This window comes from Absicoccus intestinalis, from assembly GCF_033971885.1.
Lineage (GTDB): Bacteria > Bacillota_I > Bacilli_A > Erysipelotrichales > Erysipelotrichaceae > Absicoccus > Absicoccus intestinalis.
The window spans coordinates 1-57671 of the sequence record NZ_JALBUS010000006.1 but is presented as its reverse complement, the minus strand read 5'-3'; the positions used below and the strand labels follow the sequence as shown (position 1 = coordinate 57671).

Here is a 57671-nt window from a genome sequence, read left to right as displayed (position 1 = left end):
CTTTGGCATCTTTTAATTGGATCCCCTCTTTGATTTCTTCCCATTCTCCTTTGTATGTATCTTTATCGATGATTACTTTTGCACTACCATCTTCCTTTAGATCCATGGAGAATTCACCAATAACAGATTCCGTTGAAATCGATACACCATACGCTTCGGCTTGAGTAGCCTTCCATGTGCCAAGATATTTACTATTCGCATATTTGGCACTGCCACACCCCACCACCAAGAATAAGATAGTAAACAAGCTGATCAGCAAACGCTTTTTCATGGGATTTCCTCTCTTTCTATTTTATTTATACCATGATAAAAAACGTTCAAATAGTACCCCTAGGGTACTATTTGGCATATGAATAGAGATCCTGGATACGACCACATCGTTGAAAGAGATCCACATAAATCAATAATTCTTCTTTGGACTTGATGCCCAATTTCCGATAGATATTTTTGTTGTGCTTTTTGACCGTATTGGCACTAATACAAGCGATATCCGGAATTTCACGAATCTCATGACCATGGATGTATAAATCCGTAATGGATCGTTCCGCTGGAGTCAAGGTCGCAAAGCCATGAAGAAACGCATCCAAAGCTTCTTGCAACGCAAAGGGGATTTCCGGTCTTTGATGCGTCATGAATTCTTTTGACTCCCGTTCAAGATCTTCTACGGTTTGGAATACACATCCCTGTTCCGTATGAAAATACGGGATGTGCACCATTTGGCCAAAAGTATCCATGGAATGAATATCTTCACCAATTTGTACTGCCGTGATCTGAACCGAAAATTGGTAAGCGTATTGGCGATGCTGCCAGGGATTGGCCATACGATTTTGGATGATTTGACAAATGAATGTGGGATCATCATTGATAGTTAAGACATAGATGCCATATTCACAATCGTAACAATGTCCCTTTTCCACAAGATTGGCTAGCCAATCGGTGATCATTAAACGATAACTATGCGAAATATCACTTGTTTGAGAGAAAAACGATAAGACGTCCAATTGCGATATTTTTAGGATGATGGCATAGGTTGATCGTTGATTCACAAAATAGGGCGATAGATCGTTGATCATCGCTTGAAAATTTTTGATACGCGTAACCGGATGATAGTATTCATCAATGGGATCAATGAGTTGTAAAAAGCCATAGAAACCTAAAGCCTGAAAATACATTTCAATGAGTTGGTGAGGCATGAAAAGACTTTGGATCAAAACCGGTATGCCTGACAATAGAAATAAATACAATAAGGTACGATATTGCCGTTGTGTCAAACGCTCTCTTTTATGAATGATCAAACCCAGAGAAAGGGCCAGATACAAATACACAGCCCCATAGAGCATATACATCATGGATCCATGGACATACAGATTGGCTTTGTCATAATAGAAAACCGCATGTGTCCAAGGATTAAGAAGCAAAGGAAAAAGAATGAAACAACACTCAGGGAAAAGGAGCAAGATCTTTGTATAACGATGGGTCGTATGCCCAATTTCTAAGTCAACGATCAAAAAGTATAGGAACACAAAAGCTTCACTGGAATGGATAGCTAAAAAAATAAAGTTCATCGCATCACGGAAAAAAGGTGATGTGAGAGTGGGATAGGAATTCGCAAAGGTACTCGCAATGTCGGTGATCAAAGCAACCATGTGCATCAACAATAAGATCAAAAAGATCCGACTGGAACGTGTATGGTGGTTGCGCCGATAAAAAAGGGTATAAATGGCCATCCATGTCAAAGCAATTGCACAGATATCAAAAGAAATATTATAAAGCATATATGTTAAGTTATCCTTTATCATTACTATACAAAACTTTTAGTGATTTGCCTAGGCAACCAAAGCCAAGTCGGTTTGTAGTATAATAAAAACCATGAATTGTATCAGTATCTCCTATAAAATAGCTCCCATTGAAATTCGCAATTTATTGGCCTTTGATTTCAATGAAAAAGCACAATTTTTTGACCAGATCGAAGGACAATGCGTTATCCTTTCTACTTGTAACCGTTTGGAAATCTATTTTGACATCGACATCAATGCGATGGAAGAACAACTCTGTCGTTTCAAAGCATTGGATCGCGATGCTTTGATGCCCTATATTGCGACCTATACATCGGCTGGTGCCATTCGTCATTTGGCACGCGTAGCCTGTGGCATGGACTCCATGGTCTTGGGGGAAGATGAAATCTATCGTCAAGTCAAAGAAGCCTATGAAGATGCGCGTCAATTAAAAAAGACCTCGTATACGTTTAATACGATCTTTCAAATGGTCATGAAAACGGTGAAACAAATCAAGACCCAGACCGGACTGTCTTCCACTTCCGTTTCCATAGGTACCTTGGCGGCCCATGCGGTGTTTGACTTTGGCGCTCATTCTGTATTGATCATTGGGATTAGTGGCAAGATTGGCAGCATCACCGCCAAAAACATCCTGGCCAAACCAAACATCGCGCTGATTGGTACGACCCGTCAACACAATGTTTCTTTGTTTGCGACCTATCCACAAGTAACGATGAAACCCTACAAAGAACGATATGACCTGATTCCACAAGCCGATGTCATCATCAGTGCTACATCCAGTCCTCATTATACGATCACCAAAGCAGAACTAGAAAAACATATCGATACGAAACCACGCTTGTTTATCGATCTAGCCGTTCCCAACGACATGGATCCACATCTACAAGAATTGCCCCATTGCACCTATTTGAATATCGATCATTTTCAACAACTGGCCAAAACCAATAATCAAAAGAAACTGGGCTATGCCCAAAGGGCACAAGTTACCATTGATCAAGGGGTATCGGACATTTTAAAAGAATTACGGATGCACGATCTGATTGCGTATTTGCCCCAAATCAAAGAAAAAACCATGGAATCTTTTGTCTATTCATTACGCAAGACTGACTCCTATGAACAGATGGATGCCATCGCTTCCTGGCTTGAAAAGTGGGTGACCAACCAATGAGTTACTTTCCCGTTATGATCGATCTCAATCAGAAACAAGTCTTGATCATTGGTGGGCAAAAGACAGCCTTACGAAAAGCCAATCAATTGAAACAATTTGGTGCCGATATCCATATCATTAGTGAAACGATTTGTGATTCCCTTCGATCCTATCCCTATGAGATCCGATCTGTGAAGCCGACAGATATCGACACACGATATGACTTGATCATTGCCGCTACCAATCAAAGAAAAGTCAATGCTTGGATTGCCCAAAAATGTAAACAAGAACGCATCTTGGTCAATGTGGTGGATGATCCCGCTTTATGTACTTTTATCTTTCCGGCTATCGTCAAACAAGACGATGTCATCATTGGCATCTCGAGCAGTGGAAAAAGCCCCTTGTTGACCCAATGGATCAAAGCGCAGATTCAAACGGTCTTACCCCCATCTTTGGGATCGATCAATACAGCCATGGGGATCTATCGTAAAAAACTACTTCGATCGATCCATGATCCATCCCAACGCAAAATAGCGCTTCAAACAAAACTAGCAGAATTATTCAGAGAGGCAAAAAATGACTAAATTACGAATTGGTACACGAACATCACCCCTAGCAACGATCCAGACACAAATGGTCGTGGATGCGCTACAAGTCCCCGTCCAAATCGTACCCATTATCTCCAAAGGTGATCAGATTCAAGATCGATCTTTGGCATCCATTGGTGGCAAAGGCTTATTTATTTCCGCGTTTGAACAAGCTTTATTGAATGATCAAATCGATATGGCTGTCCATAGTGGCAAGGACATGCCCAGTCAAATCAGAGATGGCTTTGCGGTACCTGCTGTATTAGCTCGAGCCAATCCGGCTGATTTATTAATTTCCAAGACCAAGATCCAACCCGGTGCGATCATTGGCACATCCAGCCCCCGACGCGCCCAGCTATATACTCGCATCGATCCCACTTGTCAGATCAAGACGATTCGTGGCAATGTAGAGACCCGCCTGCGAAAATTAGAAGAAGGCGATTATGACGGTCTCATTCTTGCCCAAGCCGGATTGGATCGCTTGCACATCGATTTGAGCTCTTATGTTGTTCAAGCTTTGGATATCCTGCCCGCTACGGCACAAGGAATCATTGCCATCGAAACCAAAGCGGGATTCACATTACCCAAAGACATTGACGATAAAAAGACCCATGTCCTATTTGATACCGAACGCAAATTGATGGCTTTGATGCATGCAGATTGTCACGATGCCGCCAGTGCCTATGCTCAATGGATCGATGATCAGACTCTCCAAATTCAAGCGTTTTATCAAGATTCGCCCATTCTTACACGCCAAACCAAGCTAGACCAGGTCGATGCTTGTATGCAAGAAATGGCAGGTATTCTCTATGGGTAAAGTCTATCTATGCGGAGCAGGACCCGGCAATCTAGATTTGATGAGCGTCCAAGTGCGACATCTGATCCAAATCTGTGATGTATTGATTTACGATGCCTTGGTGGATGCAACCATTCTCGAACAAACCAAGGCCGAAACCATGTATGTGGGCAAACGAGCCGGCCAACATGCACTATCCCAAGAAGCCATCAATCAATTATTGATTGAAAAAGGCAAGACCTCGATCGTTGTACGCTTAAAAGGCGGCGATCCCTTTGTGTTTGGCCGCGGCGGCGAAGAATGCATGGCCTTGGCCCAAGCAAAGATTCCCTACGAAGTGATTCCCGGCATTTCCAGTGCCATTGCCGTACCGGAAACCATGGGAATTCCCTTGACGCATCGATCGATCAGTCGTAGTTTTAGTGTGATCACTGGTCATACTCGAACCGGAAAAGTGGATGTGGCTCCATACGCCCAACTACCCGGCACCTTGGTCTTTTTGATGAGTGTTGGCAACGCCGCTCAAATTGCCGATGATCTGATCCAAAATGGAAAACCCGGCTCTACTCCGGTGGCGATCCTTTGCCGCGGTACGCGACACGATGCCTATCGCAAGAACTGTACCTTAGAAACGATCAAAGCGGCACTAAAAGATCCTCAAATCGGGACTCCAGCCATCCTTGTCATCGGACAAGTTGCTGCTTTGGATCTTCGCACAAAGGCCCCAAGCGTCGTGGTTTGTGGCACGGACCATTTTACCCGCACCTTTCAAGACCAATGCCCGATCCCATGTAGTCGACAAGCGTATGTACAAATTGTCTATCATAGCCCTAAGAAAATCGATTTTCATGCCTATAGTCATGTGGTCTTGACTGGAAAAGCAGTTATCGATGGTCTGTTCCAAATGGTGGATGATGTGCGTGAAATCAGCCATCTCCAATTTGTGACCATCGGCCCGAGCAGCGCCAAGTATTTATATGATACCTATCGAATCCATGCAGACCATATTCCATCGACCTATACATCCGATGGATTGGCGGATCTTTTATGTGAATGGCCCGATGCCAACCTATTGATCTTACGAGCCCAAAAAGGGAATTCGGTATTGTCTAGGCGATTGGATGCAGCCGGCATTGACTATACCCAGATTCCCATCTATGATACGACCATTGGTCCTGTGCAAGATATTCATGAAGACTTTGCGATTTTTGGTAGTGCTCAAGGGGTTCACGCTTTTTTTCAACACGACGGACAAATCGATTCACACACGCAAGTCTTGGCTATTGGACCCTATACACAAGCGGCTCTGGCTGCCCATCATATACAAAATATACAAGTTGCTCAACAAGCAACCATTTCAAGTTTGATACAGAAATTGGAGGAATGTTTATGAAACGATTTCGTCGTCTCCGTCAAAATGAGACCTTACGCAATTTAGTCTGTGAGACCCGACTGGATCCAAAAGATCTGATTTATCCCCTATTTGTGGTCGAAGGCACCAACGTCAAAGAACCTATTGACACGATGCCAGGCATTTATCGCTATTCCTTGGATCGCATCGATGAAGAATTAGAACGCGTACAAGCATCCGGTATCTCCGGTATCTTATTATTTGGCGTACCCGCTCATAAAGATGCCGTAGGATCTGCCGCCTACGATCCCCAGGGCATCTTGGCACAAGCCATTACCTATATCAAATCGAAGTTACCACATCAATTGGTGGTTGCGGATGTATGTTTATGTGAATATACCGATCATGGACATTGTGGCTTGGTACATGAACATACCATATTAAACGATGAGACCTTACCGTTATTGGCCAAGATGGCCGTGTGCTGTGTCCAAGCTGGTGCCGACATAGTTGCACCTAGCGATATGATGGATGGCGACATCACCGCCATTCGCCAAGCCTTGGATGCCCATGGTTTTTATCAAACACCGATCATGGGCTATAGCGCAAAATATGCATCGGGCTATTATTCACCTTTCCGAGATGCGGCTGGGTCTGCTCCTTGTTTCGGGGATCGTCGATCGTATCAAATGGATCCACGCAATGGAAAAGAAGGCGTTCGCGAAGTAGAGAATGATATCGATATGGGCGCTGACATTGTCATGGTCAAACCTGCATTGGCCTATTTGGATGTGGTCAAAGCCGTATCGGAACAATATGATGTACCTTTGGCTGTCTATAATGTCAGTGGGGAATATGCCATGGTCAAAGCCGCTGCCAAAGCTGGAATGATCGATGAAAAACGTATCGTATGTGAAAATTTGATGGCCATGAAACGAGCGGGTGCACAAATCATCATTACCTATCATGCCTTAGAGATGGCCCATTGGTTAGAAACGGGTGAAGTCTATGCATTTTGACCATTCCGAAAAAGCCTTTGCGCAGGCTTCTGAATTGATGCCAGGTGGAGTTAATTCACCCGTACGTGCGTTTCAATCCGTCGGTGGTACGCCTTTATTTATTGATCATGCGCAAGGGGACAAGGTGATGGATATCGATGGCAATACGTTTATTGATTATGTCTGTAGTTGGGGACCCGGCATTTTAGGACATGCCCATCCGCAAGTTATCCAAGCGGTACAAAAAGCATGTAGCCAAGGATTAACGTTTGGGGCCCCCACCCAAAAAGAAAGTGAATTGGCCCAATTGGTCCAACAGGCGTATCCAGCTGTTGAAAAATTACGCTTAGTCAGTAGTGGAACGGAAGCCTGTATGAGTGCGATTCGTGCCGCACGTGGGTATACCCACCGCGATTACATCATCAAATGTATAGGGTGTTATCATGGCCATTCCGATGGCTTATTGGTTAAAGCCGGTTCGGGTTTATTGACCCAAGCCGTAGCGAATAGCGATGGCGTACCCGAAGGATATACGAAAACAACGCTATTGGCGCCATACAATGATGAAAAAGCCATCCAACAATTGTTTGAACGATATCCCCATCAAATTGCCGCTCTGATCATTGAACCCGTAGCGGCCAATATGGGTGTAGTTCCACCCAAACCTGGCTATTTACAATTTTTACGAAAGATCACCCAAAGCTATGATACCGTTTTGATCTTTGATGAAGTAATCACCGGATTCCGATTAGCTCTAGGCGGTGCCAGTCAATATTATGGTATCCAACCCGATATGGCAACCTTTGGAAAGATCATTGGGGGTGGTATGCCTTTAGCTGCCTATGGCGGCAAAAAAGAAATTATGGATGTGATCGCACCCATCGGCTCGGTCTATCAAGCAGGAACCTTATCGGGCAATCCCATTGCGACCACCGCTGGAATCGAGACCTTAAAGATATTAATGGCGGATCCAGATATCTATGAACGCATCGATCAAAAAGCGAAGCAATTGGCCCAAGCCTATCGAAAGAAAAGCTATACAGTCAATCAGGTCGGATCATTGATGAGCGTCTTCTTTACGAATCAAGAAGTTGTCGATTATCAAAGTGCAAAAACCAGTGATACCCAAGCCTTTGCGAACTATTTCCATACCCTATTGGATCATGGCATTTATGTGGCACCCAGCCAATTTGAAGCGATGTTTATTTCCGATGCCCACGATCAAAAGGATATCCAAAAGACCATTCAAATCATTCAAGAATATGTATAAGACATCGAACTTCGATGCCTTTTTTGGATGGTTGACGTGCATGGTACAATAAACAAGACAAACAGGAGGAACTGTTTCGATGACGAAAAAATACAAATGGATACTCGTGATTGCGTGTGTGATCAGTTTTGGGGCTGGCATGTTCCTGCCCCAAAAAGCAACCTCGACCGATGAGCAAAATAAATTTGATGCGATTTATTCCATCTTGACCAAAAAATGGTACTACGCCAATAAGACCAAGAATTTAGATCAGACCTTGATGGAACAAGCCATTACGGGAATGACTACCCTGGAAAAAGATCCTCACACTAATTATTTTAATTTGAAGCAATCCAAACAATTTGCCCAAACATTGGAAGGAAGTTCATCCGGACTTGGCTTTAGTTATTATGTCAATGGTGATGGCAACATCGTGATCCGATCGGTATTCATTGATTCCGCTGCTGATCAAGCGGGCCTGCAACAAGGCGATATCATTACGGCAGTCAATGATCAAGTTTGTGCAAAAAAAGGAGCAGATGCCGTTGTCAAATACATCAAGAAACAAACGAAGAAAGTCACGGTTCATTTGATTCGCAATGAAAAAAATAAGACCACCAAGATCAAACCGACCGCTTTTGATGCGAGTGTCACTTATCGATTGAGTGGCCATGTCGCCATCATCGGGATATCCAGTTTTTCCTCTCATACCGGTTCCAGTTTTGAAAATGCCGTCGAACGCGCTCATAAACAAGGCGTGAGCTCGATCGTTTTGGATCTGCGCAACAATGGCGGTGGCTATTTAGTGGCTGCCCAAGAAGTGGCATCGGTTTTATTGCCGGCTCATTCCGTCGTATTTGAAGAAAAAGACAGTCAAGGAAAGATCACCAAGACGCGCACCAACGATCACTTTAAACAAATCAAGATGGATACGATCATCGTTCTCCAAAATGAAGATACGGCCAGTGCTTCGGAAGTTGTGATTGGGGCTTTAAAAGCCGGCTTGGGCAATAAAGTGACTACGGTCGGCACCACAACCTATGGCAAAGGCACGGAACAAACGCAAGTTTCTTTTGAAGATGGAACATCCATGAAATACACGGTTGCCGAATGGCTGGATCCAAATGGCGATTCCATCAATAATAAAGGATGGAAACCCGATGTAGAAGTACAACCTTTGGATGTGACAAAGGTAAATTATAAAGAAATGAAAAAAACAGCCACCATGAAAGCAGACCATGTTTACACCAATGCCAAAGCGCTTCAAACCTATTTAAAATATCTAGGCTATGATGTGGATCGGACCGATACGTATTTTAGTGAACAAAGTGCGCAAGCACTCAAACAATTTCAAAGGGATCATGATCTAGACGCAACTGGTATTTGTGACAAAACCACTTGGGATACCTTATTGGAAGTGATTTCCCAACAAGTCTATGCGAATGAATATAGTGAAGATCCACAATATGTGAAAGCTGTCCAATTGGCACAATAGGAGGGTTTATGAAGGATACATTTGAATTGGTTTCGGATTATCAACCCAGTGGTGATCAGCCCCAAGCCATTCAATCGCTGGTGGAAGGATTAAAAGAAAAAAAGAAGTACCAAGTTTTGATGGGTGCAACCGGTACCGGAAAGACATTTACTATTTCCAATGTGATTGCACAAGTCAATCGACCCACCCTCGTGTTTGCACACAATAAGACCTTGGCTGGCCAATTGTATTCGGAATTCAAGGAATTCTTTCCGCACAATCGGGTCGAATACTTTGTTTCCTATTTTGACTATTATCAACCCGAAGCGTATCTTCCCAAAACCGATACGTATATTGATAAAAGCACGAAGACCAATGAAGAATTGGACATGTTGCGCATGGCTGCAGTCAATAGTGTCTTGGAACGAAGAGATACCATCATTGTCGCTTCTGTCGCATCGATCTATGGTGCTTCCAACCCGGATCATTATCGTCATATGTTGTTTACGATCCATGTGGGTGATGAAATCGAACGAAATGATTTTATGATGCAGCTGGTCGGCCAACAATATAAGCGCAATGATACCGATCCACTGCCTGGTACCTTTCGGGTACGTGGCGATGTCATCGAAATTACCCCAGGACATACCGATAAATATTTGATTCGTGTGGAATTCTTTGGCGATGAAATTGACCGTATCAGTGAAGTGGATCCGATAACGGGAAAAGTCAATGAATCGTATCAATTGTATGTGATCTATCCAGCCCATGCCTATGCTTCCAGCATGGATGTGATCCACCATGCCGCCGATACGATCGAAGCCGAATTAGAAGATCGCTTGGACTATTTTGAGAAAGCCGATAAACCCTTAGAAAAAGAACGCTTGGAACAACGTTGTCGCTACGATATCGAAGCCTTACGCGAATTGGGATTTTGTCCCGGCATTGAGAATTATTCACGACATATCGATGGTCGAAAACCCGGTGAAAGACCGTATACTTTGTTTGATTACTTTCCCAAAGACTATTTATTGGTCGTGGATGAAAGTCATGTTTCTTTGCCACAAATACGAGGTATGTACAATGGCGATCAAGCCCGCAAAAAAGTATTGGTCGAATATGGTTTTCGTCTGCCCAGTGCCTTAGACAATCGTCCGTTACGTTTTGAAGAATTTACGTCTTTGATCAATCAAGCCATCTTTGTATCGGCCACACCCGGTGATTGGGAATTGGAACAAACCCATGGTCAATATGTGGAACAAATCATTCGGCCAACGGGCTTGTTGGATCCGGAAGTAGAAGTGCGCCCGATTGAAGGGCAAGTGGATGATCTGGTGGATGAAATCAAGATGCGAATTGCCAAGAAACAGCGCGTATTGATCACGACCCTGACAGTGCGTATGGCCGAAGATCTGACTTCGTATTTGAAGGAAATGGATCTGAAAGTAGCGTGGTTGCATCATGAAGTAAAGACCATAGAACGAACCGAGATCATTCATGATCTGCGAGCGGGCAAATATGATGTATTGGTTGGAATCAACTTGTTACGAGAAGGACTGGATATTCCAGAAGTGAGTTTGATTGCGATCTTGGATGCAGACAAAGAAGGATTCTTACGATCTCGTCGTTCACTGATCCAGATCATTGGGCGTGCGGCACGAAATGCCGAAGGAAAAGTCATAATGTATGCGGATACGATCACGGAATCCATGCAAGCAGCGATGGATGAAACGGCGCGTCGTCGTAAGATCCAGATGGCTTATAATGAAGCGCATGGAATCGTACCAAAAACGATCATCAAACCTATTCATGATGTAGTGCGTTCCAAAGAGACCAAGGAAATGACGGCGAAATATCTCAAGAGACGTCGTATTGGTAAGAAAGATAAAGAAAAGATGATCCAAAGCATCAGTGCAGAAATGAAAGAGGCAGCACGAACATTGGATTTTGAACGGGCTGCCCAATTGCGCGATATTTTATTTGAACTTCAAGAAGATAAATAACTACAAGTTGGATTCGGTCCAGTGAATCGGGGTTTGACCATGAGCCATCAGATATTCATTGGCTAATTTAAAATGATTATTGCCAAAGAAACCACGATTGGCACTGAATGGACTGGGATGCGGACTCATTAAGATCAAATGATCGGGGTTGGTCAAAAGCGGCAATACACTTTTGGCTTTGGCTCCCCATAATAAGAAGGCGACCGGGCCTTCTTTTTTATTGATCCAAGAAAGAGCTTCGTTGGTGAACTGTTGCCAGCCAATATTCTGATGTGACAAAGGCTTGCCCTGTTCTACTGTTAAAATGGTATTCAGAAGCAAGACACCTTGATCGGCCCAATCACTCAGATCTCCACTACGATGGATGGGTTGGCCATATTCATTTTCTAATTCTTTATAAATATTTTGCAGGGAAGGAGGCAAACGAAAATCGGCAGGCACACTAAAGCTAAATCCCTGGGCTTGGCCAGGACCATGATAGGGATCTTGACCAAGAATGACGATTTTCGTCTGTTCTAGAGATGTTCTTTGAAAGGCATGGAAGATGTTGGGCGCAGCAGGATAAATGTGTTTGGTTTTATATTCTTTGGCAAGGAAATAATCAATTTTCTTTAAATAGTCTTTTTGGATTTCTTGATCAAATAAAGCTTGCCAATCATTATTCATTTTCATAAAAGACCTCCGTTACATGTTATAATAACACCATGGATTATGAAGCAACAATAAAATATATAGAAACCAAAAAGGGATTGAATCATGATATTCATCAGTATCGACAATGGCTAAGTGAAGCAATGCCTCAACATACGCAATTGCCAAAGATCCAAGTCGGAGGAACCAATGGGAAGGGATCGACCGTTGCGTGGATGAATCAGCTCTTGTCGTATCAAGGAGTGAAGACCGGCGTATTTACTTCGCCGCATTTGGTTTCTCATCGTGAGCGGATCTGCATCAATGAGAAAATGATCAGTCAAGAAGATTGGTTGCGGATCTATCGGCAATATGAAACTTTTTTTGAAAAAGAAAACCTAACCATGTTTGAGATCGACTTATGGATGGCCATCGCTTATTTTTTAGAACAAAATGTGGCCATCGCTCTGATCGAAGTGGGGTTAGGAGGACGTTTGGATGCCACGACGGCCCTGGATTATAACTTGGTCATGATCACCAATGTAGGTTTGGAACATTGTGCAATCTTAGGGGATACCATCGAACAAATCAGTTATGAGAAAGCGGGCATCTTTAAACCGGGGTATGTGGCCTTAACCACGGAGACCAAGCCCAATGCCAAAAAGGTCATGGAACAAGTAGCTGGTTATATGGGGACGTTGCTTGGTTTTGTGGAAATTCCTTATAAAGAAACCGATGATCATCAAGTGCTTTTTGAATGGGAAAATCATATGTATGTGTTGCATCCACCAAAATACCAAATTTATAACATATCCCTCGCTTTAGAAGGTTTGAATTATTTGGGATATACATTGGATCCAGATTGTGTTCAATCGGTCATCGATCATTTTCATTGGGCGGGTCGATTTACCATTGCCCGAAAAGATCCATTGATCATTGTAGATGGAGCACATAATAAAGAAGGCATCGAAGCATTGGTTGCTTCCTTGGGCCATTTTGATGGACATATTTATTTCTCGGTCTTAAAAGATAAAAAGGCCAAAGAGATGTTGGCATTATTGGCAAAGTTGGATTGTCCGATCACTTTGGTGTCGATGGATACATCACGATTGTATGATCTGAAAACGTTGCCGTATCCGCTCATCAATGAAAAACAATTGATGGTCGAGTTGCGAAAAACCAAAGATCGAGCCTTAGTTTGTGGTTCTTTATATTTCGTTGGCGATTTTTACAAAGCTTTTACAAACAAATGATACACTGAGCCAAAGAGGGAGAATCTATGCGCGTACAACTGGACCAACAACTACAAAGTTTATATCGAGATTTAGTTTTAATGGGATCCTTATGTGAGACCATGTTGGCAAAGGCGGCTCATGCTTTACCAACCGGCGATACAAGTTTTGCGTTAACGATGACGCAACAAGCCCAACAAATGAAAGAAAAAGAGGAAGATATTGAACAACGTTGTATGCGACTGGTATTATCGCAACAACCCGTGGCGAGTGATCTGAAACAAATTCATGAAGCGCAAAGTATGGCTGGCAACATTCGACGCATGGCCGATCATGCGTTGGATATTGTAGAAATCATGGCTTCCAGTCATTTGAAGACAAGAGATCTGGAAGATATGGCATTATCTACCATATATATGGTGAGCCATTGTATTGATGCGTTTGTGAATCAGGACATTCCATTGGCACGATCGGTCGTAAAGTATGATGATATTGTCGATGCTTGTTTTGATACGATCAAAGCGTCTTTGGTGCAACGACTACACGATCAAACCATCGATAGTGAGGATGCCTTGAATATTTTTATGATTGCGAAATACTTTGAACGAATTGGCGATCATGCCAGTCATATTGCGCAAGATTTGATAGATACAAAGAAAGAGGAATGTGCATGATTTATTTAGTGGAAGATGATGAAAGCATTCGTAATATGATGATGTATACTTTGGAAGCCAGTGGCTTTGAAGTCAAAGGATTTAAAGATGGTAAATCGTATTTTCAAGCCATGTTGATGAATCATCCCGATTTAGTGATGTTGGATATCATGTTGTCCGATATGGATGGAATCGAAATCTTAAAGAAGATGAAAAAAGATCCAGACATGAAAGATATTCCGGTCATCATGGCTTCGGCCAAAGGTACAGAATACGATAAGGTCATCGGGTTGGATCTAGGAGCGGATGATTATTTGGCCAAACCGTTTGGGATGATGGAAATGGTTTCTAGAGTGAAAGCGGTCTTGCGACGGACCAAACCCAATCCGGAACAAATGGTCTTACAAGCCGGAAATTTGGAATTGGATCTGGGCGCACACATTGTGAAAGTCCATGGTCAACGAGTACAGTTGACTTTGAAAGAATATGAGTTATTGCGCTTGTTCATGGAAAATATCAATCGTGTCTTTACGAGAGAACAATTATTATCCAATATCTGGGAATCGGATTATTTTGGTGAAACACGAACGGTGGATGTACATGTAGGAACTTTGCGTACGAAACTACAAGATTGTGGCTCTTACATTCGTACTGTACGTGGGGTTGGCTATCGGATGGAGATTCCTCAATGAAAAAACAGATTTTTCGTTCTATTTGTTTGGTGGCATTTGCGGTCCTTGTGGCCGTTTTTACGTTGATCATGGGACGACTTTATAATTATTTTACGACCGAAGAAGTGCAGCAACTGGCTGTACAAACGGAATTGGCCGCCAAAGCCGTCAATGATGAAGGTATGGAGTATTTTACTCATATGCGCAAGACCACGGATTATCGGATCACTTGGATCGATACCGATGGAACGGTCTTGTATGATAATCAAGAAGATGCCAAAACGATGGATAATCATGCCAATCGAACCGAGGTCAAACAAGCCTTAAAAAAAGGAGTGGGCCAAGCCAATCGGCGTTCCGATACGATCATGCAACAATCGTTATATTATGCCCAAAAGTTAAAGGATGGGACGATCCTTCGGTTATCCTGCGATCAAAAAACCATTTGGAGCTTAGCCTTTACCATGATGCAACCCATCTTTGGGATTTTGATCTTGATCATTTTATTATCGCTCTTTTTGGCAAGACGGGTATCCAATCGCATCGTGGAGCCATTGAATAATACCGATCTGGATAATCCTTTGGTCAATGATCATTATGAAGAATTGACACCATTCTTGACCAGAATTGACCAGCAACAAGTGCAATTGAAAGCGCAATCGCGAAAGTTGCATCAAAAAGAAGATGAGTTTGATGCCGTCACGAACAATATGAATGAAGGCTTGATCTTATTGAATCGGGAAGGCATCATTTTATCGATCAATCGCAAAGCCAAACAGTTGTTGGGTGGTACTTCAGCAAATATTGGTAAGGATATCTTAACGGTCAATCGCTCTTTAGAACTGAATGATTTATTGGATCGATGTCGTGAAGGGAAACAATCGGAAATGATTTATCCCATCAATCGGGAAGATTATCAATTGATTGCCAGTCCGATCTTTTATCATGAGCACGTTTCTGGCATGGCTTTGTTGATGTTGAATGTGACGGAAAAAGAACAAGCCGAAAAATTGCGTCGGGAATTTACGGCCAATGTATCGCATGAATTGAAAACACCGTTACATACGATTTCCGGTTGTGCCGAGTTGCTGCAAAGCGGTATGGTCAAACCGGAAGATCAAACCAAATTTGTGCATGAAATCTATCGGGAAGCGCAACGTATGATTGCCTTGGTAGAAGATATCATCAAATTGTCACATTTGGATGAAGGCACCACCGATATGCAGTATGAAGACATTGACTTATATGCATTCACGCAACAAATGTTGGATAGTTTAACGGATAAAGCCAATGGAGCCCAGGTGCATTTGGCGTTGCATGGCAAACAAGAAACGATCAATGCGATTCCGCAATTGTTGCAAAGTATTGTCTATAATATTTGTGACAATGCGATCAAATACAACCATCCAGGTGGTCATGTGGATGTGACCATCGATGATGATGAAAACTATGTGATCTTTCAAGTCAAAGATGATGGAATTGGCATTCCTTTGGAGCATCAAGCCCGTATCTTTGAGCGATTCTATCGCGTGGATAAATCCCATTCCAAAGCCGTGGGTGGTACGGGACTTGGCTTATCCATTGTCAAACATGCGGCGCAAACGTTGCATGCCAAACTCTTTGTGGATTCCAAGCCTCATCAGGGCACGACCATGACGGTTTGGTTCTTAAAGGATTAATCGCTTACATTTATTTGTGAAAATAATATCTTTATGGAAAGTCATCCATAGATGTTTTATACTTGATACGGAAAAGAGGTACATATCGATGATTCTTGATGAATTGAAACAAAAAGTACAAGGAAAAAAGATTCGTTTGGTTTTTACAGAAGGTAATGATTATCGAATTCAAGAGGCAGCTCAACATTTGGTAGCTGATGATATTTGTGTTCCAGTCTTATTAGGAAATAAAGAAGAAATTGCGAAAGTAGAAAAGGAACATGGTTTTGATTTGACGGGTTGTGAACAAATCGATCCTGCGACGTATGAAGATAATGGAGAAATGTTCAACTTGATGATGGAACTTCGTAAAGGGAAGTTAACTGAAGAACATGCGCATGAATTGTTGCTGCAAGCCAACTATTTTGGAACCATGTTGGTCAAGATGAAAAAAGCGGATGGTTTATTGGGTGGAGCCACGTATTCAACAGCAGATACTGTACGTCCAGCTTTACAATTAATCAAATGTGCACCTGGTAATAAGATCGTTTCCAGTTGTTTCTTATTGATCAAAGGTGATGATCAATTGGTATTTGGTGATTGTGGTATCAATATCAATCCAAGTGCCAGTCAATTGGTTGATATTACGCTTCAAACCGCTCGTTCCACAAAGAACTTTGGCAAAGATCCAGTGGTTGCGTTGTTGTCTTTCTCTACGCATGGTTCTGCCAAAGGCGATGATGTGACCAAGATGCAGGAGTGCTTGGCAAAATTAAAAGAAATGCCATTGGACTTCCCAGTGGATGGTGAAATGCAGTTTGACTGTGCGGTTGATGAAGAAGTAGCTAAGAAAAAATATCCAGAATCAAAAGTGGCTGGTCATGCCAATACATTCATCTTCCCTAATATTTCGGCTGGAAACATTGGTTACAAGATTGCTTCTCGTTTAGGTGGATATACAGCAATGGGACCATTGCTTCAAGGTTTGAATGCCCCAATCAATGACTTGTCTCGTGGTTGTACTTGGGAAGAAGTATACAATAACGCTATCATTACAGCTAACGAAACATTCAATATTTAATATGCAGGAACCTCTTTTGGGAGGTTCTTTTTTTCTTGCCAAATCGAAGGAAGACAAAGTATGAGGAGTTGAGCGAACTGTTTTTCGGACATTTGACAGTTCGTATCGACCCAATGGCGCAAAGCCATCGTAAACCCGGCTTGAAAATAGATCAAATAATAGGTCATTTCATCGGGATCTGTGATGCCATTTTGGATACATAAAGGTTGAATGACCTCTTTCCATAAAGGATCATAGCCTTGTTGTAAAGGAAAGATATGACGGGTATGCAGTGCGATGCGATAAAACGATTGGTGGTCTTTGATATAGTGTAAGAAAGTAGTAAACGAGGATGGCGAAAAGAGGGCATGATTGGTCGTATCAAAACGAGCCAATAGATCTTCATGCATATGAGCTTCCATTTTTTCAATCATGTCTTCGATATCGTAATAATGCGCATAAAACGTCGTACGATTGAGATGGGCTTGTTCGCAAAGTGCGCGTACAGTCATTTTTTGATAAGGCATTGTTTTGGATAATTGTAGTAAAGCTTGTTCAAAACGTTTTTCATTGTCTTTAAAGCGCTGATTGTTTTTGGTGTTCATACAGTCTCCATTTATTATCACAACACTTATGGTGATATTGATGATTGTACAAGAAATATACTATGGTATGCTTGAACTGTCAAATCAAAGGAGAACCTATGAAAGCAGCTAATTATCATGGCAAACAAGCCATAGAAATTCAACAGATACCTACACCTAAAGTGGGGCCCAAAGAAGTCTTGATTCGCAATCTTCGAAGTAGTATTTGTGGAACCGATGTGGCCGTCTATCAACATGGACCTGATGGTTCACATCGAATCACGGTGGGGCAAGAATTTGGTCATGAAACGGTTTCAGAAATTGTTGCCGTCGGTCATGAGATACAAGAGCAATTTCATGTAGGGCAGCGAGTCTATCCGTATCCACGACTGGCAAGAAACGATCCATCACGTGCAGGAACGTTGGGTGCTTTTTCTGAATATATATTGATTCCCCAACCAAAATGGAATCAGTCGCTTTATGCCGTGCCAGAAGCGATATCGAATGAGGAAGCTTGTATGATCGAACCCTTTAGTGTGGGCACACGAGCGGCACGAAGAGCCCAACCACAAGCCGGACAAACAGCTATAGTGTTTGGGGCGGGGACCATTGGCCTAGCGGCTGCGATTGCTTTGCAGTATTTTGGTCTGAAAAAAGTGATGGTCGTCGATCTGTCTAAAAAACGATTGGAAATCGCAAGATCTTTAGGTTTTCCAGTAACAACCTTTCAAGACATGCCCAAACAAGCACTTGCCTATTTTGGCCAAACCTCTTCACAGCGTGCCAATGTGGATATTTGGATCGATGCGGCCGGTGATGAAGCGGTATGGACCTGTTTTATGCAGCAAGGCAAAATTGAAAGTCGTTTTGTGGAAGTAGCGGTGGGTCCTCGCTATCGTAATGTCGATTTTGTCGCTTTATCCTTTGCCCAAAAAAGTCTAATTGGTTCGGGTGGTTATATGCCCGAAGATGTTGAAGATGTATTGGCGATGATGGCATCGCACCGTTGGCCCATCAAAAACTTGATCAGTCATACCTATCGATTGGATGATCTGGAACAAGCGCTACAAATGGCCAGTGATCCCGCAAGTTCTTTGAATGTACAAATTGTGTTAGAATAAGAAAAAAGGAGTTCTTATGATCAAAATTATACATGAACCAAACAAAAATCGAGTAGCGGCGTATGATGAGAAGACATGTATCGGAAAATGTGAGTATACAGTCAAGGATTCCATTTGGCAATTGATCCATACCGAAGTGGATCCAGCCTATGGAGGGCAGGGCATTGCTCGAAAATTGGTGGCACAAGTCGTGCAGGAAGCAAGAAATCGCGGTGTCAAAATAGATCCGATTTGTTCCTATGCCCAAAAAGAATTTCAACGAAATCCAGACTATCACGATGTAGATATAAATTTTTTATAAGATGGATATCATGAATTTATAGAATGAAAAGAAGGCATTCCCCCTTATAATTTCCTTACACATGTAAGGAGATTTTTTTATGGCAAAAAAACGCAATCCATTTAAAGATTATGATATTACGACACAGGCCATCCATACGGGAACGGATTATGATGAAGGAACCGGTGCCGTTCGTCGACCGTTGCATATGGCCAATAGCTATAAATTACCCGATGATCTATCGCAAGTGAATTATTCTTCGACAGATCTTTTGATGTATGCACGCAACGGCAATCCCAACCAACATTGGTTGGAAGAAAAAGTAGCGGCCTTATACCATGCCGATGATGCCATCGTTTTGGCAAGTGGGGTCGCTGCTTTGCATGCACTATTTTGGACCTTATTAAAAACCGGCGATCGCGTAGTCTATCCAAAAGTCAGTTATATGGCTGTGTATCGTTTGTTCCATGAATTATTTAATCAGAAATTTGGGGTAGAAACGGTCATGGTCGATATGACCGATCTAGAAGCGGTAAAAAAAGCAATCACGCCCAATACGAAATTGGTGCATATCGAAACGCCGGATAATCCAACGGTTGGACTCAGTGATATTGCCAAAATTGCGAAAATTGCCCATGAAAATGGGGCTGTTTTGTCGGTGGATAATACGTTTGCGTCGCCATTGAATCAACGACCTTTGGAACTTGGTGCTGATTTTGTGGTCGATGCCTTGACCAAATTTATCAATGGACATGGGGATGCGCAAGGCGGAGCTATTCTCTCAAATGATCTGGAAACCATGGATCGCATTCGCTATGAAGCCCAAGTCAATGTGGGCTCGATCATCAGTCCATTCAATGCATGGCAAATCTTTCGTGGGTCGGTGACTTTCCCTTTGCGAATGGAACGGATCAATCAGTCGACTTTACAAATAGCGCAATGGCTAGAACAACGCGAGCATGTAACATTTGTATCTTACCCAGGCTTGAAATCGCATCCGCAGCATGAATTGGCCAAGCAACAAATGAAAGGGTTTGGTGGTGTGATTTCGTTTGGACTGCAAGCCGATGATAAGACTATTGAACAATTTTGCGCCCATCTGAAAATGGTGACGTTTGCGGTTTCGTTGGGACATGATGAAAGTTTGATCTTTCCACAACCGAGTTATGATGAACGGATCCATTTGTATCCACCGCAGTTTCAAAAGGGCTTTATTCGCTTTAGTGTAGGTTTGGAAGATCCGCAAGATATCATCCAGGATTTGGATCAAGCCTTCCATGCGATAGGTTTATAAGAAAAGCTGTAGCGAGTAATCGTTACAGCTTTTTTGAAACGTTATGGAATTTTTTAGAGTTTTTCATGATGTTTGCTGATGAGGATCGTATCAAATACATTGGTGATATACGAATTGATATTTCCCGTCGAATCATCGGAATACACAGCGGTAATGATGGCCGAGCAATTTCCGCTCCATTGATCCGCTTTCCGTATCGATTCGATGCCCAATCGAATTTGTCGAGCCATCTTTCGTACGTCTTCCTTATTGTCAAAGTGCATCAATAAGTAGAAGATACTATCTTGGATGCGACCGACGACGCAACCTGTATGGATGCAGTTTTTCAGTACTAGACCAATTTTTTGTAACAAGCAGTCGCCTGAATGCTGTCCATAAAGTTTTACAACTTCATGATATTCCGGAATATATACCTTGACCATCGCAAAATCGGTTCCTGCGCGCCAGTATTCGCTGAGATAGAAATGGATACTGCTGGATAGACTGTTCGCATTGCCAAGGCCAGTAACCGGATCAATGGAAAATTGTTCATTTTGTTCATTAACGACATCTTTCATTTCATCGGCATCGATGGCGGTACCTAAGATGCCGATAATGTTGCCATCCTGGTAGACGGGAATCTTGCTGGCAAAGATATTCCGATTCACACCGTTAGCGATGCACTTTCCTTTTTTTAGATACGTTGGTTTTCCAGTCTTCAGTACTTCTTCTTCATCATTTTTAAAAGGTTCCGGCGTGATGTGCCACATCATATCTTCGTCTGTTTTTCCAATCAATTCTTTTTCAGAATGGATGCCATAATATTTGAGGAAGCTTTGGCTCACCCCAACAAATCGTCTTTGTTTGTCTTTCCAAAAATACATGGTTTTGGCATTCATAAGGATATTTTTCCAAAGGATCTCCCCGGTTATATTTGTATTCTTTTGTTGGTTATATACTAAACTACTCAGAGAAGAAGCAATCTTGACTAGATCGCATTCACGCAAACCCGCTTCTAGAGTGACATGTAGCGCTTTGTTGAAATTGGATCGTTGGATCGGAACAATGATATGAAGGAACCAGCGATAGGCACCCGATGCCGTGATACTTCGGAACAATCCGGTAAGCACCTGGTCTTTATTGTATTTTAAGCGGGTCTTGAGAGTGGCTATATTCATAAACTCCGCAAATCGTTCTTGATCAGGAAGGTAGCAGTAATTGACCTTCCAGGCATTGACGACCTTAGATAAATTAAGTTCCACACCCATTCCCATCGGTTGATCCGACAAAGAGGATTTGATGCCTTCCACTGTGTTGTTTTCCAAATCGTAGATGGCAATATCATTGCACATATAATACAGATTGCTAATGGTTTCCATTCGGATTGGATCCACATTTTCCGCTTTGATGTCCACATACTGGATATGAACGGTATAAAGATAACGATCCTCTTGCCTTGCTTCTACGGCACCGGTCAGCTGCATGTAATGATCCCCAGAAGGATAGGATGCAGTCTGCGGCCCTTTATGTTTTCGTAGTTGTTGATTCGCATATTGCCTGTGAAAAATCTGGATTGGATCACCAATCGTGTTGATTTTATTGACCCAGTCTTTTATACTATGCACATTATCTTTTTTCAGAACGTTCATGTAGGCTTCGTTGACGAAATACAAATGCATCTGAGTCCCATCATCTTCGATAACACAAAGCGGTTTATCCGTAAGATAATCAATCCGACTGAGTTTGGTTAAATAGGCTCGCCATTTTGCATGTTCGACTATCAATTCTTTTTGCTTGTAAAACAAAGGCAATTGCGCCATTGGCATGGGCCGGCCAAAGTAAAATCCTTGTATCTTTTCACAACCAATCTTTTGTAGAAAAAGATATTGTTCTTCCGTCTCTACGCCTTCAGCCAGTGTAGAAATTTCCAGCTTTTTCGACATTCGTACGATGGCCGAGATAATGTTCTTGGTTTTTTCATTAAAGGTTTTGAGAAAGGACATATCCAGCTTTAATTCATCGAAAGAATAGTCTTTTAATACGCCTAAGGAAGAATATCCAGCACCGAAATCATCCATCCATACTTTGTAACCGAGTTGATGGAATCGTTGTATGCTTGGTTTCACATGATCGATGTTCTTTACAAAGGCACTTTCCGTGATTTCTATGTTGGTGAATTCTCTTGGCACACCGTATTTTTGTGAGATCTTGTCGATAACGTCAGGCAGATCATCGTGCATAAAATCTTTTCGCGAAAAGTTGATCGATACAGGAACGGCAGTATGTCCGTTTGTCTTCATTCGCCGATAGTCTTTACATACCTGTTCAAAGACATAGAGGTCCAATTGATATATTTGATTGGTATCCTCAAGGATGGGAATAAATTGTCCGGGAGAAAGCATACCATAGGTTGGATCCATCCATCGAACTAAAGCTTCCTGGTTACAAATGGATTTGGTTATGGTACGAACGATGGGTTGATACCAAACTTGGATCCATCCCTTTTGGAGGGCTTTTTCAAAATTCCTTATGATATAGAATTCTAAGGAAGTTTTTTTCAGGATGCGCTTATCATACCAAACAAATTGGGATGCAGTTGTCGATGTGATGGAATCGCAGGCCAGTCTTGCGCGATCGCAAGCATCCGTCAGTCGCGTGCCATCGTTGTTAAATTTGAAAATGCCTACTTTTACCGCAAGATTGTTTTCATCATTTCCCTTTTTCATCGCGGAAAAAAGGGCATGGAGCTTGGATTCGATTTGATCGTTTTCTGCATAAACGACAAAATGGTCACTTTCAAAACGAGAAGTCTTCTCTTTATCAAAGTATTTTCCAATTTGTTTCGCCAGATGGCAGATTTGTTTATCACCAGCCTTTAAACCATATTGACTGTTATATTTTTTTAGATTACATAAATCAAAATACAAAATAACCGGAATTTGACCTTTTTTCCAGATCTTTTCGATTCCAGTCATCGAATGATCAAGAAAATGGGTCATATTTTGCATTCCCGTTAGATGATCATAATATTTTGTGAATTCGATGCTATCCGATGAAGCATATTGCTTTGAGATCGTTGTAAGCACAGCTTTGATTTTTGAGTCATTGTCCCCGTTCACACTTTCATCGGTATACGTAATGAAAGCCAATTTGGCACCATCGACCAAAATGTATTTTCCTGTTCCGTGAATGAAATGATAGTCCGATTGATCTTCTCTTTTGTTTCGGAAAATAATATCATAACTTTCCTGTGTGGTACTAAACTGATACGAATATTTTTCCATTCTCGCAATATCTTCGGGATGCACATTTCGATACAGATTTGTACCTAGACTATACACCGCTTCTTGACAGCTATTGTATCCAAAAAGCTCGATATAGGCCTTGGATACCAATATTGGTTTGATCTGATCTTCTATATATTGATACACAGCCAATGGAATGGGAATATTTTCCAGAAAGGATCGAGTATCCGTTGAAATCGTATAGGTTTTCATATTATCTGCTCCTTCTGTCGATTTTCGCATTTTGGTAATAGCGACGTTTCACTTCAGACATTTCTTTGGCTGCCCTTTTTGTAAGCAGATGGATATCCATATCTTCTTTGTTCATGTTGGATATGCCTATAGATACCGAGATGCCCGATTGCCTGGTTTGTTCATAGATATGCTTTGTGATGGCTTGAATGTGATTCTTTTGGGTATCTGGCAGGAGGGCAATAAACTCATCTCCACCAATCCGAAATGTATTTTCTTGACCCAATGCTTGTTGAAAAATCGAAGCCGTCATTTGTAAAACACGATCACCCACATCGTATCCCTGATGGATATCAATTTCGTGAAGGCCATTCACATCTAAAAAAACACAAATCAAATTTTTCTTGCACGTTTTTGGATAACTGTTCAATCTTTGTTCATAAAGATTGCGGCTATGCAAACCAGTCATGAGGTCCGTTTCACTCGTTGTTTTCCATTTCTTCTCGAAATACAGACGTTGGATCTTGATTTTCGAAAGATAGGTGCTCGTTACGATGCTTACCGCTCCAAAAATCAGGGCATGAAAGATGTCCAATGGTAAGATGTGGCGGGCATCAAAGTGGATGGCACATAGAATGAATACGGCTGTACATGCACAAATATACAAACTAACGCGGATGGGTTGGTCGGTAAAAAGCATCGGAAGGGCTAGTATGAAGGCAATGTATTTTACGGCCATCATATCCGGATTCATGCGCGTACTCAATACGATGCTATAGCCAATCAAAATGCTGATAAAAATATATATTTGCAAGTTTGTATGTTTGCTTTCTCGATGGGCTAAAAGGAAAGAAAGAAAAGTAAAGACAAAGAGCGACAGGTAGATCCAGAATCTAGGTTTGAGTCCTCCATAGAAGACATAAACAAAAATAAGACCAGGAACCATGAGTATGGTAAGGATCCTGGATAAAAAAATGAGATTCTTTTGATTCTTGCTGTTCAGGTTGATCTTTAGCTTTTCGTAATCCTCTTCAGAAATTCCCATTCTAAAAAAATGATTGATGATATCTAACACGGTTACGATCCTCGTTTAGTTGATGTTCTATACAAATATTTTAACTCGCACCTTTAACAAAGACAAATAGTTAAAGAAAATTATGCAATATAAAAAACCATCAACCCATAGGGTGATGGCTCGTTTCTCAACATGGATTTTGTTTTCGAAAGCGCGATAAATAAATTAGATTTAAGAGGACCCCAAAGGTTGAAGCCAAGGGAGAAGCCAGACCAATGAGGAATAATCCGGCATGTTGGATGGTCATGAAATAGGCAAATGGAATGCGGACCAGAAAGGTTTGGAGGATACCTTGACTCATGCTCCAAAGGGTACGTTCATGGCCATTAAAATAACCAAGCAAAGAAAATAAGATGGCTGTAACGATGGTCTCAAAAGAGAATCCCCGTAGATATTGAAAGGCGGCTTGGGTAATGATGGGTTCTTTGGTGAAAAGGGCACACATGCGATCTCCGGCAAACCAGACACATAAGAAAACCAAACAACCAAAGACCAAACCAACACAAATGGATATTTTGGTACCTTGACTGGCTCGATCTTCTCTTTTAGCACCGACATTCATCGAAACAAAAGCGGCATTGGATTGCATCAAGGCACTGGGTAAAAGCATCGCAAAGTTGATGAGCTTACAGGCAATGCCATATCCCGAAGAAGCTGTTAGTCCTAGACTGTTAACAAAGGCACAGACGACCACAAAGGAAATCTGGGTCAAAAGATCTTGTAAAGCCAAAGGAATGCCAATTTTTAAGATATGGATGGTTTCTTCATTGAAGCCAAAGTCGGTTCGTTTGAGTTCAATGCCCGATACGCGTTTTTTTAATAAACCAATCGCAAAGATCACACTGATGGCTTGGGCCAAAATCGTGGCTAAGGCGGCACCAGCTACATTCATATGCAAGATGGCTACAAAATACAAATCACCAATGATATTGATGATGCAGGCAATACCCACAAACAACAAAGGAGAACGACTATCTCCTAAACCACGAAAGATGGCGCTTAATAGATTATAGGCTACAATAAAAAAGATACCAGAGCCACAAATCCGTATATATTGTGCCGTTAGATCAACGGCTTGAGGGGGTGCTTGCATCAAATGGGTAATGGGCAGGGCACCAAAAAACAACAACAGAAACAATACCAGGGCCACCAAGGCATAGAGCGTAAAGGCGGATCCCAATAAACGATTGATCCGATCAGCACGATCTTCGCCTAAATACCGACTGATCAATACGGTTACGGCCATGGAAGATCCGGTGACGACTAAGGTGATCAAGTTTAAGATTTGCGAACCTGTGGATACACCGGATAATCCCGCGGTCGTACCAAATTGTCCAACCACAAGTAAGTCAACCGCCCCATATGCGGCTTGCAGGATCAAGGCACCCAAAACCGGCAACATAAAAGCTAAGATCTTTTTGGGAATATTGCCAACGGTAAAATCAGATAAACGATCATCTTCCATCCTGATTTTCCCCCTTACATAAAACTTGATAAATTTGTTCAATGGTTTGTGCCATTTGATGAATCGAAGTGTCAGGTATGTTCACTAACTTTTTTTCAATGGATCGAAAATAATCGGTCACATAGGTTTGGACCACGGCTTGTCCCAGTGAAGTAAGTTCAACTTGAACCATGCGATGATCCCGTTCATCGGCTTTCTTTTCCACATAACCCATTTGTGCTAATTGCCGAATGGACTTGGTGATGCCAGGACGTGGCAATTCTAAGAAAGTACTGACATCACTCACATAAACAAGCTTTTTTTGTTTTTTTAATTGATGGATACAATCCAAGATATGGATACTTTGCGAACTTAATCCGGCTGGCAATTCGGGTTGTAACTCCCAAATCCGTTTGGCTAGATAAAACGCATCAAACATTTCACGATCATTCATTTTGTGCTCCTAATTATCAAAAGTAATTATATTATATAACTAAATAGCCAAAAAACAAGGTCAGAAGACTCTGACCTATACATTGCCCACAAAAACATGATGCAAATGGGTTTGGGCAATTTCTTTCAAACGATACAATGTAGAGATATTGGTAGCAGGTGTATCCATCTGATATCTTGGAAAATAACGCGTTAAATGATAGGGGATATTGGGATCTTGTTGACTGATCCAGTGTGTCAGGGCATCGATTTCGGATTCGCTATCGTTCATGCCAGGAACAACTAAGGTTGTGATCTCAACATGGCAGGCAGGAATTGCCTTTTCGATAAAAGCCATGGTTTGATTTAGATCACCATGTAAGATCGATGCATAAGTTTGGGCATTCAAGCTTTTGAGATCAATATTCATGGCATCGATATATGGAAGAATCTCATCCAAAACGTCTAGACTAGCGGTTCCATTGGTCACCAAGACATTCAACAGATGGGCCTTATGGATCAATTGAGCACAATCACGCACATATTCCCAACTACACAACATTTCATTATAGGTATAAGCAACGCCGATCAGGTTGGATTGGGTTTGTTTGGCTTGCAAGGCCATATCCCGTATTTTCTCTGGTGAAACAAAGTTCGCATCCGATGACTTTGCCATGCGAGAAATTTGAAAGTTCTGACAAAATGGACAATCCAGGTTACAACCATAACTGCCAATCGAAAGCAAGGTACTGCCGGGATGAAACAGGGCTAAAGGCTTCTTTTCAATGGGATCTATGGCCATGGATGTTACATAACCATAATTTGCACAGATGATTTTACCGCCTTTATTTTGTCGAGCTCGACAAAAGCCGATTTGACCTTCTTGTAGCTGACAATGACGAAAACAAGTGGAACAAATCATACGATACCTCAAGTATGGCGAACGACTTCAAAGCGTTGCAGCTCGACGGGATCATCCTCCCAGATCCCGGCTTTTTGTTTGGCAATTTCAATTTGTTGGGATATGGTATCGACCCCATCTAAATTCGGTAATAATAATCCACGTTTATGTCCCTGTGTAACAATGACACCATATCGATGCACATCCAATTGATCCGAAGAAGTGATGTTTTCGGGTGGGGAAAGGACATCTACACTATAAGAAAGATGGTTCAGTTCTTCTTTGCGAATCGCATCAAATCGTGGATCTTGTGTAGCTGCTGAAATGGCATTGGCGATGATTTCTTGGGCAATATTTTCCTTGGTTGGACCAATGGTACCAATACATCCTCGCAATCGTCCATCTTTATGAATCGAACAGAAAACCCCTGCTCTTTGAGAGAGCATGTCTTGGGGAAGGCCTTCTATCGAAGGAACGGTTCGATGGGTGATATAGGATTCGACGGTTTTTCGTGCTAAAGCAGCATAGGCATCTTCGGCATCTCGTTGGGCTTGAATGCGTTTCTTTTCTTCGCTTTCAAATTGGTCCAGAAAATTACGTTTTGGATCTTTTCCCAATACTTTAAAAGTCGCAACGCCATAGCCAACACCGGTTACATCTTGATGACTTAAGACATGTGCTTCGACTTGGCACCGATCCAGCGCACCAGCCATGATCACAAAGGAGCGATGACCACATTCGGCTGCTTTTTGAAGCAAGAGGGGATCGAATGTCAACAATTCATCAAAAGCAGTTTTTCGACATACATCCATGACTTTTTCATCATAGATAGGGCCATGGGAATCAAAACCATAAGGCCCATCGGCTTTTAATTTATGAGAAAGATCACCACTCGCAATATAAACGATTCTTCGATCGAGTTCTTTGGCGGCTTGTTGGATCAATAGACCAATATGATAGTGTTCAGCCAAAGAAATACCGGAAATACCTAAACGAACCAATTGAAAGTGCGGATATTTTTGTTTGACAAAATACAAGGGAACCATCGTTCCATGATCGAGGGACGGATCGCGTTGACCGAGATAGCCAGCCGGCAAATGATTTTCTTCGGCCAGATCACAAATTCGTTGACTCAATGCTTGATCGTAGTCACATTCGACCTGGACATTAGGAGCCCGAAATGAAGCCATATCACCTTGCGCATGGGTGCCAGGGGAAATATGTAGATAATCGGTATACATGATGCTGTGAGGCGAGGAAAGCACAATGGTTTCTGGATGCAAATGAGCGACAAAATTTGCTGCTTGTTTGTAGGTTTGGATCGTCGGTTCAATGATCTTTTCTTCACCACGACCGACTTCGGGCAAGATCAATGGTGGATGTGGAACCAGGATCGCACCAACAATAGACATAAGACCACCTCATTTCTACTTTCAGTATATCACTTTGGATTGGGCCGTATAGATGGAATGGTTTCCATTGACTACATAAGCCAGGATGCAAACCAACGCAAACGGAATCATATTGGCTCCACCAAAAACTTCCAAACCAATAAAGATGGGGGCAAATAACGTATTGGTGGCACTACCAAATACGGCGGCATAACCCAAAGCTGCACAAAGCAGGGGATCCAAACCAAGAAGTTGACCCAAAAGGGCACCCAAACTAGCACCTATGGAAAATAAAGGAGTGACTTCACCACCTTGAAAGCCAATCGAGAGAGTAAGAATGGTAAAGAATAGTTTTAAGATCCAGTCCCATGCATAGATGGTTTGATGGGTAAAACTATTGGTGATCAAGTTTGTCCCCAAACCACAGTAGCGACCACCAAAGAAAAGCATCAAAGCAATGGCCAAAGGAATGGAAACCAGACCAATCCGCTGATATGGATCGGGAATGGATCGTTTCATCCAGGATTTCGCTTTTGCCAACATCGTAGCAAAGAGCCGTCCTGTTAAGCCAAAGGCAATGCCTAATAAAACAATCGAGCCCATCGTAGATAGAGAATGGAGAGACAGGCTTGTTGGAAGCGTAACGGCAAATTTTGGCAAGCCCAAGAAACGAGATGTAAAACAAGCAACATAACTTGCCAACAAAGCAGGTAATAAGGCATTGATTTCCAAATAGCCGGCAATCACGACTTCCATCGCAAAGAAGGTGGCGGCTAATGGGGTTTGGAACAAGCCGGCAAAACCAGCCGCCATACCCGTAACTAAAAGGATCTTACTGTTATCAGGCAGATGGCATTTCTTACCTAGCCAATGAGAGATCGTAGCACCAATTTGTACGGCCACACCTTCACGACCGGCACTTCCACCAAATAGATGGGTAATCCATGTACCGACCATGACTAAAGGAATCAAGGCCAAAGGAATATCTTTCCGTTTGTCTAAACGAGTTTCAAAAATTAAGGTCATACCACCTAAGCTTTCTTTGTTGAAACGATGATAGAGCCAAGTAATCAAAAGACCGGCTAGCGGTAAAAAAGGCAATAACCATAGATAGTGAATGGTACGGAAGGCCGTGATCCAAATCAGGACACGGCCAAATAAAGCATCGATGGCCCCAACAAGAAAGCCAACCAATACAGCTAATAAAAGGTGTTTATAGATTGTGTTCATATCTTCTCTCCTCACATAAAAAAAGACTGATGGCTTCTTTTCAGAAGTCATCAGCCAGAATGGCAGTTTCGAATCGATCGCGGGAGAACCTCATTCCCTTGGCTAAAATTTACCAACCAATGAAATGTTTGTCAAGCCTGATATCTACAAGCAATGATATAAATATTGTTTTCATCCAATCGATAAATTAATCGATCTTTATTATTGATTCTTCGACTCCAAAATCCCGCAAAGTCACCAATCAACGGTTCGGGCTTGCCGATACCAGCATTCCCATTTCTTTCGATATCTCTAATCAACTGATTGATTTTTTTTAAGGTTTTCTTGTCTTCCGTTTGCCAAAATGGATAATCGATCCATCCATTTTTGGTGAAAACTTTATTCATGTGTATCCTCAATTAGATCATGTATTTTTTGATTTCCCTCTTCCAATTGCTTCTTCGATTCCATGAGCCAATCATAATTTTCTTTATTTCCTAATACATGGATATTTTCCATTAGATTATTGTAGGTATCTTCCGATAAAACGACAACATTTTCATTGTTTTTACGAGTAACGACCATCGTTTCATATTCATTCACAACTTTGTCGAAATATGATTTCATATTCTTTCTAAGCGAGGTATAGTTAACAGCCAACATGATGTATGCCTCCTTTATTTACTTTTTTTATAATGTACAACATATTGTACGCCAATCAAATGGAATCAAAAACGCAACGTACCCGTTTCCATGTATAATAATATAGTAAAACAAAGAGAGGGACCCTATGGAAACAAAAGACTATTTAAGAATATTAGTGGAAGACATACACTCCTGTGTGGTCGCAACCATCGATGAGAATGGACATCCTATCACACGGGTAATCGATATGATGTTGTATGATGAAAAAGGTGTCTATTTTTTAACCGCCAAAGGAAAAGCTTTTTATGAGCAATTGATGGATCAAAAATATATCAGTCTTTCTGGGATCAAAGAGAAGAAATCCATTTCATTATCGGGTCATGTCCGGAATATTGGCCATGAAAAACTAGAAGAAATCTTTGAAAAGAATACCTATATGCAAAAAATCTATCCAGAAGGTACGCGAAACATCTTACAAGTGTTTATTTTGGATAAAGGAGCTGGGCAATATTTTGATATTAGTAATCCATCTCATGTGACTAGAGATTCATTTACATTGGGGGATGGTTCAATCAAACCCAGTGGATATTTCATTACATCGGCTTGTATCCAATGTGGTAAATGTTTAGAAGTGTGTCCTCAAAAATGCATCGATTGTACGATGGCGCCCGCTCAAATTGATCAAAATCGTTGTCTGCATTGTGGGCAATGCGAACCAATTTGTCCGGTGCAAGCTATCGTTCGGAGATAAACATGAAAATTGTGATCACAGGACGAAATTTTGATGAAAAAGCCAAACAAGTATTGAAAGGCAATGAAATTGTTGATTATTCCTATTTGAATCTAGGTTCAGGCGCGGATCCAAATCAAATGATCGAATGCATCCAAGATGCCCAAGCTGTTATTTGTGGACCTGAACCCATCAATGCGAAGATCATGGATGCCTGTTCCCATCTACAAGTGATTTCACGACGAGGCATTGGCTACGATAATATTGATGTATCTGCCTGTCAGAAACGCAACATTGCCGTATTACGAACTACCGGACTGGTTGAAGCCGCCGTGGCAGAACATGCCTTGGCCTTTTTATTGTATTTTGCGCGAAATATCAATCAAGAAAATAAAGAAATGCATCAAGGCCTATGGCATCGACAAAGAAGCATGGGTGCTAAGAATCGACGCTTAGGATTGATTGGTTTTGGGGGCATAGGTAAAGAAATTGCGAAAAGAGCCTATCCATTTGGGATGGATATTGTCTATTATTGCCGCCATCCCCATAAAGAATGGGACAATATGTATCATGTGCAGTATGTCGATTTGGATACTTTACTATCTAGCAGTGATTATATTTCCATTAATGTGCCATTGACCAATCAAACCAAAGGCATGATTGGCAAGGAAGAACTTGCAAAGATGAAACCAGAAAGTGTATTAATCAATATTGCCCGGGCTTCCATTGTGGATACGCAAGCTTTAAAAGCTGCATTGATGTTACATCAAATTCGTGGGGCTGCCATCGATGTATTTGATCATGAACCATGTACGGACTCACCTTTTATCGATTGTGATAATGCGATATTGACGCCACATGTAGCTCCATTCACAACCGAAAACTTTCAAGCTATGAATCAACAATCCGCACAAAATATCGTGGATTGGCAACAAAATAAATTGAATAGGAAGTATCAAGTCATATGAATAAAACCAAAATGAGTAAATTTATTTCTTTGATCTTGCGTCATCATCCCGAAGTTATTGGTATTTCCTTGGATGCGCATGGATGGGCCAATGTCCATGATTTATTGGCTGGGATCAATGCTGATAGCTATCGCTTTATCACCATGCCCATGTTAGAAGATATTGTGGCAAGTGATGAAAAAGGAAGATATAGCTTCAATGCAGACCATACCAAGATTCGAGCCAATTATGGTCATTCTCTTCCTATTGATTTGGAATTGGAAGCCGGTATTCCACCAAAAATCTTGTATCATGGGACTGCCCAAAAATCCGTGGCTTCCATTTCGAAACAAGGATTATTGCCGATGGAACGTTTATATGTGCATCTTTCCAACGATATTCCCACGGCTATAAAGGTGGCATCTCGTCATGGAAAACCCGTTATTTATCAAATCGATACGCAAAGAATGATCCAAGATGGCTATTGTTTCTATCAATCACCCAATGGCATCTGGCTAACGAAACAAGTGCCTGTCAAATATTTGGAAAAGATTTCGAAATAGTGTATGATGGTAGCGCTACGTTTTAGGGGTATAACATGATACAAACAATTATACAAATCAATCAAGCGTTGAATACGTTTATCTGGGGAATTCCCGCGATGGTGGCAATCATTGGTGTGGGTCTCTTATTGACGATTCGTACGCGCTTTCTACAAGTACGTAAGTTTTCGGATGCCATGAAAAATACGATTGGGAAGGTCTTTGATCGAAAAAAAGCCCAAAAAGGTTCGATCTCTCCTTTTCAAGCCGTTTGTACAGCACTGGCCGGTACAGTCGGTACTGGAAATATTGCCGGTGTGGCCGGAGCCGTGGCAATTGGTGGACCCGGTGCCGTCTTCTGGATGTGGTGCTCTGCCTTTTTAGGCATGTGTACCAAATTTGCGGAAGTCACCTTGGCGGTTCGGTATCGTGAAAAAAGTAAAGATGGCGAATATGTGGGAGGTCCCATGTACTACATTAAAAATGGCCTATCGCATAAATGGCTCTTTTTAGCTTATGCCTATTCCATCTTAGGTATATTAACCGTATTTGGGACCGGAAATGCGACCCAGGTTAATACGATCGTTGCTGCCATCAATGAAGCTTTATTGAATATGCATGCGGTACAAGAAAGTCAACTATCATCCATTAATTTGATTTTAGGTATCATCATTATGGGATTGGTGGCTGTTGTCTTACTAGGTGGTATCAAACGAATTGGACGGGTATCCGAACGATTGGTGCCGTTCATGGCTATTTTATATATTGTGTTGGGACTGGGTGTGATACTGATTCATATCGATCGCGTGCCACATGTATTGGCTTCCATTATTGTGGGTGCTTTCAATCCCCAAGCTGTGACCGGGGGAACCATTGGTTCGATGATGATTGGCTTACGAAAAGGCGTATCCCGCGGGATCTTCTCCAATGAAGCTGGCTTAGGTACGGGGAGTATTGCGCATGCTTGTGCCGATACGGACGAACCCGTTCGTCAAGGCTTGTTTGGAATCTTTGAAGTCTTTGTCGATACGATCGTTATTTGTACTTTGACGGCATTGGTTATTCTATTAGGTAATGAAGCCATTACCTATGGGGCACCAGCCGGTGCCGAATTGACCATTGCAGGTTTTGTTTCCGTTTATGGCCATTGGGTATCAATCTTTACGGCCGTTGCGTTGTGTTGTTTTGCGTTTTCAACCACGATTGGTTGGGGACTGTATGGGTCTCGTTGTGTGGAATTTATTGGCAGTGAAAAGTGGGTCAAACCCTTCTTGGTGATTTATTCATTGGTTTCGATATTAGGTGCAACTGTCAACTTAGGTTTACTTTGGGATATTGCCGAAACCTTTAATGGTTTTATGATCATCCCGAACTTAATTGCTCTGTTCTTATTGTCAAATAAAGTGATTTCACTCGCCAAGGAATATTTTAAGGAATAATATGGAAATACAAATTTTAAATGCGATTCAAAATATACATACCTCTTGGTTAGATGCTTGTATGATTGGCATCACAAAATTAGGAAATCATGGTTTGATTTGGTTTGGATTGACGTTGGTATTATTAATCAATCCCAAAACACGAAAAATTGGTATTATGTGTACCCTTGCGTTGATCATTGATTTGATTGGTTGTAACTTGGTGTTAAAACATTTCTTTGCGCGGCCACGTCCATATATGGTCAATCCGAATGTCCACTTATTGATTCCAGAAGTGGGAGATCATTCTTCCTTTCCTTCGGGACACACGGCCATGGCCTTTACGATTGCGAGCGTGTTCTATCTCAACAAATTCAAAGGATGGCAAATCATTGGAATTTTTGCGATACTGATTGCCTTCTCAAGATTGTATTTATATGTGCATTTTCCGACCGACGTCTTAGCTGGTATTTTGATTGGCATCGGCTGTGGAATCTTAGGTGTTAAAATTTATCAATCAAAAAGACAAACCAATTAACGGTTTGTCTCTTTTATATTGGGGTAGGGAATGATGGGTTTTGGATGTTCTACCACATCTACGATTTTTTCCATCCAGATCATGTCATACCATCGATGAAATTTATATCCACAATGATGAAAATAGCCATTCTCTTTATAGCCTAGGTGTGCATGAAATTGGGCACTGTTTTTCGTTAGATAGGCATCGTCTTTTTGCGGATAGCCAATACACGCATAGAAATTGGTGATTCCCATTTTTTTACAGGCTTCTTCTAAAGCAAAATAGAGCTTTTTTCCATATCCCTTTTTACGAGCACTAGGATCTAAATAAATGGTCATTTCACAAGACCAATCATAGGCTTCTCGTACATTTAAATGACCGGCATACGCATATCCCATGATCGTATTGTTATCTACGATCACCAGATAGGGATACATTTCCATGGTCTTTTTCATACGTTGTTGAAAAGCAATAACGGATGGTGTCTGATATTCAAAAGTAATGGCCGTCTGTTGGACATAATAATCATAAATCTCAACCAGACGGGGGGCATCTTCCAAAGTTGCGTTACGAATGATCATATTATTCACTCTGTAATGCTGCGGCAATCCCTTTGGCTAATTGATCGGCACACGATGTATTTTTCATGCCACATGTATTTCCTTTTAAAATATCAACAGTTTTTTGGGCATCGGCACCTTCCAATAGTTTGGAAATGGCTAGCAAGTTACCGGGACAGCCATTGGTGAAGTGTACGTTGTGTAGGGTATGTCCATCCAAATCAAATTCAATTTGGGTGGAACAAGTTCCTTGTGGTTTATATGTATAATGTTTCATGATTTTCTCCTTTCCTTAAAGAATAGAAGAAAATAGATATTTGTCAACCGAAAAGAAAAGCACAGATTTCTCTGCACTTTACATCAATTGTCTAAACATCTCAATGACTTGTTCTTTGGTAGCTTCTCTTGGGTTTCCAGGATAACAAGCATCATTCAAAGCATCAATAGCTAATTGATCCAGATCTTCTTCTTTGATGCGATCGTTTTTCGGATTGATGCCTACATCATGACTTAATTGTTTGACCGCTTCAATGGCTGCATCACGATATTCTTCTTGACTCATGGCATCGACCCCTTCAACGCCCATGGCACGAGCAATCTCACGATATTTTTCACCCGTATGATCGCGATTAAATTCCATAGAAATTGGTAATAAAGAGGCACAAGCCACACCATGTGGCGTATCATAATGCGCACTTAAGGTATGAGCCATCGAATGATCGATGCCTAAACCAACATTGGAAAATCCCATACCGGCAATGTATTGACCCAGTGCCATGCCTTCACGACCCTTTGGATCATTTTCAACAGCCGCTCTTAGATTTTCAGCAATTAAACGAATGGCTTCCAAATGAAACATATCAGTCATTTCCCAAGCCCCTTTTGTGGTATATCCTTCAATCGCATGCGTCAGGGCATCCATACCGGTTGCTGCGGTTAATCCCTTTGGCATCGAAGCCATCATATCGGGATCCACGATCGCAACAATAGGCATATCATGTGGGTCGACACATACGAATTTTCTTTCTTTTTCCACATCCGTAATGACATAGTTGATCGTTACTTCAGCAGCGGTACCCGCTGTGGTTGGAACAGCTAGGATCGGCACACATGGATTTTTCGTGGGTGCTACACCTTCCAAAGAACGAACATCTTCAAATTCAGGATTCGCAATGATGATACCAATGGCTTTGGATGTATCCATGGAAGAACCACCACCAATCGCAACGATGCAGTCGGCGCCACTTTGTTTAAAGGCTTCGACACCGGAAGTTACATTTTCAATGGTTGGATTGGGCTTGATATTACTATAAAGTACATAGGGAATGTTGGCGCTATCCAATAAATCCGTCACCTTGGCCGTTACACCAAATTGAACCAAGTCGGGATCACTGGCGACAAAAGCTTTCGTGAATCCATGGGCTTGGATTTCCGTGATGATTTCTTGAATAGCTCCTTTTCCATGATAAGAAGTTGGATTTAATGAAATTCTGTTTGCCATAAATGATTCTCCTTTGTATTTCTATCTATACAATAATAGATTTGTGAAATAAAAAACAAGTTACATTTCATCGAAAATGTAACCTGTATCACTAATAGATTTCTAATTGTTTATACAAAGCCGATAAATCTTGTGGCATCGCTTGAATGAGAATATCCACCAATTCTTCGGGTGATTCTTTTGTGCCATGTAAGACCCATTTGACCGTGCGATAGACCGACCCAAAACAATAGATTTCTAAAATATCCATCATTTTGGCATCCAATGGATAGTTTTTCTTCTTGGTGATCAAATCGATGTAAAACGCATAGATCATCTCAAAATCATGTTGGCGTAAATTATTTTGGGTGTCCATGGAAAAGGCAGCATAAAAGAATAAATGTTCTTCTTGAATATATTGGAATTTTTTCAATAAACCATCGTGAATGGTTCTTCCTTGTCCCATGCGATCAAAGGAAATATGAAGAATACGATCAAAATACCAATTGATCAGATCATATTTGTCTTTGAAACAACGATAAAACGTTTGACGGGAACACTGCGCCGCAAAACAAATTTCTTTGATGGTGATATTTTCAACACTTGCTTTTTTCATGCATTGATTCATGGCATATGCAAGCCGTAATTTCATGGATTCGGACATATCCGTATTCTACCATGATTCCAACGATATGCAGAGCAAAAGGCATCTTTTACTTCAAAATCAAAAAAACCCGTGTTAGAATTTTGGACATAAAGGAAGGGACTCAAATTGAAAGAGAGAAGATCCATCGATCAAGCCATTGCGGACTATCTTCCTTTGGGATACCAAATTCTCGATTGGATGAATGAACATCCAGAACCTTCTGGAAATGAAAAAAAGACAGTGGCTTTTTTAGTAAAAACATTGAAAGAAAACGGGTATCAAGTCACTTCTCCGATCAAGCGAATCAAACATTCTTTTTGGGCTCGTAGAGCGACAGATCAAAATCAAAATAAACCAAAAGTAGCCATTCTCTGTGAATATGATGCCATCGAAGAGCAGGGGCATAGTCTCGGTCATTCGGCCAGTTGTGCGGCTTCCATTGTTTGTGCGCTAGCCTTAGAAGCGGCCTATGAAGATTTTCCCTTTCAAGTGGAACTCATTGGCACTCCCAATGAAGAAGTAGGCGGTGCCAAGATTGCGATGTTGGCCAAAGGCATGTTTGATTCCTATGCATTTGCGATCCTGACCCAGATGGGGCCGCATAATTATCCATGCTTTAAGACCGTGGCTGCCAGTGATTTGTATGTTCATTATTATGGCAAAAGTGCCCATGTATCCATCAATCCTTGGGAAGGCATCAACGCCTTGAATGGGGTCCAATTGTTTTTTCATGCCTTAGATATGTTACGTCCCCAATTGGAACCGGGCTGTCAGATCAGTGGCATCATTACCGAAGGCGGTAAGATCCCCAATGCGATTCCGGAACAAGCCAGTGCCTATGTTTATTTGCGAGCCAATCGCTATCAACAAATCTTAAAGCTCAAAGAAAGAGTAGAAAATTGTGCCAGAGGTTGTGCCATCGCAACGGAAAACCAATTCATGAATGAACAATTGAACCCAACCTATGCCGAAATCGTTCCCAATGCGGTCATGGAACAAATGGTCTTTGACATCATGACCCAATTGGGCCTAACACCCGATAAGCAACACGTTTTGACCTATTCCACTGATGTGGGCAATGTCAGTTTATCCATTCCGGTATTTTGCCCCATGATCTCGATTGGCAAAGCCGATGCCTTATATTCCCAAGAATTTGCGCAAGATATGAAAGCAGAAGGCGGACGTTTTGGAATGAAAAATGCGATCTTGGTGATGGTCCATATCCTGGTTACACTAGCTGATCATCCAAAACAACTCCAAAAGATCCAAGATGAACACGAAGCATATGTAAATAGGAAGTGATACCATGGCGAAAAATCTAGATGGGATCGATCGCAAAATATTGAATATTCTCCAAAAAGATGCTCGGAGTTCGATCAAAGAAATTGCGCAACAAGTCTTTTTATCTTCACCTGCCGTATTGGTTCGAATCAAACGATTGGAAGAAGAAGGCTATATTGAAGGCTATCATGCGCAATTGAATATGGAACAGTTGGGCATGAATATCAAAGCTTTCATCAAAGTGAACTTGCAGGCAAAATATCGATCCGAATTTTTAGCTTATATTGAGTCAGAGACCAATGTGGTTTCGAGTTATACAATTACAGGCGATTATGCTTATTTATTGGAAGTGATCTATGACTCCATGAAACAATTGGATGCATTTATCCAGAATCTGCAAATATATGGGCAGACCAAAACGGATATCGTATTTTTAACGTCGTTTGAAAATCGAAGCTTGGAGTTCGCAGAAGAAAAGTAGGTTTTTGAATCTCTTTTCTTTTTTTTGTTGAAAAAATGATGTACAAAAATGAAACAAAACGGAAGAATATTAATATAAAATAGATATATACAAAATATAATTAATAAAATACAAAAGAATATTTAAAATAAGGCCATATCACATTGACCATTTTTTTAATATAGTTTTATAATACCGACAAGACAAAGGTGTCAATCCCATCGTGGTTTGACGCCTTTTTTTGTTTTTGGTCACATGTACGAGATCTCAATGTGTTCCAAAAGAAAGAAAAGGAGACAAAATGGTAAAAGGTATTCGTAAATTCGCATACGATTGTGAAAAGTATGTATCTGGAAAAAGTATGGATGAAGTGATGGAGGAATATGGCTTAACGAGTGTCATTAAACTGGGTTCCAATGAGAATCAATATGGGCCGTATCCAGTGGCTGTGCAGGCGATGCAAGCCGAAATTGGCCGTATGAACATATATCCAGAAAAAAACTATATTCGCTTAAAAGAATTGGTTGGTGAAAAATTTGGTGTGGATGGCGACTGGGTCAGTCTTGGTCATGGGGCCGGCAATGTCTTGGATGAAGTAGCCAAGACCTTATTGGAAGACGGCGATGAAGTTTTGTTGCCAAAAGAATCCTATCGTTTGTATCGGGAAATTTCCAAGATCATGGGAGCGAAAGTAGTTGAGATTCCTTTGAATGAAGACTACACCATTGATCTTGCCGATTATAAGAAGGCATTGACCGACAAAACCAAAATCGTATGGATCTGTAATCCCAACAATCCAACGGGAACCGTCATTGATAAAGACACATTTGGTGCGTTCATTGATGCCTTACCAGAAAAATGCTGGTTGGTTGTCGATGAAGCCTATGCCGATTTTACCGATCCCGACTTATTACCGGATTTGATGCCCTATATCAAAGCCGGTAAGAATGTGATCAATATTCATACCTTCTCAAAATATTATGGTTTAGCAGGTGGTCGTATTGGTTATTTGGTTGCTAATCCTGCATTCATCAATTGGTACGATACGGTCAGTGAACCATTTAATGCGAATCGTATGGGCTTGGCTGGTGCTGTCGCTTTGATGGAACATCCAGAAGAACCAAAGAAATATGGCGATCTTATGATCAAAGATCGCACATGGATGAATGAAGAATTAACGAAGATGGGTTGTGCCCCGATTGATTCCCAAGCCAACTTTGTGTTCTTTCAATGTCCGTATCCAGCGGATGAAGTGGCTGAGATCTTGCTGCAAAATGGTGTCATTGTTCGTCCTTGTACAGGTTGGGGATTCGATCATTTTTTGCGTATTTCCATTGGCACAACGGAACAAAATAAAGTCGTATTGGCCAAACTTCAAGAGGCCTTTGACAAATTGGGGGACTAACGATGAAAATTGCGATTTGTGATTATAAGGAGCCTTTGAATCGAGACTTAAATATTGAAAAAAATATTTTCAAAAAGTTTCTTGGTGAAGATACCGAGATCTCTCTCTATGTGCATGAAGGCAATGAACAAGCCTTTAAAGAGGCGATTGCCGATGTCGATGGGATCTTGACTTCGTACTTGGAATTTCCCAAAGAGATCATTCAAAGCAATCCCCATTTAAAAGGAATTTCCATTGAAGCTACGGGATACAACTTTGTGGATGCGGATGCTGCGCAAGCACAAAACACGGCCGTTACTGTCATTGGTGAATATTGTACCCAAGAAGTTGCCGATCATTCGATGGCCTTGATGTTGGCCGTGGCTCGAAAATTAAAACACTACGATCGAGAAATTGAATACAAACATGTTTATGACTACAATTCCACTTCAGGCATGATTCGTTTGGAAGGATCGACCTTTGGGATCCTTGGCCTAGGCAAGATTGGCAAAGCGGTGGCACGAAGAGCCCAAGGCTTTGGCATGCATGTGATTGCCTATAGTCCGACTTGTAAGCCAGAAGTGGCCCAGGCTTTAGGGGTCAAGCTGGTGAGTAAAGAAGAGTTATTTGAAACTTCGGATGTGATCAGTGTGCATATGCGATTGACCGATAAAAATGTCAATATGTTGAATCGCGAAGCCTTTGCGATGATGAAAAAGAAACCCATCATCGTAAATGTATCGCGAGGTGCCATGATCGATGAAGATGCCTTATTGGAAGCATTAGATCATGGACAGATTTTTGGAGCTGGTCTGGATGTGTTGGTCGAAGAAACCAATGAAAACACGAAAAAGAGTCCTCTTGTGGGACGAGAAGATGTCATATTGACCCCACACATGGCCTTCTATTCGGATTTTTCATTGTATGAATGTCAACGAATTGCGGCCGAAAACTTATGTTATGTCTTGCTTGGACAACAAGATAAAGTATTTAAGATGGTCAATGATGTAGATGTAAGACAATTCGCAAAATAAAGGAGTGAGATCCATGCGAGAAGCATTGAAAGAAATGGACAAGGTCGTTTATTTTACGGCCATGGGACTGATTGCCCTGATCGTGCTCACATTGGCTTTTTGGCCCGAAGTGATCATTGGTTTTATTCAAGGTGCTTTTCAAATTGTCGTTGGCAAATTGGGGTGGATGTATGTCTTGGTCAATGTCATTTGTTTCGGTATGTTCTTTTATTTGTACTTTAGTAAATATGGCAACATCAAATTAGGCAAACCCGATGAAAAGCCCCGCTTTTCGACCTTCAGCTGGGCCGCGATGATCTTCACATCAGGGGCTGGATCCAGCACGGTCATTCTTGGGTTTGCGGAACCTTTGTATTATTTGACCGACACCCCTTTTCACATCAAAGCCATGTCCACCAAGGCCTATGAATATGCGCATATGTATGGCCAATTTCATTGGGGATTCAGTGCTTGGGCCTTTTATGTACCGGCCGTTGCAGCCATTTGTTATATGTTGTATATTCGCAATTCGAAAGATGTAAAAATTTCCAATACCATGACACCATTATTTGGTGAGCCATTCACCCATACGATATTTGCCAAGATCATTGATATTTGTGTGGTGTTAGGGATCGTTGCATCCATCACGACATCGCTAGGCTTGGGGGTTCCGGTCATGTCCAAATTGATAGCGGATCTAACGGGATTGCCAGCCAATATGGGAATGCAGATCTTTGTGTTTGCGGTCTGGTTTGCGATTTTTGGATGGAGCGTATTTCGCGGCTTAAATAATGGCATTCGTAAATTGACCAACTTGAATATGATCATTATTGGTGTCTTTCTTGCTGGCTTTGTTTGCGTCACCCCTTTGGGTGATTTGATCAGTATGGAATTAAATACCATTGGTTTGTATCTAGATAAATTGCCCCGATTGGTTTTTTATACCGATCCCTTTGGCGATAAAAAATTTGTGAGTGGATGGACCATGTTCTATTGGGGATGGTGGTTAACTTTTATTCCCATCATGGGGATCTTTATTGCCAAAGTCTCGCAAGGACGTACTCTAAAACAAGTGTTGTTGGGACAAATGGTCTATGGAACATTGGGTTGTTGTACGTTTTTAGGCTTGTTAGGTGGCTATTCATTGTATCTTCAAAGACATGGTGTTGTGAATCTGGTTTCCATTCTTGCCAAAGAAGGCAATGAAGGGGTTGTCTTGGCCATCCTTCATACCTTGCCATTTCCCAAGATCTTTATTGTCGTTACCATTGTATTGTGCTTTGTCTTTTTGGCAACAACGATTGATTCAACCGCTTTGGTGTTGGGAAATGCCACATCCAAACATTTAGATCCCAATCGAGATCCTCATTTATACAACCGCTTTAGCTGGGCGATAGCCATCTTTGTGTTGGCGATTGCTTTGACGTTGGTCGGCGGTTTGAGCCTGATCCAGAAATTTGCAATCGATATTGGTTTCTGGTTGATCTTTATCACCATCCTTCTCTCGATTTCTGTAGTTCATGCGATGAAAGAAGATCTTGGTGATAAGACCAAAGAAGAAATCATTGAAATTTTTCAAAAAGGAAGGAATTGAATGATGAGTAAAAACGCTAGAAAATATTTAACATTGATTATTTTAGGACTGGCGGGAGGTTCAATCTATATTTTCCCGTATTTAAAATATGTATTTTATGATCCACTGATCCATGTCTTACATATCAGTAATGCGCAATCGGGCTTATTGCTGACGATGTATGCGATTGGTTGTGTCATCTTATATATTCCTGGCGGTATCTTAGCCGATAAAGTCAATCCGAAAAAAGCTTTGATCTTATCTCTATTGGGAGAAACCATTCTTACGGTTTTGTTTGGGGTCTTGATCATGGCCAATCTTTCTCCTGCAACAACGTATCATTGTGCCTTGGTGATTTGGTTGTTGTTGGCCATCTGTTCTGGATTTGTGTTCTGGACCGCTATTTTAAAAGCCATTCGTATGATTGGTACCGATGCGGAACAAGGACGTATGTATGGCATCTATTATGCAGCCAATGGGACGACCGCAGCCATCGTCGCTGCCATCAACTTGTGGGCCTACAATGCCTTTGGTGGGGATGCCAATGAACAAATGGGCTTCTTTGCCGCTGTTATGTCTATGGCCGTATTTACTTTATTAGCTGCCATCTTGTTAGGCCTCTTTATGGAAGGATCCACGGATAAAGATCTATCAACAGCTGAAGCAGACAAGTTCCATTTCAGTGATGTCGGGGCCGTATTAAAGAACCCATCGATTTGGTTGGTTTCGATCATGTTCTTCTGTATTTATGGTGTTTATAGTTGCGCTTCGTATTTCACTCCCTATTTGACCGATATTGTTGGTCTCTCCAATACTATTGCCGGTATTTGTTCTATCTTACGAACCTACGTTGTCATGTTGGTGGCAGCCCCATTGGGAGGCATCTTAGCGGATAAACTCTTCCATTCTACGTTGAATTGGTTCCGTTTTGGCGGCGCTTTATTAGCCGTATCGATCTTGCTTGTGATCTTAGTAGGTACTGGCGCACCGAGTCTATTGATTGCCATCTTGACCTTGATTCCTGGTCTATTCAGTATGAGCTTATATGGGGTCATGTTTTCGACCATGCATGAAATCAATATTCCGGTCAAAGTAGCCGGTACGGCCATTGGTATTGCTTCCATTGTTGGGTATCTGCCAGATATGTTCTTAAGTACGGCCTTTGGTACGATCCTGGATCGCAGTTCTGGTGCATCGGGATACTTTCAGATCTTTACGGTCTTGACCATCTTCTGTGTAATCATTGTCGTGATCAGTGCGTATCTTTATCGCAAATATGTAAAGAAACAACCTGCATAATTTATCGTGAAAAAGACTTTCCATTCAAAATAAATTGTGTTATAAAAAGAGCAACAAAACCACAACACGTTGGCCTTCATCCCCGAATGAAGGCCAACGTGTTGTGGTTTTTTTATGGAGGGATAAAATGGAAAAAAATAAGATGGCAACGATGCCGGTTCCCCAATTGCTCTTAAATATGGGGCTGCCCATGATGTTGTCGATGTTAGGACAAGCTTTATATAACGTGGTGGATACCTTTTATGTATCCCGAATACAAGGTATGGCCAATGCCGGCGAAATGGCCATCAACGCATTGACCATGGCCTTTCCCATTCAAATGTTGATCATTGCACTGGGTGTTGGGACGGGTGTAGGCATCAATGCATTGATTTCCCGTTTGTTAGGGATGAAAGAAATACGAAAAGCAGAAAATGCAGCAGGCAATGCGCTTTGTATGAGCTTGTTGTATTTTGTTGGCTTATTTCTTTTTGGAATTTTTGGTACCCAAGCGTTTATTTCTAGTCAAACAGAGAATGCGATCGTGGCCCAATTTGGAATCGATTATTTACGAATCATTGCGATCTTTTCCTTAGGAACATTGGTATATATGTGTTTGGAAAAAATAACAGTGGCTACCGGACGAACCAAGATTACGATGATGACCCAATTAGCCGGCGCCATCACCAATATTGTTTTAGATCCTATTTTGATCTATGGTTGGTTGGGTCTACCTGTCATGGGTGTAAAAGGCGCTGCCATTGCCACTGTAATTGGTCAATTTGTTTCTCTGATCAGCTTAGGTTTGTTTTATGTCAATAAACACCCCATCCTATCCATTCATGGGTCGGATTTTCATCTTCAGGCCGATATATTGCGAAATCTCTATCGTGTGGGGGTTCCTGCCATCATGATGCAACTGTTGGTTCCTATCATGTCCTATGCGATGAATTTGATTCTTGGAGGCATTTCCGAAGCCTCTATCACCGCTTATGGCATCTATTATAAACTACAAAACTTTGTATTTATGCCTGCCTATGGTCTGAATAATGCATCAATCCCAATTATTTCCTATAATTATGGAGCCGGTAAGCAAGATCGCATTCGCTCGACCATTCGTTGGGCATTGATCGATAGTATGGTCATCATGGGAATCGGGGTCATTCTATTGGAAGGATGGACCGAACCTATCGTATCCATTTTTGCGGTTTCCCAAGAGACCATGGCCCTTTGTGTATGGGCCTTACGCATCATTGTCTGGGGTTTCTTTTTTGCGGGGGCCAATATCATCTTACAAGGCGTTTGCCAAGCTTTAGGCAATGGCAAGTATTCCCTGATCATTTCTTTGATTCGCTTCCTTCTCATTCCGTTGCCTTTTGCGTTTTTGATCCATTCGCAACTTCATGTTTGGTTTGCGATTCCTTTGGGCGAAATGGTGGGAATGATCGTTGCCATCTTGTTGACGAAACATTTGTATAAAAACATGTAGGAAAGATATAATACATATATGCGATTGAACACCCAACGAACCATCTGCATTGGGCTAGCTTTTTTTTCGATTTGTGCCTTTTGGCAATTTTACGACAATGAAATTCCCAAAATATTAAAAAATAGCTTTGGCATGAAAGAAACCATGACCGGTCTAGTCATGTCACTGGATAATATTTTGGCCCTTTTTCTATTGCCCCTCTTTGGTCGCTGGTCCGATCATACCCATACAAGAATAGGCAAACGCATGCCCTTTATTTTGATTGGCAATTTGCTGGCGTGTATCTTTTTGCTTATTTTAGGACATCTTAGCCAGCTTGGTCCGTTCCTTTTCTGCTTGGTGTTGTTGCTTTTGGCTATGGGCATCTATCGATCACCGGCCGTTTCCTTAATGGCCGATTTGACCCCAGCCCCACTTCGTTCGCAAGGCAATGCCATCATCAATTTGATGGGTGCTTTCGGTTGTTTTTGTACATTGGTCTTGATCAAAGTGTTCTTAAAAAAGAATCAATATGGACCATTGATCCTATCCTTAGTGCTATTGATGATGGTCAGTATTTTGATTCTTTTTCTTACGGTTCCGGAAAAGAAGCTCATAGATGAAATGGGGACCCAACCCAAAACGGAAGAAGAAAAAGCGAAGGAAGCTTCTAAAGGCAAGAAGATGCCAAAAGCGACGCAACGATCGTTGATCCATGTATTGGTGGCTGTCTTTTTTTGGTACAGTGCCTATAATGCCGTTACCACAGCGTTTTCTCGATATGCGCAACAAGTTTGGCATCTACAAAATGGGGCCTATGCCGATTGTTTGATGATTGGCACGATCGTGGCGGTTTTATCCTATCTTCCGATTGGTCATGTTTCCCAAAAAATCGGGCGGAAATCAATGATCCTATTTGGCATTGGATCGATGGCGTTGGCCTATGGCATGGCGACTATTATGGGTACCTATTCGCAGATCATGATGATATGGTTTGCGTGTGTCGGTATTGGTTGGGCAGCCATTAATGTCAACAGCTATCCCATGGTCGTAGAAATGAGCCAAGCTGGGGATATTGGCCTGTTTACCGGAATGTATTATACGTTTTCCATGGCAGCACAGGTATTTACCCCTATTGCCAGTGGCTTTTTATTAGAGCATGTTGGCTATCAAACCTTATTTCCTTATGCGTTTGTATGTATGATCTTAGCTGCCATCACGATGCTTGGTGTGCATCATGGAGATATAAAAAAACGATAAAAATTATCCAAATTGTAGCAATTCAAAATAAGATCCAAAAGTGGTTAAAAACGCATCCAGACGTTGGATATGAATCCATTTCCATCGAAAAAAAAGAGAACAAGTTGCACAAATGGGAATTCTTTCTGTGCCGCTGTTCTCGTATATCGGAATGAGTGTGAAATTATTCTTTAGTTTGGATGAACTCTTATCGACGTTAGATGCGTTCATAGGCTAAACGAGGTTGGTGATCGCGTACATAGATGATGCCACAATATTGGAACTGATTCTTTCCAATCACATGCTGCATGATCGCATTATCGGCATGGGTATCGATCCGTAAATGTGCGATTTTGTTGGAAGCAAAGTCGATGACTTGTCCAAAGAAACCATGAATGGTGCCATCACTGGCAATGCGATGAATGGTGCCATAGGGCGAATCATCCAACCATTGACCTTGTTCGATATATGCATAGGTGGGATCTTCACCGATGATCAAGGCAAAGACACCATGAATTTGATTGGTTTCATACACATAGAGTTGTTGGCATTGAATGTCTTTTGCCAACAACTTTTTTTCTGGATAGCCATCCTTCCATTGATAAGGATTGCCCGTTTGGATCATAAATTGACGAGCAATGACATATAGATCGAAAATTTGATCCAGATCGATCATTTGTGCTTTACGAATCATGTTGGATCTCTTTCAAAAGTTGACACAGTGCATCGACATCTTTTTGTTGCGTGGCCCAACTGGTCGCAATGCGTACAATACAATGGGTCTTGTCTACTTGTTCCCAGAAACTTAAATTGACTTTTTGGCTTAATCGATTCCATAAGGTGTTATCCACAATAAAGAAAATTTGATTGGTTGGTGTTTCTAAATACAGTTGATAGCCATTTGTTTTTAGGGCATCGATGATTTGTTGGGCATATACATCGGCATCATATCCAATATGTAGATATAGATCCTCTTTGAATAATTCATCAAATTGGATGCCCAATAGTCTTCCTTTTGCCAATAAAGCACCATTTTGTTTGAGGATCGTGAAAAAATGCGGAATCAAATGGGGATGTGGCATGACGACAGCTTCACCAATCAAGGCTCCGCATTTTGTGCCACCAATATAGAAAATATCACACAATTGAGCCAATTCGGGCAAAGATATGTCATTTTGTTTCGATGCCAAGGCATAAGCCAAACGAGCTCCATCCATATACAAAGGCAGATGATATTTTTGACATACCCGATAGATCTCGCTTAATTCCGCTTTGGAATACAGCGTACCAAATTCAGTGGGTTGCGATAGATACACCATGCCGGGCATGACCATGTGTTCATGATTTAAGTCTTGTTCAAAATTTTGGAGATATTGTTCGATTTGATTAGCAGTAATTTTGCCCCATCTACTTGAAATTGGCAATACTTTGTGACCGCCAAATTCAATGGCACCCGCTTCATGGACACTGATATGACCAGAATCCGGTGCCATTACGCCTTGATAGGAAGGCAATAAAGCCGAAATGATCGTGGCATTGGTTTGGGTACCACCACTTAAAAAATAAATTTCGGCATCGCATTGACAAGCTGCCTGAATTCGTTTTTTAGCAGATGCACAAATCACATCGGTTCCATAACCAGGTGTTTGATCCATATTGGTTTGGACCAATCGGTGAATGATATGAGGATGGGCTCCTTCTTGATAATCGGAAGCAAATTGTAGTTTCATGGTTTCTCACTTTCTTGAATGATCTTGTACAAATTTGAAACAAGTATATTTGGGCTTGTTGTAAGAAAGGGTATATTCCACATGTTCTTTTTGTGGATCATAGCCATAATATTGAAATAAAAACAATTGATCATCGGTTTTCACATCCATGATCTTCTGATAAGCAGAAGGTAGGGAAGTGATTCGTAAAGTCGATGTTTGAGTAATGGTTGGATGGTGATGGTCGGCCATATATTCATATAACGAGCAGGTTTGAAAATCAAATCGATCCATATCATGAAATAAAGGATAGGGCAGATATGTCTTTTGCAGTGCATACGGCTCATCATTGATCGTAAAGATGCGAATGAGTTCATAGACTTTGGTACAAGAAAAAAAGCTTTTTGCGGCGTCTGGGACATCGACCACCTGTAAAGAAATGACCTGACGAGAAGAACTCATGCCCTTTTGGCGAATCTGGACGGATAAAGAAATATTTTCGGCATCTCCCAGTTGCAGACGATCATGGACCGTAGGAATCTGCGTGACAAAGGTTCCCTTGCCTCGATAACTGGTGACAATTCCTTCTTTTTCTAAGTTTTTGATGGCATTGCGTACTGTCATGCGATTGATGCCATACATTTCCGACATCTTTCGTTCCGAATCTAATTTATCTCCCAATTGCAGTTCACCTTGAATGATCTTTTGTTTGATGCTTTGCATCAGTTGTTGATACAACGCTTGTGGATTGTTCATTGATGGATCACGCTCCTAAATCGGAAAAAAGATGGTATGGCTGCCATTTCATAGTATTCAAACGGCTTGCCGATATTTAAATACGAATTGCCCTTGATCAAAACAATGTCCTGTCCATGGGGTACATGGAGATAATGGGCTTCTTCTTCGTTGCAGGAAACGATCAAGATCTCTTCTTGATTGGATGCCAAGTGATAACCATATTTCTTCTCGATCACATCCAAAAAGGCCACATCATTGAGATCGACTTTGTCCAGTCCAGGCACAATATCCAAATTAATGTAGGTTTTTTCTAAAACTTTTGGTTGATCCTCCACCATGCGTAATCGTTTATAAAAAAATAATTTGGTTGCGAGCGGCACACCCAAGATATGCGAAATTGTATAGTTGGATTCAATGATCTTTTTTTCGATCACTCGATTTTCTACTTTGTAGCCCTTTTCTTTTAATAAATTCGTTAAGGAAGCGGGACTATCCATGCTTCGTTCAATATAAATCTCATTTGCCATATGTTTATTATAGCCTATTCATAAAAAAAGAGAGAAATCATTCTCCCTTTGGTACATCGGTTTCATAATATTTGGGGTCTTTTGGTAAAAAAAGATCCATGACCAAAGCCACCACAAATACACCGGCCACCATGTTGCCCGCAAAGATATCGCCCAATACATGAGGCAAGTGGGCAAAGAAACCATCGACCTGGGTCACACCAACGCCTAGACAAATGGAAGTAGCCGCAATCAATACGTTGCGATTATCCATGCCCGCATCATGCATCATGCGAATGCCCGACATGAAGATCGAACCAAACATGATGACGGTACAACCACCCAATACACAATCTGGCAATGTGGTCAAGAAAGCACCAATGGGTGGGAAGAGACCACCTAAGATCATCGCCAAAGCGCCAAATAGAATACAAAAACGATTGACGACATGGGTCATGGAAATCAAACCCACATTTTGGCTAAATGAAGTAATTGGGGAACAACCAAAAATGCCTCCAGAAACGGCAGAAATAAAACCATCGACACCTAAGGAACCCGAAATTTCTTTGGAGGTTACATCACGATGTAAGCCTTCTTTTGCGGTTGCGGTGGTATCGCCAATGGTTTCTACGGCGGAAACCACAAAGATCAAACAAAAAGAGAGGATATGGCTCAGATTGAATTTCGGCGTAAACGCACACAATTGCGGAATCGCAACGATTCCCATTTCCGAAATGGTCTTGCCCATAGCGGCAAAGTTCACCATCCCAAAACAGATCGACACGACATAGCCAACCATCATGCCAAGTAATACATACATTTGTTTAAAGATACCTTTTAATTTGATATGGAAGATCAAAGCTGAAATCAAAGTAATGGTGGCTACCAACAAGTTTTGCCATGATCCCATATCGTATTTAGCAGACGAACCAAAGGATTGTACACCGACATTGAGGATGCTTAAGCCAATGGAAACAACCACGCAAGCAGCGACCATAGGAGAGATGAATTTTCGCCAATATTTGGCGGTTAATCCCAATAATCCTTCAAAAATACCACCAATAATGATGGCACCGACCATATATCCATAATCTTGACTGGCTGCATTCATCGCCGCAGCTAAGAAAGTAAAGCTCAATCCCATCACGACCGGAAGTCCCGATCCAATAGGGCCCAATGGATACAATTGGATCAAAGTACCAATACCGGCAATCAACATACAATTTTGGATCAAGCGCGCCGTCTCTAGACTGGAAAAGGGTTTCCCATTATATACCGCAACTCCCGCAATTAAGATCAAGGGTGCGACATTGGCAATAAACATCGCTAAGACATGTTGGAGACCAAATGGAATGGCCTTGGCGATGGGGACATACCCATCCAACTTGTATACATTTTCAATTTTCGCATCTGCATAAGTTTCTTTCTTCATAAAATTTTCCTTCCTTAAACAATGAAAAGTATGCCATAAATAAAATGAAAACGCACGATATTTATACCGTGCGATCGAAACTATCTTGAATATAGGAAAGAATTTCTTCATCGGTCAACGTATCATCCAAACCAATAGAAATCCAATGTTGTTTGTTCATATGCCATGCAGGATAAATGCCCAATCGATGAAGGCATTGGGAAGCGTTTGCTTTCACATTGATAATTTCAATGGGTCCTTGGCCAATACCCAATTTTTCTTTATCGATACATTGGATGAGGGCATACCATTTTCCATGTCTTTTATAAGCACCATAAGAAGGATACTTTCGAAAAGGGAAAGTAGCTTGAGTGGGCATTTGGGCATCAATACGATTGGTTTGGGCAAAACGATAGGTTTCTACTATGCAGCAATGTTGAAAAAAATCATGCATTACCTGATCATATGCAGATCGTACGGATTGAACAAATCGTCCTTCGGGATGGGTCTTCCATACAATATAAGGCTCTTGTGTTTCATTATCCACGATCTGGCTTTTGATTTGTTGGTGGATGATTTGAATACAAACCGAAAACTGACGATCTAGGATGGGGCAAACATACACATAGGAATGCTCTTGTTTGATAAAGCCATAGGGAATCAAACGGGTTTCTGCTATTCTCATTACATTCTTAATAATAATTCTTTCGATATGATTTTGCCACTTTGTAGATAGAATCTAGGTACTCGTTTACTCACGGCACAAACAATTTCATAGGGAATCGTGCCAGCTAAGGCGGCCCAATCATCCAAAGATCGATGGGGTCCAAATATTTCAATTTCACTGCCAACTTTGACATTCCATTTATCGGTCAAATCAATCATGGCCATATCCATACAAATGCGACCACACTGTTGGACAGGACCATCAACACTCATCAATTGGCAACGATTGGATAACGAACGCAAAAAACCATCAGCATATCCATAGGGAATCACGCCCATCCGCGTCTTTTTGTTGGTTGTGTAGATTCCTCCATAACTCACATGGGTACCTGGATCATAGACTTTAATGGTGCTGACCACTGTTTTTAAGGACATTAAAGGTTGGAGATGCCATTTTTTTGCATGGGTACCATATCCATACAACAATAAGCCAGGACGGACCATATCTAAATACGTTTCGGGATGATCGACGGTTGCTCCGGTATTGGCACAATGATGCAAAGAAAAGGTTTGGCCCCATTTTGTTTCTACTGCATGGATCACGTTTTGAAACAGGGCAAATTGTTTTTGGGTATAGGCTTGGCTCATTGAATCTTCTTCATCGGCCATCGCAAAATGGGTAAAGATTCCTTCTGCTTGTAAACCGGGCAATTGACAAGCTTCAACGATGCCTTCGATTCCGCTATCAAAATGTTCATCGTTACATAAATAGCCCAAACGAGACATGCCGGTGTCCACTTTGATGTGGACCTTTAAGGTACCACCATATTTTAAAGCTTCAGCATTGTATTCATCGGCTTTGGCTTTACAAGTGACTGCTTGGGTAATATTGAAACAAATCAAACGATCCACTTGTTCTTTGGGGGTGTGACCCAAAATAAGGATTGGCATCGTGATTCCATTGAAACGCAATTCCATGGCTTCATCAATACTGCTGACGGCTAAATAATCAGCCCCTAATTCCTGTAGACGACTGGCAATCTGAACCGAACCATGACCATAAGCATCGGCTTTGACCACACCTAAGAATTTGGTCTTGGCACCAATGTGTGAACGAATGGTTTGATAATTGTAGTCAAGGGCATCGAGATCAATTTCCGCCCAAGTTCGTTTTAATGTTGATTTCATTTTATTCACCACCTAATAATTCAGCAATCGAATCGACAACTTGTGAAGCGTGTGCCTGGACATCTTTGCTTGCCCAGGAAACGGCAGCTCCATGAAGACCATATGTGATCAGGGGAATATCGTTGTTGCCATCGCCAAGCGTATATACATCTTGTTTCGCAATATGATGCCTTTCACAAATACGAGCAATACCCGTTGCTTTGGAAATATTTTTCGGGACCACATCGACGACATATTGATTGGCATAGGCTACGATTCCATCTGAAAAATGGGCATTGAGCCGTTTTTCTAATTGCAGGGCTTGTTCTTTTGTGTCCATGGACAAAACAATTTGTGCATATTTTCCTTGCGCATGGAGTTGGGCTTCACTCATATCGCAAGCTAAGTCGGGATATCGTTTATCTTCGAGTTGGTCATTGACAAGAATGCGATGGCGATAAAACCCATCATTGACAACATAACTGACAATGCTACCGACCATTTTGGCCATATACATGATATCAACGGCTAGGATCGGCTCTAAATATGTGGAGAAAATTTCATTCTTTTGGGCATCAAAAGCCATCCCACCATTATTGGTTATAAAATAATCAACAGGCAATAGATATTTTTGAACTTGTTCGAGTATGGATTCCATCGAACGGCCGGTATCGATCACAAATAAATGACCGTTGGCTTTCCATTGATCGATGCTGGAAAGATCCTCTGTTTTGATGTTTCCATCAACCAGTAGCGTTCCATCGTAATCGGTTGCGAATAATTTCATAGCGCTATTATACTACATCTCCACATATTCTTCTTTGGTTACTTTAAAATATAAAAGAATGACAGCCAAACCTGTAATGATCCAGGAAATGGGATAAATGATGACGACTTGAGAGAAATGGGCAAAGGCAGCATGAGCCAGACTGATATATACGATTCGTAAGACACAAGAACCAATCAAAGTAAAAATCGTGGGTTCTAAGGAATGGCCAATGCCTCGTAAGCTGCCACCGGGAATTTCATAGAGGGAAGTCAGTGGTTCCAATAAAGCAATATAGGCCATTCGAATATTGGCATAATAGATCACTTGAGCATCCGTGGTAAACAATCCAAGTAAGGGTCTTTTCAAAAGAAAAAAAGTAATCGAAATCAGGGCGGTAAAGCCAAAGGCACAAAGCCAGGAAGTACGTGTGGTTTTTCGACAGCGTGCATAGTTTTTGGCGGCATAGTTTTGTGAAATAAAAGTCATGGTGGCTTGGGTGAAGCCATAGACGATGAAGTAACAAATATATTCAAAATTTAAGGCGGCCGCATTTCCCGCAACGCAAGCCGATCCAAAGTGATTCACAGCGGCTTGAATAACGACATTCGATATCGAAAAGATCAAACCTTGGAGTCCGGCTGGTAGACCAATCCAAAGAATGGCACGAAGATGTTCTTTTTGGATTCCCAACTTATGAATGTCTAAATGAAGCATGCCTTGTTCATGGATCAAGGTGTGGAAAATCAGAAAGCTACTGAGACCATTGGCAAGGGTCGTGGCCAAGGCCACTCCATCGGCATTGCGATGAAAGCCAAGGACAAAGACCAAATTTAAGCAGACGTTGACAATTCCTGCAATGATAAGAAAAAATAAGGGTCGTTTGGTGTCGCCAATCGATCGTAAAACAGCCGATCCAAAATCATAGATCATTAAAAAGGGCATTCCACAAAAATAGATGCGTAAATAGAGCGTGGCCATATCAATCACATCGGTTGGTGTATTTAATATATGTAAGACGGGTTTGGCAATAATCTGGCCAATGATCAACATCAAAAAACCACTAATAATGGCGAGGACAAAACTGGTGTGGAGCACTTCATTGGCTTGATCTTCTTCTTTAGCACCAATACAACGCGCGATAATGATATTGGCACCAATGGATAGGCCTGTAAAAAAGGTCACGATCATATTGATCACAGGGGCATTGGAGCCAACGGCGGCCATGGCTTGACTGGAAGCAAAATGGCCGACAACCGCGGTATCGGAAGCATTGAATAGTTGTTGGAGGATGTTGGAAAGCGCAATAGGAATCGCTATAATACATAAGTTTTTATAAATGCTGCCTTCCAACATATTAATAGCGTGTTTATTTTCCATGATCATAGTTCTCTTTCTTACGTGCCTTATTCTATCACTTCCTTTTTTTTTATAAAGTGGTTGAAACTGGTATATAAAAGTGGTATATATGAATTGTCGAAGGAGATATCAATTATGAAAGTTATTGTTTGTGAAAATTACGAAGAAGAATCAAAAAAAGCATATGAAGTCATGAAAGATGTGATCACGAAGAATCCACATGCTGTATTGGGTTTGGCAACGGGATCAAGTCCTGAAGGTTTATATAAAGAAATGGTCAAAGACCATGAAGAAAATGGTACAAGTTATGAAAATATCACTTCTTATAACTTGGATGAATATGTAGGCATCGATCGCAATCATCCAGAATCCTATTATTCATTTATGCATAAACATTTATTTGATCATGTCAACATCAAACCGGAAAATACCCATTTACCAGAAGGTAGTACACAAGCCGATGCGGATGCTTATGAAGCCGAATTGAAAAAGGTCACGATTGATTTGCAGCTACTTGGAATTGGACGAAATGGCCATATTGGCTTCAATGAACCAGGTACATCGTTTGATGCCCCTACCCATATTGTTGATTTGACTCAAAGCACGCTGGAAGCCAATAGTCGTTTCTTTGATAATGACATCAATAAAGTACCACATCAAGCCATGTCAATGGGTCTAGGTTCGATCATGCGTTCCAAAAAGATCTTATTGGTTGCCGATGGAGAAGCCAAAGCCGATGCGGTAAAGGCCATGGTAGAAGGTCCGGTTACGGAACAAGTTCCAGCTTCTTTATTACAGAAACACCCAGATGTTGTGGTTGTTTTAGATAAAGCAGCGGCTTCTAAATTATCGAAATAGTTTTTTCCCCCTCTCTAGGTCGAAGGACATCCTTCGGCCTTTTTTGTATAATAAAGAAAAGCGAGGATATACAATGAAAATTTTAGTGATTCGGCATGGCACGACCGATTGGAATGATAAAAACTTAGCACAAGGTTCGACAGATAATCCTTTAAATGAAAGAGGAAAGGAACAAGCTAAAAGAATGGGAAAACAGTTATGTGGATTGGGTATCAATAAACTATATAGTTCACCCCTTCTTCGGGCTCGACAAACCAGTCAGATCATTGCCCAAGAATTAGAAAATGAAATACCGATTCAATATACACCCGCTTTACGAGAACAGGATTTTGGGATCTTTGAAGGTGTCTTGCGAAATGATGAACAGTACCAAATTGAAAAACATCAGTATTTTAAACGATTTAAGAATGGGGAATCCTTTTTGAATGTCGCGGCTCGTGTATATCCTTTTCTGGATGAATTGATCGCAACTTCAAACGATCAAGATGTGATCTTGTTGTCGTGTCATGGTGGGATTTGTCGGATGATTGCTAGTTATTTTGAAGACTTGGATAATGATGCGTTTGCTTCTTATTTTGTCAAAAATTGTGAGGTGAAATCGTTTGAAATTAAAAAAATGCAAAAAAGATAAAAAAAGGGGTTGCATAAGGCAGATAGATTTGATAATATAACTGAGCACGCGAAAGCGTGACGATCTTTGAAAACTGAACAGGAAACCAAGAAACACGTCAATTTCGAGAAAGAAACAAACGATGTCAGGAACATCGAAGAGCTAAATCAAATGAAGAGTTTGATCCTGGCTCAGGATGAACGCTG

57 protein-coding genes and 1 riboswitch (1 of these 58 running past the window's edge) are annotated in these 57671 nt (G+C 41.4%); of the genes, 31 read left to right on the top strand and 26 right to left on the bottom strand.

The annotated features are described in order from the left end of the window. Together MOZ64_RS05345 and MOZ64_RS05340 are read right to left on the bottom strand one after the other, a co-directional pair. A protein-coding gene (locus MOZ64_RS05345) for a hypothetical protein (RefSeq protein ID WP_320325561.1) crosses the window boundary here: on the bottom strand, positions 1-271 show its 5' portion. It extends 83 nt beyond the left edge of the window; only the first 271 of its 354 coding nucleotides appear in the window; the start codon lies at positions 269-271; its stop codon lies beyond the left edge, outside the window. A 67-nt stretch (positions 272-338) separates the two neighbouring features. After that, on the bottom strand, positions 339-1775 hold the full coding sequence (locus MOZ64_RS05340; protein WP_320325560.1) for a LuxR C-terminal-related transcriptional regulator: 1437 nt from the start codon (positions 1773-1775) through the stop codon (positions 339-341). 94 nt (positions 1776-1869) lie between these two features. Here MOZ64_RS05340 and hemA point away from each other — a divergent pair, with 94 nt between their 5' ends. The 8 genes from hemA to uvrB all read left to right on the top strand — a co-directional run bounded on the left by hemA (position 1870) and on the right by uvrB (position 11401). Then, the gene (hemA, locus tag MOZ64_RS05335; RefSeq protein ID WP_320325559.1) at positions 1870-2964 is read left to right on the top strand and encodes a glutamyl-tRNA reductase; all 1095 of its coding nucleotides are present in this window, start codon (positions 1870-1872) and stop codon (positions 2962-2964) included. Further along, positions 2961-3527, top strand: a complete 567-nt coding sequence (locus MOZ64_RS05330; protein ID WP_320325558.1) for a precorrin-2 dehydrogenase/sirohydrochlorin ferrochelatase family protein — start codon at positions 2961-2963, stop codon at positions 3525-3527. The genes hemA and MOZ64_RS05330 overlap by 4 nt, the downstream gene beginning before the upstream one ends. Beyond that, entirely contained in the window at positions 3520-4347 is an 828-nt protein-coding gene (gene hemC, locus MOZ64_RS05325) for a hydroxymethylbilane synthase (protein ID WP_320325557.1), read from the top strand. Before MOZ64_RS05330 ends, hemC begins: the two co-directional genes overlap by 8 nt. Next, complete coding sequence (gene cobA / locus MOZ64_RS05320) at positions 4340-5719, top strand: uroporphyrinogen-III C-methyltransferase (protein ID WP_320325556.1); 1380 nt, start codon at positions 4340-4342, stop codon at positions 5717-5719. The genes hemC and cobA overlap by 8 nt, the downstream gene beginning before the upstream one ends. Next, complete coding sequence (gene hemB, locus MOZ64_RS05315; protein WP_320325555.1) at positions 5716-6696, top strand: porphobilinogen synthase; 981 nt, start codon at positions 5716-5718, stop codon at positions 6694-6696. Before cobA ends, hemB begins: the two co-directional genes overlap by 4 nt. After that, a complete protein-coding gene (gene hemL / locus MOZ64_RS05310; RefSeq protein ID WP_320325554.1) occupies positions 6686-7945 on the top strand; it encodes a glutamate-1-semialdehyde 2,1-aminomutase in 1260 nt (419 codons plus the stop codon). The genes hemB and hemL overlap by 11 nt, the downstream gene beginning before the upstream one ends. 79 nt (positions 7946-8024) lie before the next feature. Then, on the top strand, positions 8025-9419 hold the full coding sequence (locus MOZ64_RS05305; RefSeq protein WP_320325553.1) for a S41 family peptidase: 1395 nt from the start codon (positions 8025-8027) through the stop codon (positions 9417-9419). Positions 9420-9427: 8 nt separating this feature from the next. Next, a complete protein-coding gene (uvrB, locus tag MOZ64_RS05300; RefSeq protein WP_320325552.1) occupies positions 9428-11401 on the top strand; it encodes an excinuclease ABC subunit UvrB in 1974 nt (657 codons plus the stop codon). On the opposite strand, the gene MOZ64_RS05295 is transcribed toward uvrB, so the two are convergent. Further along, a complete protein-coding gene (locus tag MOZ64_RS05295) occupies positions 11402-12073 on the bottom strand; it encodes a uracil-DNA glycosylase (protein WP_320325551.1) in 672 nt (223 codons plus the stop codon). It abuts the gene before it with no gap. A gap of 32 nt (positions 12074-12105) precedes the next feature. Between MOZ64_RS05295 and MOZ64_RS05290 the strand changes: the two genes are divergently transcribed. From MOZ64_RS05290 to pta, 5 genes are all read left to right on the top strand, one after another. Next, positions 12106-13284: a bifunctional folylpolyglutamate synthase/dihydrofolate synthase gene (locus tag MOZ64_RS05290; RefSeq protein ID WP_320325550.1), complete on the top strand. Its 1179-nt coding sequence runs from the start codon at positions 12106-12108 to the stop codon at positions 13282-13284. A gap of 26 nt (positions 13285-13310) precedes the next feature. Beyond that, on the top strand, positions 13311-13937 hold the full coding sequence (gene phoU, locus MOZ64_RS05285) for a phosphate signaling complex protein PhoU (protein WP_320325549.1): 627 nt from the start codon (positions 13311-13313) through the stop codon (positions 13935-13937). Continuing rightward, the gene (locus tag MOZ64_RS05280; RefSeq protein ID WP_320325548.1) at positions 13934-14608 is read left to right on the top strand and encodes a winged helix-turn-helix domain-containing protein; all 675 of its coding nucleotides are present in this window, start codon (positions 13934-13936) and stop codon (positions 14606-14608) included. The genes phoU and MOZ64_RS05280 overlap by 4 nt, the downstream gene beginning before the upstream one ends. Continuing rightward, entirely contained in the window at positions 14605-16266 is a 1662-nt protein-coding gene (locus MOZ64_RS05275; protein WP_320325547.1) for a sensor histidine kinase, read from the top strand. The genes MOZ64_RS05280 and MOZ64_RS05275 overlap by 4 nt, the downstream gene beginning before the upstream one ends. Positions 16267-16354: 88 nt before the next feature. After that, positions 16355-17326 carry a phosphate acetyltransferase gene (gene pta / locus MOZ64_RS05270; protein ID WP_320325546.1) on the top strand — a complete coding sequence of 324 codons (972 nt, stop codon included), beginning with the start codon at positions 16355-16357 and terminating at the stop codon, positions 17324-17326. On the opposite strand, the gene MOZ64_RS05265 is transcribed toward pta, so the two are convergent. Next, positions 17323-17910, bottom strand: coding sequence for a TetR/AcrR family transcriptional regulator (locus MOZ64_RS05265; protein WP_320325545.1), 588 nt, complete (start codon positions 17908-17910; stop codon positions 17323-17325). The genes pta and MOZ64_RS05265 overlap by 4 nt on opposite strands. 98 nt (positions 17911-18008) lie before the next feature. Here MOZ64_RS05265 and MOZ64_RS05260 point away from each other — a divergent pair, with 98 nt between their 5' ends. The 3 genes from MOZ64_RS05260 to MOZ64_RS05250 all read left to right on the top strand — a co-directional run bounded on the left by MOZ64_RS05260 (position 18009) and on the right by MOZ64_RS05250 (position 20584). After that, the gene (locus tag MOZ64_RS05260) at positions 18009-19010 is read left to right on the top strand and encodes a zinc-dependent alcohol dehydrogenase (protein WP_320325544.1); all 1002 of its coding nucleotides are present in this window, start codon (positions 18009-18011) and stop codon (positions 19008-19010) included. A 16-nt stretch (positions 19011-19026) separates the two neighbouring features. Beyond that, positions 19027-19311, top strand: coding sequence for a GNAT family N-acetyltransferase (locus MOZ64_RS05255; protein ID WP_320325543.1), 285 nt, complete (start codon positions 19027-19029; stop codon positions 19309-19311). A gap of 79 nt (positions 19312-19390) precedes the next feature. After that, positions 19391-20584: a trans-sulfuration enzyme family protein gene (locus tag MOZ64_RS05250; RefSeq protein ID WP_320325542.1), complete on the top strand. Its 1194-nt coding sequence runs from the start codon at positions 19391-19393 to the stop codon at positions 20582-20584. Between the two features lie 53 nt (positions 20585-20637). Here the strand turns inward: MOZ64_RS05250 and MOZ64_RS05245 are convergent, their stop codons facing one another. From MOZ64_RS05245 to MOZ64_RS05205, 9 genes are all read right to left on the bottom strand, one after another. Then, a complete protein-coding gene (locus MOZ64_RS05245) occupies positions 20638-24060 on the bottom strand; it encodes an EAL domain-containing protein (protein WP_320325541.1) in 3423 nt (1140 codons plus the stop codon). Position 24061: 1 nt separating this feature from the next. Next, positions 24062-24853, bottom strand: a complete 792-nt coding sequence (locus MOZ64_RS05240; RefSeq protein WP_320325540.1) for a GGDEF domain-containing protein — start codon at positions 24851-24853, stop codon at positions 24062-24064. Between the two features lie 388 nt (positions 24854-25241). Beyond that, entirely contained in the window at positions 25242-26579 is a 1338-nt protein-coding gene (locus MOZ64_RS05235) for an MATE family efflux transporter (RefSeq protein WP_320325539.1), read from the bottom strand. Next, complete coding sequence (locus MOZ64_RS05230) at positions 26569-27012, bottom strand: MarR family winged helix-turn-helix transcriptional regulator (protein WP_320325538.1); 444 nt, start codon at positions 27010-27012, stop codon at positions 26569-26571. Before MOZ64_RS05230 ends, MOZ64_RS05235 begins: the two co-directional genes overlap by 11 nt. A gap of 75 nt (positions 27013-27087) precedes the next feature. Then, a complete protein-coding gene (amrS, locus tag MOZ64_RS05225) occupies positions 27088-27912 on the bottom strand; it encodes an AmmeMemoRadiSam system radical SAM enzyme (protein ID WP_320325537.1) in 825 nt (274 codons plus the stop codon). Between the two features lie 8 nt (positions 27913-27920). Next, entirely contained in the window at positions 27921-29303 is a 1383-nt protein-coding gene (gene amrA, locus MOZ64_RS05220) for an AmmeMemoRadiSam system protein A (RefSeq protein WP_320325536.1), read from the bottom strand. Positions 29304-29324: 21 nt separating this feature from the next. Further along, positions 29325-30512: a chloride channel protein gene (locus tag MOZ64_RS05215; protein WP_320325535.1), complete on the bottom strand. Its 1188-nt coding sequence runs from the start codon at positions 30510-30512 to the stop codon at positions 29325-29327. Between the two features lie 34 nt (positions 30513-30546). Then, positions 30547-30619, bottom strand: a riboswitch (Fluoride riboswitch). Between the two features lie 24 nt (positions 30620-30643). After that, on the bottom strand, positions 30644-30898 hold the full coding sequence (locus MOZ64_RS05210) for a Txe/YoeB family addiction module toxin (RefSeq protein WP_320325534.1): 255 nt from the start codon (positions 30896-30898) through the stop codon (positions 30644-30646). Beyond that, complete coding sequence (locus MOZ64_RS05205) at positions 30891-31154, bottom strand: type II toxin-antitoxin system Phd/YefM family antitoxin (protein WP_320325533.1); 264 nt, start codon at positions 31152-31154, stop codon at positions 30891-30893. The genes MOZ64_RS05210 and MOZ64_RS05205 overlap by 8 nt, the downstream gene beginning before the upstream one ends. Positions 31155-31281: 127 nt before the next feature. On the opposite strand from MOZ64_RS05205, the gene MOZ64_RS05200 reads away from it, so the two are divergent. From MOZ64_RS05200 to MOZ64_RS05180, 5 genes are read left to right on the top strand one after another with little or no spacing between them, the layout of a single operon-like run. Continuing rightward, positions 31282-31887 (top strand): 4Fe-4S binding protein, encoded by a 606-nt coding sequence (locus MOZ64_RS05200; protein ID WP_320325532.1) that lies wholly within the window; start codon positions 31282-31284, stop codon positions 31885-31887. A 2-nt stretch (positions 31888-31889) separates the two neighbouring features. Further along, the gene (locus tag MOZ64_RS05195; RefSeq protein WP_320325531.1) at positions 31890-32834 is read left to right on the top strand and encodes an NAD(P)-dependent oxidoreductase; all 945 of its coding nucleotides are present in this window, start codon (positions 31890-31892) and stop codon (positions 32832-32834) included. Then, entirely contained in the window at positions 32831-33376 is a 546-nt protein-coding gene (locus MOZ64_RS05190; protein ID WP_320325530.1) for an RNA 2'-phosphotransferase, read from the top strand. Before MOZ64_RS05195 ends, MOZ64_RS05190 begins: the two co-directional genes overlap by 4 nt. A 35-nt stretch (positions 33377-33411) precedes the next feature. Then, positions 33412-34794, top strand: coding sequence for an alanine/glycine:cation symporter family protein (locus tag MOZ64_RS05185; protein ID WP_320325529.1), 1383 nt, complete (start codon positions 33412-33414; stop codon positions 34792-34794). Position 34795: 1 nt separating this feature from the next. Next, the gene (locus MOZ64_RS05180) at positions 34796-35311 is read left to right on the top strand and encodes a phosphatase PAP2 family protein (protein WP_320325528.1); all 516 of its coding nucleotides are present in this window, start codon (positions 34796-34798) and stop codon (positions 35309-35311) included. On the opposite strand, the gene MOZ64_RS05175 is transcribed toward MOZ64_RS05180, so the two are convergent. From MOZ64_RS05175 to MOZ64_RS05160, 4 genes are all read right to left on the bottom strand, one after another. Beyond that, positions 35308-35874: a GNAT family N-acetyltransferase gene (locus tag MOZ64_RS05175; protein ID WP_320325527.1), complete on the bottom strand. Its 567-nt coding sequence runs from the start codon at positions 35872-35874 to the stop codon at positions 35308-35310. The genes MOZ64_RS05180 and MOZ64_RS05175 overlap by 4 nt on opposite strands. A gap of 1 nt (position 35875) precedes the next feature. Further along, positions 35876-36130: a TIGR03905 family TSCPD domain-containing protein gene (locus MOZ64_RS05170; RefSeq protein WP_128521041.1), complete on the bottom strand. Its 255-nt coding sequence runs from the start codon at positions 36128-36130 to the stop codon at positions 35876-35878. A 78-nt stretch (positions 36131-36208) separates the two neighbouring features. Beyond that, entirely contained in the window at positions 36209-37354 is a 1146-nt protein-coding gene (gene fucO, locus MOZ64_RS05165) for a lactaldehyde reductase (RefSeq protein WP_320325526.1), read from the bottom strand. Between the two features lie 91 nt (positions 37355-37445). Further along, positions 37446-37997: a TetR/AcrR family transcriptional regulator gene (locus MOZ64_RS05160; RefSeq protein ID WP_320325525.1), complete on the bottom strand. Its 552-nt coding sequence runs from the start codon at positions 37995-37997 to the stop codon at positions 37446-37448. Positions 37998-38105: 108 nt separating this feature from the next. On the opposite strand from MOZ64_RS05160, the gene MOZ64_RS05155 reads away from it, so the two are divergent. The 8 genes from MOZ64_RS05155 (at position 38106) to MOZ64_RS05120 (ending at position 47696) form a co-directional block, all read left to right on the top strand. Further along, entirely contained in the window at positions 38106-39281 is a 1176-nt protein-coding gene (locus MOZ64_RS05155) for a peptidase dimerization domain-containing protein (protein ID WP_320325524.1), read from the top strand. Positions 39282-39285: 4 nt separating this feature from the next. Beyond that, the gene (locus tag MOZ64_RS05150) at positions 39286-39741 is read left to right on the top strand and encodes an Lrp/AsnC family transcriptional regulator (protein WP_320325523.1); all 456 of its coding nucleotides are present in this window, start codon (positions 39286-39288) and stop codon (positions 39739-39741) included. A 280-nt stretch (positions 39742-40021) separates the two neighbouring features. After that, entirely contained in the window at positions 40022-41125 is a 1104-nt protein-coding gene (hisC, locus tag MOZ64_RS05145; protein ID WP_320325522.1) for a histidinol-phosphate transaminase, read from the top strand. 2 nt (positions 41126-41127) lie between these two features. Next, on the top strand, positions 41128-42138 hold the full coding sequence (locus tag MOZ64_RS05140; RefSeq protein ID WP_320325521.1) for an NAD(P)-dependent oxidoreductase: 1011 nt from the start codon (positions 41128-41130) through the stop codon (positions 42136-42138). 13 nt (positions 42139-42151) lie between these two features. Beyond that, positions 42152-43711, top strand: coding sequence for a BCCT family transporter (locus tag MOZ64_RS05135; protein ID WP_320325520.1), 1560 nt, complete (start codon positions 42152-42154; stop codon positions 43709-43711). Beyond that, positions 43712-44989: an MFS transporter gene (locus MOZ64_RS05130; protein ID WP_320325519.1), complete on the top strand. Its 1278-nt coding sequence runs from the start codon at positions 43712-43714 to the stop codon at positions 44987-44989. A gap of 127 nt (positions 44990-45116) precedes the next feature. Beyond that, the gene (locus MOZ64_RS05125; RefSeq protein ID WP_320325518.1) at positions 45117-46457 is read left to right on the top strand and encodes an MATE family efflux transporter; all 1341 of its coding nucleotides are present in this window, start codon (positions 45117-45119) and stop codon (positions 46455-46457) included. Between the two features lie 18 nt (positions 46458-46475). Beyond that, positions 46476-47696, top strand: coding sequence for an MFS transporter (locus MOZ64_RS05120; protein WP_320325517.1), 1221 nt, complete (start codon positions 46476-46478; stop codon positions 47694-47696). A gap of 196 nt (positions 47697-47892) precedes the next feature. Here MOZ64_RS05120 and MOZ64_RS05115 read toward each other — a convergent pair whose 3' ends face one another. The 9 genes from MOZ64_RS05115 to MOZ64_RS05075 all read right to left on the bottom strand — a co-directional run bounded on the left by MOZ64_RS05115 (position 47893) and on the right by MOZ64_RS05075 (position 56018). Beyond that, entirely contained in the window at positions 47893-48369 is a 477-nt protein-coding gene (locus tag MOZ64_RS05115) for an N-acetyltransferase (RefSeq protein ID WP_320325516.1), read from the bottom strand. Continuing rightward, positions 48359-49405: a threonine aldolase family protein gene (locus MOZ64_RS05110; protein ID WP_320325515.1), complete on the bottom strand. Its 1047-nt coding sequence runs from the start codon at positions 49403-49405 to the stop codon at positions 48359-48361. Before MOZ64_RS05110 ends, MOZ64_RS05115 begins: the two co-directional genes overlap by 11 nt. Positions 49406-49411: 6 nt before the next feature. Further along, positions 49412-50140 carry a GntR family transcriptional regulator gene (locus tag MOZ64_RS05105; protein ID WP_320325514.1) on the bottom strand — a complete coding sequence of 243 codons (729 nt, stop codon included), beginning with the start codon at positions 50138-50140 and terminating at the stop codon, positions 49412-49414. Continuing rightward, positions 50137-50649, bottom strand: a complete 513-nt coding sequence (locus tag MOZ64_RS05100) for a GntR family transcriptional regulator (RefSeq protein WP_320325513.1) — start codon at positions 50647-50649, stop codon at positions 50137-50139. The genes MOZ64_RS05105 and MOZ64_RS05100 overlap by 4 nt, the downstream gene beginning before the upstream one ends. Positions 50650-50686: 37 nt before the next feature. Further along, entirely contained in the window at positions 50687-52060 is a 1374-nt protein-coding gene (locus MOZ64_RS05095) for a uracil-xanthine permease family protein (protein ID WP_320325512.1), read from the bottom strand. Between the two features lie 61 nt (positions 52061-52121). Continuing rightward, positions 52122-52724, bottom strand: coding sequence for an MmcQ/YjbR family DNA-binding protein (locus MOZ64_RS05090; protein ID WP_320325511.1), 603 nt, complete (start codon positions 52722-52724; stop codon positions 52122-52124). Then, entirely contained in the window at positions 52724-53893 is a 1170-nt protein-coding gene (alr, locus tag MOZ64_RS05085; RefSeq protein ID WP_320325510.1) for an alanine racemase, read from the bottom strand. The genes MOZ64_RS05090 and alr overlap by 1 nt, the downstream gene beginning before the upstream one ends. A gap of 1 nt (position 53894) precedes the next feature. Then, positions 53895-54659, bottom strand: coding sequence for an HAD-IIB family hydrolase (locus MOZ64_RS05080; RefSeq protein ID WP_320325509.1), 765 nt, complete (start codon positions 54657-54659; stop codon positions 53895-53897). Between the two features lie 12 nt (positions 54660-54671). After that, positions 54672-56018, bottom strand: a complete 1347-nt coding sequence (locus tag MOZ64_RS05075) for an MATE family efflux transporter (RefSeq protein WP_320325508.1) — start codon at positions 56016-56018, stop codon at positions 54672-54674. Positions 56019-56132: 114 nt separating this feature from the next. Here MOZ64_RS05075 and nagB point away from each other — a divergent pair, with 114 nt between their 5' ends. Next, the gene (gene nagB, locus MOZ64_RS05070; RefSeq protein ID WP_320325507.1) at positions 56133-56855 is read left to right on the top strand and encodes a glucosamine-6-phosphate deaminase; all 723 of its coding nucleotides are present in this window, start codon (positions 56133-56135) and stop codon (positions 56853-56855) included. A gap of 73 nt (positions 56856-56928) precedes the next feature. Continuing rightward, positions 56929-57486 (top strand): histidine phosphatase family protein, encoded by a 558-nt coding sequence (locus MOZ64_RS05065; protein WP_320325506.1) that lies wholly within the window; start codon positions 56929-56931, stop codon positions 57484-57486. Positions 57487-57671 lie beyond the last annotated feature (185 nt).

What these genes read in the sequence shown, in the direction of transcription:
- MOZ64_RS05340 (WP_320325560.1), bottom strand. Translation starts at nt 1,775, where the DNA reads ATGCTTTATAATATTTCTTTTGATATCTGTGCAATTGCTTTGACATGG.
- hemA (WP_320325559.1), top strand. Translation starts at nt 1,870, where the DNA reads ATGAATTGTATCAGTATCTCCTATAAAATAGCTCCCATTGAAATTCGC.
- MOZ64_RS05330 (WP_320325558.1), top strand. Translation starts at nt 2,961, where the DNA reads ATGAGTTACTTTCCCGTTATGATCGATCTCAATCAGAAACAAGTCTTG.
- hemC (WP_320325557.1), top strand. Translation starts at nt 3,520, where the DNA reads ATGACTAAATTACGAATTGGTACACGAACATCACCCCTAGCAACGATC.
- cobA (WP_320325556.1), top strand. Translation starts at nt 4,340, where the DNA reads ATGGGTAAAGTCTATCTATGCGGAGCAGGACCCGGCAATCTAGATTTG.
- hemB (WP_320325555.1), top strand. Translation starts at nt 5,716, where the DNA reads ATGAAACGATTTCGTCGTCTCCGTCAAAATGAGACCTTACGCAATTTA.
- hemL (WP_320325554.1), top strand. Translation starts at nt 6,686, where the DNA reads ATGCATTTTGACCATTCCGAAAAAGCCTTTGCGCAGGCTTCTGAATTG.
- MOZ64_RS05305 (WP_320325553.1), top strand. Translation starts at nt 8,025, where the DNA reads ATGACGAAAAAATACAAATGGATACTCGTGATTGCGTGTGTGATCAGT.
- uvrB (WP_320325552.1), top strand. Translation starts at nt 9,428, where the DNA reads ATGAAGGATACATTTGAATTGGTTTCGGATTATCAACCCAGTGGTGAT.
- MOZ64_RS05295 (WP_320325551.1), bottom strand. Translation starts at nt 12,073, where the DNA reads ATGAAAATGAATAATGATTGGCAAGCTTTATTTGATCAAGAAATCCAA.
- MOZ64_RS05290 (WP_320325550.1), top strand. Translation starts at nt 12,106, where the DNA reads ATGGATTATGAAGCAACAATAAAATATATAGAAACCAAAAAGGGATTG.
- phoU (WP_320325549.1), top strand. Translation starts at nt 13,311, where the DNA reads ATGCGCGTACAACTGGACCAACAACTACAAAGTTTATATCGAGATTTA.
- MOZ64_RS05280 (WP_320325548.1), top strand. Translation starts at nt 13,934, where the DNA reads ATGATTTATTTAGTGGAAGATGATGAAAGCATTCGTAATATGATGATG.
- MOZ64_RS05275 (WP_320325547.1), top strand. Translation starts at nt 14,605, where the DNA reads ATGAAAAAACAGATTTTTCGTTCTATTTGTTTGGTGGCATTTGCGGTC.
- pta (WP_320325546.1), top strand. Translation starts at nt 16,355, where the DNA reads ATGATTCTTGATGAATTGAAACAAAAAGTACAAGGAAAAAAGATTCGT.
- MOZ64_RS05265 (WP_320325545.1), bottom strand. Translation starts at nt 17,910, where the DNA reads ATGAACACCAAAAACAATCAGCGCTTTAAAGACAATGAAAAACGTTTT.
- MOZ64_RS05260 (WP_320325544.1), top strand. Translation starts at nt 18,009, where the DNA reads ATGAAAGCAGCTAATTATCATGGCAAACAAGCCATAGAAATTCAACAG.
- MOZ64_RS05255 (WP_320325543.1), top strand. Translation starts at nt 19,027, where the DNA reads ATGATCAAAATTATACATGAACCAAACAAAAATCGAGTAGCGGCGTAT.
- MOZ64_RS05250 (WP_320325542.1), top strand. Translation starts at nt 19,391, where the DNA reads ATGGCAAAAAAACGCAATCCATTTAAAGATTATGATATTACGACACAG.
- MOZ64_RS05245 (WP_320325541.1), bottom strand. Translation starts at nt 24,060, where the DNA reads ATGAAAACCTATACGATTTCAACGGATACTCGATCCTTTCTGGAAAAT.
- MOZ64_RS05235 (WP_320325539.1), bottom strand. Translation starts at nt 26,579, where the DNA reads ATGGAAGATGATCGTTTATCTGATTTTACCGTTGGCAATATTCCCAAA.
- MOZ64_RS05230 (WP_320325538.1), bottom strand. Translation starts at nt 27,012, where the DNA reads ATGAATGATCGTGAAATGTTTGATGCGTTTTATCTAGCCAAACGGATT.
- amrS (WP_320325537.1), bottom strand. Translation starts at nt 27,912, where the DNA reads ATGATTTGTTCCACTTGTTTTCGTCATTGTCAGCTACAAGAAGGTCAA.
- amrA (WP_320325536.1), bottom strand. Translation starts at nt 29,303, where the DNA reads ATGTCTATTGTTGGTGCGATCCTGGTTCCACATCCACCATTGATCTTG.
- MOZ64_RS05215 (WP_320325535.1), bottom strand. Translation starts at nt 30,512, where the DNA reads ATGAACACAATCTATAAACACCTTTTATTAGCTGTATTGGTTGGCTTT.
- MOZ64_RS05210 (WP_320325534.1), bottom strand. Translation starts at nt 30,898, where the DNA reads ATGAATAAAGTTTTCACCAAAAATGGATGGATCGATTATCCATTTTGG.
- MOZ64_RS05205 (WP_320325533.1), bottom strand. Translation starts at nt 31,154, where the DNA reads ATGTTGGCTGTTAACTATACCTCGCTTAGAAAGAATATGAAATCATAT.
- MOZ64_RS05200 (WP_320325532.1), top strand. Translation starts at nt 31,282, where the DNA reads ATGGAAACAAAAGACTATTTAAGAATATTAGTGGAAGACATACACTCC.
- MOZ64_RS05195 (WP_320325531.1), top strand. Translation starts at nt 31,890, where the DNA reads ATGAAAATTGTGATCACAGGACGAAATTTTGATGAAAAAGCCAAACAA.
- MOZ64_RS05190 (WP_320325530.1), top strand. Translation starts at nt 32,831, where the DNA reads ATGAATAAAACCAAAATGAGTAAATTTATTTCTTTGATCTTGCGTCAT.
- MOZ64_RS05185 (WP_320325529.1), top strand. Translation starts at nt 33,412, where the DNA reads ATGATACAAACAATTATACAAATCAATCAAGCGTTGAATACGTTTATC.
- MOZ64_RS05180 (WP_320325528.1), top strand. Translation starts at nt 34,796, where the DNA reads ATGGAAATACAAATTTTAAATGCGATTCAAAATATACATACCTCTTGG.
- MOZ64_RS05175 (WP_320325527.1), bottom strand. Translation starts at nt 35,874, where the DNA reads ATGATCATTCGTAACGCAACTTTGGAAGATGCCCCCCGTCTGGTTGAG.
- MOZ64_RS05170 (WP_128521041.1), bottom strand. Translation starts at nt 36,130, where the DNA reads ATGAAACATTATACATATAAACCACAAGGAACTTGTTCCACCCAAATT.
- fucO (WP_320325526.1), bottom strand. Translation starts at nt 37,354, where the DNA reads ATGGCAAACAGAATTTCATTAAATCCAACTTCTTATCATGGAAAAGGA.
- MOZ64_RS05160 (WP_320325525.1), bottom strand. Translation starts at nt 37,997, where the DNA reads ATGTCCGAATCCATGAAATTACGGCTTGCATATGCCATGAATCAATGC.
- MOZ64_RS05150 (WP_320325523.1), top strand. Translation starts at nt 39,286, where the DNA reads ATGGCGAAAAATCTAGATGGGATCGATCGCAAAATATTGAATATTCTC.
- hisC (WP_320325522.1), top strand. Translation starts at nt 40,022, where the DNA reads ATGGTAAAAGGTATTCGTAAATTCGCATACGATTGTGAAAAGTATGTA.
- MOZ64_RS05140 (WP_320325521.1), top strand. Translation starts at nt 41,128, where the DNA reads ATGAAAATTGCGATTTGTGATTATAAGGAGCCTTTGAATCGAGACTTA.
- MOZ64_RS05135 (WP_320325520.1), top strand. Translation starts at nt 42,152, where the DNA reads ATGCGAGAAGCATTGAAAGAAATGGACAAGGTCGTTTATTTTACGGCC.
- MOZ64_RS05130 (WP_320325519.1), top strand. Translation starts at nt 43,712, where the DNA reads ATGATGAGTAAAAACGCTAGAAAATATTTAACATTGATTATTTTAGGA.
- MOZ64_RS05125 (WP_320325518.1), top strand. Translation starts at nt 45,117, where the DNA reads ATGGAAAAAAATAAGATGGCAACGATGCCGGTTCCCCAATTGCTCTTA.
- MOZ64_RS05120 (WP_320325517.1), top strand. Translation starts at nt 46,476, where the DNA reads ATGCGATTGAACACCCAACGAACCATCTGCATTGGGCTAGCTTTTTTT.
- MOZ64_RS05115 (WP_320325516.1), bottom strand. Translation starts at nt 48,369, where the DNA reads ATGATTCGTAAAGCACAAATGATCGATCTGGATCAAATTTTCGATCTA.
- MOZ64_RS05110 (WP_320325515.1), bottom strand. Translation starts at nt 49,405, where the DNA reads ATGAAACTACAATTTGCTTCCGATTATCAAGAAGGAGCCCATCCTCAT.
- MOZ64_RS05105 (WP_320325514.1), bottom strand. Translation starts at nt 50,140, where the DNA reads ATGAACAATCCACAAGCGTTGTATCAACAACTGATGCAAAGCATCAAA.
- MOZ64_RS05100 (WP_320325513.1), bottom strand. Translation starts at nt 50,649, where the DNA reads ATGGCAAATGAGATTTATATTGAACGAAGCATGGATAGTCCCGCTTCC.
- MOZ64_RS05095 (WP_320325512.1), bottom strand. Translation starts at nt 52,060, where the DNA reads ATGAAGAAAGAAACTTATGCAGATGCGAAAATTGAAAATGTATACAAG.
- MOZ64_RS05090 (WP_320325511.1), bottom strand. Translation starts at nt 52,724, where the DNA reads ATGAGAATAGCAGAAACCCGTTTGATTCCCTATGGCTTTATCAAACAA.
- alr (WP_320325510.1), bottom strand. Translation starts at nt 53,893, where the DNA reads ATGAAATCAACATTAAAACGAACTTGGGCGGAAATTGATCTCGATGCC.
- MOZ64_RS05080 (WP_320325509.1), bottom strand. Translation starts at nt 54,659, where the DNA reads ATGAAATTATTCGCAACCGATTACGATGGAACGCTACTGGTTGATGGA.
- MOZ64_RS05075 (WP_320325508.1), bottom strand. Translation starts at nt 56,018, where the DNA reads ATGGAAAATAAACACGCTATTAATATGTTGGAAGGCAGCATTTATAAA.
- nagB (WP_320325507.1), top strand. Translation starts at nt 56,133, where the DNA reads ATGAAAGTTATTGTTTGTGAAAATTACGAAGAAGAATCAAAAAAAGCA.
- MOZ64_RS05065 (WP_320325506.1), top strand. Translation starts at nt 56,929, where the DNA reads ATGAAAATTTTAGTGATTCGGCATGGCACGACCGATTGGAATGATAAA.